The sequence below is a fragment of the Sphingopyxis chilensis genome (assembly GCF_035930445.1).
In the GTDB taxonomy this organism is placed as follows: Bacteria; Pseudomonadota; Alphaproteobacteria; order Sphingomonadales; family Sphingomonadaceae; genus Sphingopyxis; species Sphingopyxis chilensis.
Genome location: NZ_CP142394.1, coordinates 2,547,682 through 2,603,450, shown reverse-complemented (window position 1 = coordinate 2,603,450; position 55,769 = coordinate 2,547,682). Strand labels below are relative to the sequence as shown.

At 65.2% G+C, this 55,769-nt stretch carries 56 protein-coding genes (2 of these 56 only partly in view); 26 read left to right on the top strand and 30 right to left on the bottom strand.

Annotation, left to right across the window (positions count from 1 at the left end):
* Together VSX79_RS12100 and VSX79_RS12095 are read right to left on the bottom strand one after the other, a co-directional pair.
* Positions 1-328: the 5' portion of a VOC family protein gene (locus tag VSX79_RS12100; RefSeq protein ID WP_179495124.1), read on the bottom strand. The gene continues 50 nt to the left of window position 1, outside the view; only the first 328 of its 378 coding nucleotides appear in the window; its start codon is at positions 326-328; the stop codon falls past the left edge of the window.
* A complete protein-coding gene (locus VSX79_RS12095; protein ID WP_179495125.1) occupies positions 325-747 on the bottom strand; it encodes a MerC domain-containing protein in 423 nt (140 codons plus the stop codon). The genes VSX79_RS12100 and VSX79_RS12095 overlap by 4 nt, the downstream gene beginning before the upstream one ends.
* A 146-nt stretch (positions 748-893) precedes the next feature.
* On the opposite strand from VSX79_RS12095, the gene thrS reads away from it, so the two are divergent.
* Both thrS and VSX79_RS12085 read left to right on the top strand, forming a co-directional pair.
* Positions 894-2,900, top strand: a complete 2,007-nt coding sequence (thrS, locus tag VSX79_RS12090) for a threonine--tRNA ligase (RefSeq protein ID WP_326913465.1) — start codon at positions 894-896, stop codon at positions 2,898-2,900.
* Positions 2,897-3,658 carry a TSUP family transporter gene (locus VSX79_RS12085; RefSeq protein WP_179495127.1) on the top strand — a complete coding sequence of 254 codons (762 nt, stop codon included), beginning with the start codon at positions 2,897-2,899 and terminating at the stop codon, positions 3,656-3,658. The genes thrS and VSX79_RS12085 overlap by 4 nt, the downstream gene beginning before the upstream one ends.
* 97 nt (positions 3,659-3,755) lie before the next feature.
* On the opposite strand, the gene VSX79_RS12080 is transcribed toward VSX79_RS12085, so the two are convergent.
* Together VSX79_RS12080 and VSX79_RS12075 are read right to left on the bottom strand one after the other, a co-directional pair.
* On the bottom strand, positions 3,756-6,257 hold the full coding sequence (locus VSX79_RS12080; RefSeq protein WP_179495128.1) for an ABC transporter permease: 2,502 nt from the start codon (positions 6,255-6,257) through the stop codon (positions 3,756-3,758).
* On the bottom strand, positions 6,258-6,959 hold the full coding sequence (locus VSX79_RS12075) for an ABC transporter ATP-binding protein (RefSeq protein WP_326913464.1): 702 nt from the start codon (positions 6,957-6,959) through the stop codon (positions 6,258-6,260).
* 16 nt (positions 6,960-6,975) lie between these two features.
* Here VSX79_RS12075 and VSX79_RS12070 point away from each other — a divergent pair, with 16 nt between their 5' ends.
* Positions 6,976-7,689: an arylesterase gene (locus tag VSX79_RS12070; RefSeq protein ID WP_326913463.1), complete on the top strand. Its 714-nt coding sequence runs from the start codon at positions 6,976-6,978 to the stop codon at positions 7,687-7,689.
* Here VSX79_RS12070 and VSX79_RS12065 read toward each other — a convergent pair.
* The 4 genes from VSX79_RS12065 to VSX79_RS12050 all read right to left on the bottom strand — a co-directional run bounded on the left by VSX79_RS12065 (position 7,686) and on the right by VSX79_RS12050 (position 10,916).
* Positions 7,686-8,009 carry a YnfA family protein gene (locus VSX79_RS12065; protein ID WP_326913462.1) on the bottom strand — a complete coding sequence of 108 codons (324 nt, stop codon included), beginning with the start codon at positions 8,007-8,009 and terminating at the stop codon, positions 7,686-7,688. The two genes, VSX79_RS12070 and VSX79_RS12065, sit on opposite strands and share 4 nt — an antisense overlap.
* Positions 8,010-8,093: 84 nt before the next feature.
* Entirely contained in the window at positions 8,094-8,552 is a 459-nt protein-coding gene (locus VSX79_RS12060; RefSeq protein WP_179495136.1) for an outer membrane protein, read from the bottom strand.
* Between the two features lie 226 nt (positions 8,553-8,778).
* A complete protein-coding gene (rlmN, locus tag VSX79_RS12055) occupies positions 8,779-10,029 on the bottom strand; it encodes a 23S rRNA (adenine(2503)-C(2))-methyltransferase RlmN (RefSeq protein ID WP_179495138.1) in 1,251 nt (416 codons plus the stop codon).
* A gap of 143 nt (positions 10,030-10,172) precedes the next feature.
* Positions 10,173-10,916: an SDR family oxidoreductase gene (locus tag VSX79_RS12050; RefSeq protein ID WP_326913461.1), complete on the bottom strand. Its 744-nt coding sequence runs from the start codon at positions 10,914-10,916 to the stop codon at positions 10,173-10,175.
* A gap of 117 nt (positions 10,917-11,033) precedes the next feature.
* On the opposite strand from VSX79_RS12050, the gene VSX79_RS12045 reads away from it, so the two are divergent.
* Positions 11,034-11,426, top strand: a complete 393-nt coding sequence (locus tag VSX79_RS12045) for a winged helix-turn-helix transcriptional regulator (RefSeq protein WP_179495142.1) — start codon at positions 11,034-11,036, stop codon at positions 11,424-11,426.
* Between the two features lie 15 nt (positions 11,427-11,441).
* On the opposite strand, the gene VSX79_RS12040 is transcribed toward VSX79_RS12045, so the two are convergent.
* The 8 genes from VSX79_RS12040 to VSX79_RS12005 form a co-directional block, all read right to left on the bottom strand.
* Complete coding sequence (locus VSX79_RS12040; RefSeq protein ID WP_179495144.1) at positions 11,442-11,876, bottom strand: PilZ domain-containing protein; 435 nt, start codon at positions 11,874-11,876, stop codon at positions 11,442-11,444.
* Between the two features lie 164 nt (positions 11,877-12,040).
* Positions 12,041-13,891, bottom strand: coding sequence for a gamma-glutamyltransferase family protein (locus VSX79_RS12035; RefSeq protein WP_179495146.1), 1,851 nt, complete (start codon positions 13,889-13,891; stop codon positions 12,041-12,043).
* Between the two features lie 161 nt (positions 13,892-14,052).
* On the bottom strand, positions 14,053-14,574 hold the full coding sequence (locus tag VSX79_RS12030; RefSeq protein WP_179495148.1) for a hypothetical protein: 522 nt from the start codon (positions 14,572-14,574) through the stop codon (positions 14,053-14,055).
* Positions 14,575-14,759: 185 nt separating this feature from the next.
* On the bottom strand, positions 14,760-15,293 hold the full coding sequence (locus tag VSX79_RS12025; RefSeq protein WP_326913460.1) for a hypothetical protein: 534 nt from the start codon (positions 15,291-15,293) through the stop codon (positions 14,760-14,762).
* 190 nt (positions 15,294-15,483) lie between these two features.
* Positions 15,484-16,311 (bottom strand): glycine zipper domain-containing protein, encoded by an 828-nt coding sequence (locus tag VSX79_RS12020; protein ID WP_326913459.1) that lies wholly within the window; start codon positions 16,309-16,311, stop codon positions 15,484-15,486.
* 114 nt (positions 16,312-16,425) lie between these two features.
* Positions 16,426-16,914 (bottom strand): GAF domain-containing protein, encoded by a 489-nt coding sequence (locus VSX79_RS12015; RefSeq protein WP_326913458.1) that lies wholly within the window; start codon positions 16,912-16,914, stop codon positions 16,426-16,428.
* Positions 16,914-19,073: a prolyl oligopeptidase family serine peptidase gene (locus tag VSX79_RS12010; protein WP_179495163.1), complete on the bottom strand. Its 2,160-nt coding sequence runs from the start codon at positions 19,071-19,073 to the stop codon at positions 16,914-16,916. Before VSX79_RS12010 ends, VSX79_RS12015 begins: the two co-directional genes overlap by 1 nt.
* Positions 19,074-19,259: 186 nt before the next feature.
* Positions 19,260-19,589, bottom strand: coding sequence for a UrcA family protein (locus VSX79_RS12005; protein WP_179495165.1), 330 nt, complete (start codon positions 19,587-19,589; stop codon positions 19,260-19,262).
* Positions 19,590-19,743: 154 nt separating this feature from the next.
* Here VSX79_RS12005 and VSX79_RS12000 point away from each other — a divergent pair, with 154 nt between their 5' ends.
* Positions 19,744-20,625: a LysR family transcriptional regulator gene (locus VSX79_RS12000; RefSeq protein WP_179495167.1), complete on the top strand. Its 882-nt coding sequence runs from the start codon at positions 19,744-19,746 to the stop codon at positions 20,623-20,625.
* Positions 20,626-20,631: 6 nt separating this feature from the next.
* On the opposite strand, the gene VSX79_RS11995 is transcribed toward VSX79_RS12000, so the two are convergent.
* Positions 20,632-21,129, bottom strand: coding sequence for a hypothetical protein (locus tag VSX79_RS11995; protein ID WP_326913457.1), 498 nt, complete (start codon positions 21,127-21,129; stop codon positions 20,632-20,634).
* 170 nt (positions 21,130-21,299) lie between these two features.
* Between VSX79_RS11995 and dnaN the strand changes: the two genes are divergently transcribed.
* The gene (gene dnaN, locus VSX79_RS11990; RefSeq protein WP_326913456.1) at positions 21,300-22,415 is read left to right on the top strand and encodes a DNA polymerase III subunit beta; all 1,116 of its coding nucleotides are present in this window, start codon (positions 21,300-21,302) and stop codon (positions 22,413-22,415) included.
* Between the two features lie 107 nt (positions 22,416-22,522).
* Here dnaN and VSX79_RS11985 read toward each other — a convergent pair whose 3' ends face one another.
* Positions 22,523-23,866: a PQQ-dependent sugar dehydrogenase gene (locus tag VSX79_RS11985; RefSeq protein ID WP_179495174.1), complete on the bottom strand. Its 1,344-nt coding sequence runs from the start codon at positions 23,864-23,866 to the stop codon at positions 22,523-22,525.
* A 171-nt stretch (positions 23,867-24,037) separates the two neighbouring features.
* On the opposite strand from VSX79_RS11985, the gene VSX79_RS11980 reads away from it, so the two are divergent.
* Positions 24,038-24,253, top strand: coding sequence for a hypothetical protein (locus VSX79_RS11980; protein ID WP_179495176.1), 216 nt, complete (start codon positions 24,038-24,040; stop codon positions 24,251-24,253).
* Positions 24,254-24,256: 3 nt separating this feature from the next.
* On the opposite strand, the gene argC is transcribed toward VSX79_RS11980, so the two are convergent.
* The 3 genes from argC to VSX79_RS11965 all read right to left on the bottom strand — a co-directional run bounded on the left by argC (position 24,257) and on the right by VSX79_RS11965 (position 27,610).
* A complete protein-coding gene (argC, locus tag VSX79_RS11975; RefSeq protein WP_179495178.1) occupies positions 24,257-25,174 on the bottom strand; it encodes an N-acetyl-gamma-glutamyl-phosphate reductase in 918 nt (305 codons plus the stop codon).
* 2 nt (positions 25,175-25,176) lie between these two features.
* Positions 25,177-26,121 carry a C40 family peptidase gene (locus VSX79_RS11970; protein WP_326913455.1) on the bottom strand — a complete coding sequence of 315 codons (945 nt, stop codon included), beginning with the start codon at positions 26,119-26,121 and terminating at the stop codon, positions 25,177-25,179.
* 85 nt (positions 26,122-26,206) lie between these two features.
* Complete coding sequence (locus VSX79_RS11965) at positions 26,207-27,610, bottom strand: leucyl aminopeptidase family protein (protein WP_326913454.1); 1,404 nt, start codon at positions 27,608-27,610, stop codon at positions 26,207-26,209.
* A 55-nt stretch (positions 27,611-27,665) separates the two neighbouring features.
* Between VSX79_RS11965 and VSX79_RS11960 the strand changes: the two genes are divergently transcribed.
* The 3 genes from VSX79_RS11960 to VSX79_RS11950 are packed head-to-tail and all read left to right on the top strand — an operon-like array spanning position 27,666 to position 29,651.
* Positions 27,666-28,493 carry a DUF4163 domain-containing protein gene (locus tag VSX79_RS11960; protein WP_326913453.1) on the top strand — a complete coding sequence of 276 codons (828 nt, stop codon included), beginning with the start codon at positions 27,666-27,668 and terminating at the stop codon, positions 28,491-28,493.
* A gap of 16 nt (positions 28,494-28,509) precedes the next feature.
* On the top strand, positions 28,510-29,445 hold the full coding sequence (locus tag VSX79_RS11955; RefSeq protein WP_326913452.1) for an SDR family oxidoreductase: 936 nt from the start codon (positions 28,510-28,512) through the stop codon (positions 29,443-29,445).
* A gap of 23 nt (positions 29,446-29,468) precedes the next feature.
* Positions 29,469-29,651 carry a DUF3008 family protein gene (locus VSX79_RS11950; RefSeq protein WP_179495186.1) on the top strand — a complete coding sequence of 61 codons (183 nt, stop codon included), beginning with the start codon at positions 29,469-29,471 and terminating at the stop codon, positions 29,649-29,651.
* 3 nt (positions 29,652-29,654) lie between these two features.
* Here VSX79_RS11950 and VSX79_RS11945 read toward each other — a convergent pair whose 3' ends face one another.
* Entirely contained in the window at positions 29,655-31,193 is a 1,539-nt protein-coding gene (locus VSX79_RS11945) for a flavin-containing monooxygenase (RefSeq protein WP_326913451.1), read from the bottom strand.
* Between the two features lie 197 nt (positions 31,194-31,390).
* Here VSX79_RS11945 and VSX79_RS11940 point away from each other — a divergent pair, with 197 nt between their 5' ends.
* From VSX79_RS11940 to VSX79_RS11930, 3 genes are all read left to right on the top strand, one after another.
* Complete coding sequence (locus VSX79_RS11940; protein ID WP_179495188.1) at positions 31,391-32,515, top strand: DUF47 family protein; 1,125 nt, start codon at positions 31,391-31,393, stop codon at positions 32,513-32,515.
* Between the two features lie 15 nt (positions 32,516-32,530).
* Positions 32,531-33,544, top strand: coding sequence for an inorganic phosphate transporter (locus tag VSX79_RS11935; RefSeq protein ID WP_179495190.1), 1,014 nt, complete (start codon positions 32,531-32,533; stop codon positions 33,542-33,544).
* 71 nt (positions 33,545-33,615) lie between these two features.
* Positions 33,616-35,178 (top strand): tetratricopeptide repeat protein, encoded by a 1,563-nt coding sequence (locus tag VSX79_RS11930; RefSeq protein WP_326913450.1) that lies wholly within the window; start codon positions 33,616-33,618, stop codon positions 35,176-35,178.
* Here the strand turns inward: VSX79_RS11930 and rimO are convergent.
* Positions 35,175-36,542, bottom strand: coding sequence for a 30S ribosomal protein S12 methylthiotransferase RimO (gene rimO, locus VSX79_RS11925; protein WP_326913449.1), 1,368 nt, complete (start codon positions 36,540-36,542; stop codon positions 35,175-35,177). The two genes, VSX79_RS11930 and rimO, sit on opposite strands and share 4 nt — an antisense overlap.
* A 92-nt stretch (positions 36,543-36,634) precedes the next feature.
* Between rimO and VSX79_RS11920 the strand changes: the two genes are divergently transcribed.
* Complete coding sequence (locus VSX79_RS11920; protein ID WP_179495196.1) at positions 36,635-36,964, top strand: DUF423 domain-containing protein; 330 nt, start codon at positions 36,635-36,637, stop codon at positions 36,962-36,964.
* Here the strand turns inward: VSX79_RS11920 and VSX79_RS11915 are convergent.
* The 3 genes from VSX79_RS11915 to serS form a co-directional block, all read right to left on the bottom strand.
* Positions 36,961-38,028, bottom strand: coding sequence for a potassium channel family protein (locus VSX79_RS11915; protein ID WP_179495198.1), 1,068 nt, complete (start codon positions 38,026-38,028; stop codon positions 36,961-36,963). The genes VSX79_RS11920 and VSX79_RS11915 overlap by 4 nt on opposite strands.
* A gap of 114 nt (positions 38,029-38,142) precedes the next feature.
* On the bottom strand, positions 38,143-38,907 hold the full coding sequence (gene surE / locus VSX79_RS11910; RefSeq protein WP_326913448.1) for a 5'/3'-nucleotidase SurE: 765 nt from the start codon (positions 38,905-38,907) through the stop codon (positions 38,143-38,145).
* Positions 38,908-39,024: 117 nt separating this feature from the next.
* Positions 39,025-40,299 carry a serine--tRNA ligase gene (gene serS, locus VSX79_RS11905; RefSeq protein ID WP_326913447.1) on the bottom strand — a complete coding sequence of 425 codons (1,275 nt, stop codon included), beginning with the start codon at positions 40,297-40,299 and terminating at the stop codon, positions 39,025-39,027.
* A 189-nt stretch (positions 40,300-40,488) separates the two neighbouring features.
* On the opposite strand from serS, the gene VSX79_RS11900 reads away from it, so the two are divergent.
* The 3 genes from VSX79_RS11900 (at position 40,489) to VSX79_RS11890 (ending at position 43,059) form a co-directional block, all read left to right on the top strand.
* Entirely contained in the window at positions 40,489-41,403 is a 915-nt protein-coding gene (locus tag VSX79_RS11900) for a hypothetical protein (protein ID WP_326913446.1), read from the top strand.
* Positions 41,404-42,121: 718 nt separating this feature from the next.
* On the top strand, positions 42,122-42,583 hold the full coding sequence (dksA, locus tag VSX79_RS11895) for an RNA polymerase-binding protein DksA (protein ID WP_037556559.1): 462 nt from the start codon (positions 42,122-42,124) through the stop codon (positions 42,581-42,583).
* An 83-nt stretch (positions 42,584-42,666) separates the two neighbouring features.
* Positions 42,667-43,059, top strand: coding sequence for a PilZ domain-containing protein (locus tag VSX79_RS11890; RefSeq protein WP_179495209.1), 393 nt, complete (start codon positions 42,667-42,669; stop codon positions 43,057-43,059).
* Positions 43,060-43,104: 45 nt separating this feature from the next.
* Here the strand turns inward: VSX79_RS11890 and VSX79_RS11885 are convergent, their stop codons facing one another.
* The gene (locus VSX79_RS11885) at positions 43,105-43,263 is read right to left on the bottom strand and encodes a DUF465 domain-containing protein (RefSeq protein WP_179495210.1); all 159 of its coding nucleotides are present in this window, start codon (positions 43,261-43,263) and stop codon (positions 43,105-43,107) included.
* A 123-nt stretch (positions 43,264-43,386) separates the two neighbouring features.
* On the opposite strand from VSX79_RS11885, the gene VSX79_RS11880 reads away from it, so the two are divergent.
* Both VSX79_RS11880 and VSX79_RS11875 read left to right on the top strand, forming a co-directional pair.
* Positions 43,387-43,584 (top strand): YdcH family protein, encoded by a 198-nt coding sequence (locus VSX79_RS11880; protein ID WP_326913445.1) that lies wholly within the window; start codon positions 43,387-43,389, stop codon positions 43,582-43,584.
* A gap of 111 nt (positions 43,585-43,695) precedes the next feature.
* On the top strand, positions 43,696-44,142 hold the full coding sequence (locus VSX79_RS11875; RefSeq protein WP_326913444.1) for a DUF1465 family protein: 447 nt from the start codon (positions 43,696-43,698) through the stop codon (positions 44,140-44,142).
* On the opposite strand, the gene VSX79_RS11870 is transcribed toward VSX79_RS11875, so the two are convergent.
* A complete protein-coding gene (locus VSX79_RS11870; RefSeq protein WP_326913443.1) occupies positions 44,139-45,221 on the bottom strand; it encodes a DUF2332 domain-containing protein in 1,083 nt (360 codons plus the stop codon). The genes VSX79_RS11875 and VSX79_RS11870 overlap by 4 nt on opposite strands.
* Before the next feature lie 38 nt (positions 45,222-45,259).
* Here VSX79_RS11870 and hisG point away from each other — a divergent pair, with 38 nt between their 5' ends.
* The 6 genes from hisG (at position 45,260) to VSX79_RS11840 (ending at position 53,268) form a co-directional block, all read left to right on the top strand.
* Positions 45,260-45,916, top strand: coding sequence for an ATP phosphoribosyltransferase (hisG, locus tag VSX79_RS11865; protein ID WP_179495213.1), 657 nt, complete (start codon positions 45,260-45,262; stop codon positions 45,914-45,916).
* Entirely contained in the window at positions 45,903-47,195 is a 1,293-nt protein-coding gene (hisD, locus tag VSX79_RS11860; protein WP_326913442.1) for a histidinol dehydrogenase, read from the top strand. Before hisG ends, hisD begins: the two co-directional genes overlap by 14 nt.
* A gap of 7 nt (positions 47,196-47,202) precedes the next feature.
* A complete protein-coding gene (nusB, locus tag VSX79_RS11855; protein WP_179495215.1) occupies positions 47,203-47,655 on the top strand; it encodes a transcription antitermination factor NusB in 453 nt (150 codons plus the stop codon).
* Positions 47,656-47,770: 115 nt separating this feature from the next.
* Positions 47,771-48,703, top strand: a complete 933-nt coding sequence (thiL, locus tag VSX79_RS11850) for a thiamine-phosphate kinase (RefSeq protein ID WP_179495216.1) — start codon at positions 47,771-47,773, stop codon at positions 48,701-48,703.
* Between the two features lie 181 nt (positions 48,704-48,884).
* The gene (locus tag VSX79_RS11845) at positions 48,885-51,002 is read left to right on the top strand and encodes a sodium-translocating pyrophosphatase (protein ID WP_179495217.1); all 2,118 of its coding nucleotides are present in this window, start codon (positions 48,885-48,887) and stop codon (positions 51,000-51,002) included.
* A 193-nt stretch (positions 51,003-51,195) separates the two neighbouring features.
* Positions 51,196-53,268, top strand: a complete 2,073-nt coding sequence (locus VSX79_RS11840; protein ID WP_326913441.1) for an alpha/beta hydrolase family protein — start codon at positions 51,196-51,198, stop codon at positions 53,266-53,268.
* A gap of 18 nt (positions 53,269-53,286) precedes the next feature.
* Here VSX79_RS11840 and VSX79_RS11835 read toward each other — a convergent pair whose 3' ends face one another.
* Positions 53,287-54,105, bottom strand: a complete 819-nt coding sequence (locus VSX79_RS11835; protein WP_326913440.1) for an SDR family NAD(P)-dependent oxidoreductase — start codon at positions 54,103-54,105, stop codon at positions 53,287-53,289.
* 315 nt (positions 54,106-54,420) lie between these two features.
* On the opposite strand from VSX79_RS11835, the gene VSX79_RS11830 reads away from it, so the two are divergent.
* A complete protein-coding gene (locus VSX79_RS11830) occupies positions 54,421-54,948 on the top strand; it encodes a CarD family transcriptional regulator (RefSeq protein ID WP_037556573.1) in 528 nt (175 codons plus the stop codon).
* 93 nt (positions 54,949-55,041) lie between these two features.
* On the opposite strand, the gene truA is transcribed toward VSX79_RS11830, so the two are convergent.
* On the bottom strand, positions 55,042-55,769 hold the 3' portion of the coding sequence (gene truA, locus VSX79_RS11825; RefSeq protein WP_179495219.1) for a tRNA pseudouridine(38-40) synthase TruA. It continues 13 nt past the right edge of the window; 728 of the gene's 741 nt are visible here — the last part of the coding sequence; the start codon falls outside the window, past its right edge — the gene reads right to left on this strand; its stop codon occupies positions 55,042-55,044.

The window sequence follows — 55,769 nt, the reverse complement described above, 5'->3', positions numbered from 1 at the left end:
GGTCCGACAGCGCGAATTCGTAAATGCCCCACGGCTTGTGCGTCGGCGCTTTCTCGGGCCCGAGAATCGCATCGCGCATGTGCTCGGCCAGTTCGTCGACGCGGTTGGTATAGAGATAGAGGCCGAACGGGTTATGGTCGCGCTCGGGCCACGTCGGTCGGGATTCATTGGTCAGGTGAAGCCGCCAGCCCTTGCCATCTTCGAGCAGGCGGTAACTGCCATAGTCGCTGACGACCGACAGGCCGAGCTTTTCGTAAAAGGCGGTGCTCGCATCAAGATCGCTGCAAGGCAGGATCGCGGCGATATGGTGGGCGGGTGTATCGGTCATCGCCGCAGTCTATGCCCGCCGCCGCTGTGACGCCAGCGCCAGTTGACAAGATGCGCGGCGGCGAGTGTCAGCGCGCCAGCGGAGGTCAGAAGGCGGTCGGCGGCCTCGGGATCGGCGGCCGCGATCCATCCCTCATGCGCCGACAGGCCGAGCGCGAGCAGACCCAGCCCCGTTGCGGCGAGGATCGCGGGCGACAAGCGCCGATGCCGCTGCCACCCGTCGCGCATCGCGATCCCCGCCGCGGGCAGCGCCAGCAGCAGAATCGCCGCATGGACGCCTTCGGGCAGCGCGATCCAGCGGCTGAGCGCGGGGGCGATGAGGATGGCGAGCGGCAATGCGAGGCAATGGATCAGGCAGGTCAACGACAGGAATATCCCCGTCAGGTCGGCAAGGCGCGGGCGCTCGGCGGGGAGGCACATGAAGATTCTTTCGCGGGAGGGGCTCGTGATGCCAGATAATGATACATTGTATCATTTCAAGTCCTGTTGTGAATCCGCCCCTTGCCGCCCATATCGCATGCTGGCAAAGGGGCGCGGCAATTTTGCCCTGAAAGGCTGTATTTTCGATGTCCGAGATGATCCGTGTCACCCTTCCCGATGGCTCTGCCCGTGAAGTCGTGCGCGGCACTACCGCGGCCGAAATCGCGGCCGACATCGGACCCGGCCTCGCCAAGGCCGCGCTCGCGGCAAAGATCGACGGCGAGCTTCGCGACATCATGCGCCCGCTGGAGGAAGACACCAACCTGGCGCTGGTGACGAGCCGCGACGAGACCGACGCGCTCGAACTCTTCCGCCACGACTATGCGCACGTCCTCGCCGAGGCGGTGCAGAACCTGTTCCCCGGTACGCAGATCACCTTCGGCCCCTCGACGGGCGACGGCTTTTATTATGACTTTGCGCCGACCGCCGAACATGGCCCGTTCCGCGACGACGAGTTGCCGCTGATCGAGGAGGAGATGCGCAAGATCATCGCCGCCGACCTGCCGCTGACGCGCGAAGTGTGGGAGCGCGACAAGCTGATCGCCAAATGGCAGGCCGATGGCGAGACCTTCAAGGCCGAATGGGCCGCCGAATTGCCTGAAGGCGAGGAACTCACCGTCTATCGCAGCGGTGAAGGCTGGATGGACATGTGCCGCGGCCCGCACCTCGCCTCGACGGGCAAGCTCGACCCCGCTGCGTTCAAGCTGACGCGCGTCTCGGGCGCCTATTGGCGCGGCGATCAGAAGAATGCGCAGCTCAGCCGCATCTATGGCACCGGCTGGCTCAACAAGAAGCAGCTCGCCGAACATCTCGTCCGGCTCGAAGAAGCCGCGAAACGTGACCATCGCAAGATTGGCCGCGAGATGGACCTGTTTCACCTGCAGGAAGAGGCGCATGGCAGCGTCTTCTGGCACCCCAAGGGCTATCGCATCTACCGCGAGCTTGAAGCCTATATGCGCCGCGCGATCGACGGCTCGGGCTATCAGGAGGTCAAGACCCCGCAGGTGATGGACGCCAAACAGTGGGAACAGTCGGGCCATTGGGGCAAATATCGCGAAAATATGTTCGTCATCCCCGACGAGGTGCCGAACATCGAAGACGAAGGCCCGCTGGTGTCGGACGACGCCGAGTGGATGGCGCTCAAGCCGATGAACTGCCCCGCGCACGTCCTGATCTTCCGCCAGGGCATGAAGTCGTACCGCGACCTGCCGCTGCGCATGGCCGAAATGGGCTGCTGCCACCGCAACGAGCCGCACGGCGCGCTGCACGGCATCATGCGCGTGCGCCAGTTCACGCAGGACGACGGCCATATCTTCTGCCGCGAGGACCAGATCGTCGAGGAAGTGCGCAGCTTCTGCGAACTGCTCGACCGCGTCTACAAACAGCTCGGGTTCGAGAAATATGCGGTGAAGCTCGCGCTGCGCCCTGACATGCGCTTCGGCACCGAAGAGATGTGGGACAAGGCCGAGGCCGAGCTGCGCGAGGCCGTCGAACGCGCGGGCATGGCGAATGACGATTATGGCTGGGAAGAACTGCCGGGCGAGGGTGCCTTTTATGCTCCCAAGCTCGAATTCCACCTGACCGACGCGATCGGGCGGACGTGGCAGTGCGGGACGATCCAGTCCGACCGCGTAATGCCCGAACGCCTCGATGCGAGCTACATCGGCGAAGATGGCGAACGCCACCGCCCGGTGATGCTCCACCGCGCGATTCTCGGCACCTACGAACGCTTCATCGGCATTTTGATCGAGCATTTCGCCGGCCGCTTCCCAACCTGGCTCGCGCCGGTGCAGGCGGTGGTTGCGACGATCGTCAGCGACGCCGACGCTTATGCGAAGGATGCGGTGGCACAGCTCGCCGCGGCGGGTATTCGCGCCGAAATCGACGTTCGCAACGAAAAGATCAACTACAAGGTCCGCGAACACAGCCTCGCGAAGGTTCCGTACCTACTCGTGGTTGGCAATCGCGAGGCAGAGGAAGGTACGGTCGCGATCCGCACCCTCGGGCAGGACGGCCAGCGCATCATGCCGCTCGCCGAAGCGATCGCGATGCTGAAGGGTGAGGCGACCCCGCCGGATCTCCGCGCCGGGTGACGAGCCTTTCTCAGCTGGTCAGCATCGCACCGCTGACGCTCGCCGGCGCGGCGGCGATGACGTTTGGCGCGGCCTATGTGCGCGGGCTGACGGGCTTCGGCATGGCGATCATCCTCGTGCCTTTGCTCGGGCTGATCATCGCGCCGGGCGAGGCGGTGGTGCTCGGCATCCTGCTGCAATTGCTGATCGGTCCGGTGGGTTTGAAAGTCATCATGGCCGATGCCGACCGTAGCACCGCGATCCCGATCGCGCTGCTCGCGATGCTCGCAACGCCCGTCGGCATGTTCGCGCTCGACGCGACGACGCCCGATGTCGCGCGGCTGCTGATCACGCTGATCGCGGTCGGCGCCTTTGTTGCCGTCCTGCTGCCGAAACAGCCCGAGGGGCACCGGCCGGGGCGTATCGCGATCGCGGGGACGGGGATCGCCTCGGGCATCCTCACCGGCTTCGCCGCGATGCCGGGGCCGCCCGTCGTGCCATTCTACCTTCGCCGTCATCTTGAGCCGAAAGTCGCGCGCGCCTCGATGATGCTGATCTTCTTCGCGACCGCTATCGCGGGCACGCTCGCCGCGCTCTGGGTCGGCATCGCGACCTGGCGGCTCTTCATCTTGGCACTGGTCCTCTTCCTGCCGATGTGGCTCGGCAACCGGATCGGCGGGCGCCATTTCGGCAGCGTGCCGCCGCATGTCTGGCAGGCGATGGTCGCGGTCGTGCTCGGCGTCGCTGCGGTTTCGGCGGTGGTGCGGATTCTGAACTGACCTGCCCCTCCCGTTCGCATCGAGCGAAGTCGAGATGCCTTTCGACCTTGCTCTGCCGCGAGGGGCGTCTCGACTGCGCTCGACACGAACGGATGGATTACAAGCTGCGCAGCGCCTGCGCGGGTTTCGCCGAGAGCAAAGGCCAGCTGCCCGCAATCCCGATCAGGAAAGACAGCCCCGCGCCGCCAAGCAAGGTCAGCCCGACGATCAGCGGGTCGGGGGCGAAGTCGAAGTCGAACAATTGCGTCACCACATACCAGGCGCCCGCAAGGCCAAGCCCCAGCGCCAGCACCGCCAATATCGCCGCGAGTACCGCATATTCCATGCCCTGCGCACCCAATATCTGGCCCCTCGTGGCGCCGAGCAGTTTCAGGATCACGCTGTCGTAAACGCGCCGCTCGCGGCTCGCCGCAATCGCACCGATCAGCACCGCGATCCCCGCGAGGATCGCGATGCTCGCCGCCGCGGCGATTGCCTGGCTCATCTGCGTCAGCAGGGTCGTGACCTGCGACACGACATCGCGCACCGCGATCAGCGACGCTGACGGGAAGGCACGCGGTATGCTGCGCGACAGGGCGGTTTCGGCCTCGGGGCCGACCGCCACCGTCGCGACCATATTATGCGGCGCCGCATCAAAGGTGCCGGGCGAAAAGACGAGCACATAGTTGAGCCCGAAATTGTCCCAGTTGACGGTGCGGAACGATGCGACCTTCGCCTGCACCTCGACCCCCAGCACATTGACCGACAGCGTGTCGCCCAGCTTCAGCCCGAGAGATGTGGCAACCTCCTGCTCGACACTGACCAAGGGCGGTCCCTTGTAATCGGCCGCCCACCATTGGCCGCCGACCAGCTCGCTGCCGTTGGGCAACACGGGGCTATAGGTTAGCCCCCGATCGCCGCGCAGCACCCACGCGCCCTCGGGCAATTCGGCGAGTTCGTCGACGCGCTGGCCGGCAAATTCGGTGACGCTGCCGCGCAGCGCCGGGATCATGTTGACCTCGGCCTTGGCGTCGGCCCCCTTCACCATCGTCTGAAAGCGCGCGGTCTCGGCGCGCGGGACGTCGAGCACGAAGAAGCTCGGCGCACGCTGCGGCACCGTCGAGCGGATTTCGGCAGTGATGCTCGTCTGGATCGCCGCCAGCGTCACGAACAAGGTCAGCCCGAGCCCGAGCGCGACGACGAGCGCCCCGGTTGCGGCGCCGGGGCGGTGCAGGTTTGCAAGCGCGAGGCGGAACAGCGGGCGTTTCGGTCGCGGCAGGCGGCTCGCGGTGCGCCGCACCAGCCAGCCGAGCCCGACGAGGATGAGGAGAAGACCGACCGCCGCCCCGATGAAACTCAAGGCGAACAAAGGTTCGCGCGCAGTGCCGACCGCCAGCGCGATGATCGCGGCCAGCGCCGCCGCGACCGCGACGACCGTCCGCCGGTCGATCCGCGCCGCGCCGCTGACCGTCGCGCGGTAAAGCCCGGCGGCGGGAACGTGCCGCGTCGCCGCGAGCGGGGGCAGGGCAAAGGCGATGGCGATGAGCAGGCCATAGGCGGCGCTGACGGCGAGCGGCAGCGGATAGATGGCGATACCGGGTTTGACCGGTAGCACATCGCCAGCGATCCAGCCGATGGCCGCGGGCGCGAGCGCGCCGACGATCAGGCCAGCGACGATGGACACCGCCGCGACCGCGAGAATCTGCAAACCATAGATACGCGCCACCGTGCCGCTGTCGGCGCCGAGCACTTTCAGCGTCGCGAGGCCGGGGCGCTTGCCCGCAAGATAGCTCGCGACGCCGTTGCCGACGCCGATCCCGGCGATCACCAACGCGGCCAGCCCGACGAGCGACAGGAACTGCCCCATGCGCTCGATGAAGCGCCGCGTGCCCGGAGCGCCGTTGCTGCTGTCGGTGATGTCCCAGCCCGCGTCGGGGAATTCGGCGGTCAGCGCCTTGCCGACCGCTTCTGGGTTCGCGCTGTCGGGCAGGCGGAGGCGATATTTGCTCTCGTAGAGGCTACCGGGCTGGATCAACTGCGTCGCGGGCAGGTCGGAAAGGCCGATGATCGCGACGGGGCCGAGCGTGAAGCCTTCGCCCAGCCGGTCGGGCTCCTCGGCGATGACGCCGTCGATCAGGAAACTCGTCTCGCCGAACTTCACGCGTTCGCCGACCTTGAGGTCGAGCCGCGAGACGAGATCCTTGCCGATCCAGATGTTGCCCGGCGGCGGCGGTCCTTTGCGCGCGCCGCTTTCCAGCCGCATTGTGCCATAGAGCGGGTAGGCGCCGTCGACCGCCTTCAATTCGGACAGCAAAGCCTCGCCATCTGGATCGTTCGCCATCGCGCGCAGCCGCACGGTGGCCGACGGCGTGCCGACACGGCGGAATCCCGCCATCTCCTCTGCCGTCGCCTCGCGCTGCGGCAGGCTGAATTCGACATCGCCGCCGAGGATCGTCTGCCCGCGCACTTCCAGCTCGGACGTGATACCGCGCGTCAGGCTGCCGATCGCCGCGAGCGTCGCGACGCCGAGGAACAGGCAGACGGCGAGGAGGCGGAGCCCCCGGATGCGCGCCGCAAGGTCGCGCCGAGCGATCCGCCAGAGCGTGGCGAGGGGCAACACCTAGGCCGCCCGCTCTTCGATTTTCCCGTCGTGCATCACGACCACGCGGTCGCAATGCTCGGCGAGTTCGGGGTCGTGCGTGATGATGAGCAAGGTCGCGCCCAATGCGGCACGGCGCGCGAAGATCAGTTCGATGATCGCCTGACCGGTTGCGGTGTCGAGGTTGCCCGTCGGCTCGTCGGCAAAGATGATCGCGGGCGAGCTCGCCATCGCACGCGCGATCGCGACGCGCTGCTGCTCGCCGCCCGACAATTGCGCGGGATAATGCGTCAGGCGGTGCCCGAGGCCGACGGCTTCAAGCTCGGCCGCGGCGCGTCCGAAGGGATCGGCAATCCCGGCCAACTCCAGCGGCACTGCGACATTCTCGAGCGCGGTCATCGTCGGCAGCAGATGGAAGGCTTGCAGCACAATGCCTATCCGCCCGCGCCTTGCGCGTGCGAGGTCATCCTCGTCCATCGTCGCGAAATCGAGCCCCGCGACGCGGATACTGCCGCCATTGGCGCGTTCGAGCCCGGCCAGAACCGCCATCAACGAACTTTTGCCCGATCCCGACGGCCCGAGCAGTGCGACCGAGGTTCCAGCGGGCACTTCCAGATCGACGCCGCGCAAAATTTCGACAGGGGCCTTGTCGCTTCCCAGCGTGAGCGTCACATTATGGGCGGCGATCGCCAGGTCTGGCGAAGGTCGAGGCGCGTCGGTCAAGAAGGGACCCTTTGAAATGAGAACGGCCGGATGGCGCTCTTACGCTTTATATGGTTGCGCGATCGTGCTTTGCCAACCGCTCGCCGCGTGCGGATCGGCGGAAAACCCGTCGGCTTCGACCAATGACAAGGTTGCGGCAAAAGCGGCGCCCGCTATCCCCGCCAACGCGCCGCTGGTCATCGCCTTTGGTGACTCGCTATACGCGGGCTACCAGCTTGGTCCAAAGGAAGGCCTTGCGCCGCAATTGCAGGCCGCGCTCGCCGACGATGGCGTCGTCGCGCGTGTCCAGAATGCCGGCGTTTCGGGCGATACGACCGCTGCCGGGCGCCAGCGCCTGACCTATGTGCTCGACCATGCGAAGGCGAAGCCCGCGCTCGTCGTGCTCGGGCTCGGCGGCAACGACATGCTGCGGGGCATCGGTCCCGACCAGACGCGCGCCAATCTCGACGCGATGCTCGCCGAGCTTCAGAAGCGCAAGATTCCGGTCCTGCTCACCGGCATGATGGCGGCGCCGAACCTCGGCAGCGACTATGCAAACAAGTTCAACCCGATCTATCCCGAACTTGCATCGAAATATGAGGCGAGCTTCTATCCTTTCATTCTCGACAATGTCGTCACCGATAAATCGCTGATGCTGGGCGACAATCTCCACCCGAATGCCAAGGGGGTGAAGGTCGTGGCCGAGGGGCTCGCGCCGCTCGTCGAACAGGCGCTGCCGAACGCGGGCTAGGTGCCGCGCGGGCCGAACAATATGATCGCCGCGCCGCCAAGGCAGACCGCGGCGCCGATCAAATCCCAGCGGTCGGGCTTCGCGCCTTCGACCGCCCACAGCCACACCAGCGCCGAAACGATATAGACCCCGCCATAAGCGGCATAGGTGCGTCCCGCATGCTCGGCATCGACGAGCGTGAGTAAATACGCGAACAGCGCAAGCGACGCCACGCCGGGCACAATCCACCACACCGGCTTGTCCAGCCGCAGCCACGCCCAGAAAGCGAAGCAGCCCGCGATTTCGGCGAGCGCCGCGCCGATATAAGCCAATGCCGTCATCGCCGCACCGTGGCGGGATCGCGGGCAAAAGAAAAGGGGCGACCCGCGGGCCGCCCCTCCTTTGTCATTCGCTGTTCCGAAGGATCAGAAAGCGAAACCGATGCCGGCGACGAAGGTGTCGAAGTCACCGAAATTGTCGATGAACTGGTGACGATATTCGCCCTTGGCATAGACGTTCTGGGTCAGCTTGTGCTGGTAGCCGGCACCGACGTACGGATCGTCGACGTCGCCGAAGGTGTAGCCGCCGGTGGCGTAGAGCTTGCCGTTGGCACCGATCTTGGCGCCAACGCGGCCGCCGGCCGAGAACTGGACGTTCGCGCCATCGACGAGCACCTTGTCGCCCGCGATTTCGGCACCGACGAAGGTCGAGCTGCCGAGGTCGAAGTCATAACCGGCGGCGAGGCCGGCCGTGCCTTCGTCCTGGCCATTGCCGGTGATCAGGCCGCCGCGAACTTCCACGCGGCCTTCGCCGGCGGGGGCCGCAAGGGCGGGGGTGGCAACGACAGCGGAGAGGAGAGCGGCTGCAACTGCGAATTTTTTCATTTTTCGTTCCTTCAATCAAATCAGGCCTACGCCCTTTGGGTCGCGGCCCGGCCCCTAAATGGGGTTCGCGGCTGTCGCTGCAATGAACGGATCGTTCAGAATATGACAATTTTCTTACCTGTGTTATTTTTACCACACGGTATAGAATAGCTATGCAGGATCGCGCCCTGAAAAGGACGGATTTCTGAGGGTATTTTGCAGTGATAATAACGCGCAGCTTGCGCGATCAGCCGAGCGCGGCCTGCTTTTCCTCGGCAATACGGTCGAGTTCGGCGCGCGTGGGCTTGGTCGCGGCGCTCTTCAATTGCCCGCACGCCGCCATGATGTCGCGCCCGCGCGGGGTACGCACCGGCGCGGAAATTCCGGCCTTGAAGATCAGGTTGCTGAACGCGCGCACTCGCTCGGGGCTCGAGCATTCATAGGGTGCGCCGGGCCAGGGGTTGAAGGGGATCAGATTGACCTTTGCCGGCAGATCATAGTGTTTGATCAGCCGGACGAGTTCGCGCGCATCCGCGTCGCTGTCATTCTTGTCCTTCAGCATCACATATTCGAACGTGATGCGCCGTGCATTGTTCGCGCCCGGATAGTCGGCGCACGCCTGCAGCAGTTCCTCGATGCCATATTTGCGGTTGAGTGGCACGATTTCGTCGCGCACTTCCTTGCTCACCGCGTGGAGCGAAACGGCCAGGTTGACGCCGATCTCTTCGCCCGCGCGCGCCATCATCGGCACCACGCCGCTGGTCGATAGCGTGATGCGCCGCTTCGACAGCGCGAGCCCGTCGCCGTCCATCACAATCTTTAGCGCGCCCTTGACCTCGTCGAAATTATAGAGCGGCTCGCCCATACCCATCATCACGATGTTGGTGAGCATGCGGCCGTCGGCGGTGTAATGGCCGACTGCGTCATCGTCGGCGTCCACATCTTCGGGGTCGGCGCCAAACCCCGCCATCGTGCCTTTGGGCCATTCGCCGAGCGCGTCGCGCGCCAGCAGGACCTGCCCGACGATTTCGCCCGCGCCGAGGTTGCGCACGAGGCGCATCGTGCCGGTGTGGCAGAAGCGGCAATTGAGCGTGCAGCCGACCTGGCTCGATACACAGAGCGTTCCCCGATCGGCATCGGGGATGAAGACCATCTCATATTCCTGGCCGTCGGCGGCCGCGAGCAGCCATTTGCGCGTGCCGTCGCTCGACACCTGCGCCTCGCGCACCGTCGGGCGCCCGATGATGAAGCGGTCGGTGAGCCAGGGGCGCATCGTCTTGGCAATGTCGGTCATCGCCTCGAAATCGGTGACGCCGCGGTGATAGATCCAATGCCAGATTTGCTTTGCGCGCAGCTTGGCCGCCTTGGCATCGAGTCCGGCCTCGACCAGCTCAGCGCGGATGGCATCGCGCGTCAGCCCGACGAGGTCGATGCGGTTGCCGCCGCGCAGCGGGACAGTGCCCGTCGTGACGGGATCGATATGGCCGGGAATCTGCATGATGCGCGGCCATATAGTGGGGAAGGGGGAAAAGCGCAATTCTCACGCTTGTCATTGCGAGGAGCGTAGCGAGGCAATCCAGCGCGGCGCAAGGCTGCTCTGGATTGCTTCGCTACGCTCGCAGTGACGATATGAAGGCGGAGTTATAGATTCTTCAGCATCGCCAGCACCTGCGGCACGCTGCCGTTCGCCTCGGCATTGCGCAGCGGCAGCACGTTCTGGACGAGGATTTCCTCGGGCGTCGGTTCGATCGCAAACAGCGCCATCACCTCGTCGGCGAAATCGTCGAGCGGCATATAGCCCTCGCGCGTCGACTGGCCGGGGGTCAGGTCGGTGCGCACCGCGGGCGGCGCCAACTCGATCACCTCGACCTTGCCCGCGAGCTGGATGCGCAGCGCGACCGAATAGCTGTGCATCGCGGCCTTGGTCGCCGAATAGGTCGGCGCTTTGGGAAAGGGCACGAAGGCGAGCCCCGACGTCACATTGACGATCGCGCTGTCCGCTTGCGCCGCCAGATGATCGACGAGTGCGTCGGTCAGCCGGATCGGCCCGAGGATGTTGGTCACGACTGTCGCTTCAGCCTCTGTCAGGTCGCGCTTCGCGCTCGCGTCTTCGGCGCTCATGATGCCGGCATTGTTGACCAGCACATTGAGGCCGGGATGTTTGGCGACGATCTCCTTCGCGAAGGCGGCGATCGCATCGGCGTCGGTGACGTCGAGCGAGACTGCCGCCATATTCGGCCGTCCTGCGATCGCAGCGTCGAGTTTCGCGGTGTTGCGCCCGGTGATGATGACATTGTTGCCGGCGTCGTGCCAGCGCCGCGCGAGTGCGAGCCCGATGCCCGAGCCGCCGCCGGTGACAAGGATGGTGTTGCCCGTCGTCTTCATGGTCTTTCGTCCTTTGCAGAGGGGGAAGGACTGTCTAGATATCCCTACACTCTCCAAAAGAAAGAAGGCACCCGAAAGTGCCATAGTTACCAGAAAGAGAGTTTTGGATTTTCCGCTATGCCTATGCCCGAAAAAATTTCATATGATCCGCACGCGCCGATCGACCCGCGCGTCGAAACGCTCGTCAACGAGCTCATCGGCCGAGTCGCCGACAAATGGACTCTACTCGTTCTCGAAGAGCTGGAGGATCGTGGAACCTGCCGCTTCACCGAATTGTCGCGGCTCGTTCCGGGGATCAGCCAGAAGATGCTGACCCAGACCTTGCGCGCGATGGAACGCGATGGCCTGCTGGTCCGGACGGTCCATCCGGTCGTTCCGCCGAAGGTCGAATATTGCCTGACCGATCTGGGGCATAGTCTGGGCGAGGCTTTTTGCGGGGTCTGGATCTGGGCAGAGACCAATCTCGAACGGATCGAAAAGGCCCGGTCGGCCTTTGATTCGCGCGGGTGAAGGAAGGGCGGTGCTCTACCCCTTGCGCCCGAACTGTCCCGGCACGCCGGTTGCACGGGTGAGCCCGGGGCGCCAGGTGTCGACGCGTGGTGGCGGCACGATCTGGAAATCGGCCCTGCTGTCGGCGGCGACGATCGTATCGTTATGCGCGGCGCGCAGGCGCATGGTCTGGATTTCGCGGTCGGTCTGAAGGCCGAAACGCGTTCCGGCAACCCAGCGTACCGTGCCCATCATCGGTTCGTGGCCGGGCAGGAACAGCGTCATCCGCTCGCCGATCTGCAATATATGAGGGCCCTGTCCACCAACTCCGGTCAGCGAGACATTGCGAAGGGTGACATCGAACCGGCCCAGCCTCTGACAGGCGAGCGCCGCCTTGACCAGACGCGACTGCCGCGGCTGGCGCTTTTCATCGGGGGCCGGTGAGGCAGGGGAAGCCTCGGGATTCGACATGCGCGACTCAAATATCTGCCGCCCGATTCCCACCTCGGACGGTTATCTTATTGGTCCCAAGCACCAGTCCTAAACAGGGAAGGTAAATTTTCGTATATCGTGTTTGATAATTACGCGGAATATTTGGCCGGCGGGAACGAGCGCCGCCCGTCGCCCGCTTGGGTTCAATAGGCCAGCGCACACCCGTCGGCGCGCATCTCGCTCGCCGCCGCATATACGCGCGTGTCGCCGTCCGTGCGATGCTCGACGCACTGATAGCGTCCAAAGCCCCCGTCGGACTCGCCCAATGTCCACCCGATATCGGCGAGCTTGCGGCGGCTTGCGTCGGGAACGCCGTTTTCGAGTCGCAGCAAGCCGGCCGCGCCGAGACCGGGCGAATCCTCGCCCATCGATTCGGACGACCCTTCATGATGCCAGCGCGGCGAGTCGCCAGCGGCCTGGATCTCGAGCCCGTAATCGACGCGATTGATGACGATCTGCGCCTGTCCTTGCGGCTGCATGTCGCCGCCCATCACCCCGAAGCTCATCCACGGCACATCCCCGCGCGCCGCAAAGCCCGGAATGATCGTCTGGAACGGCCGCTTGCCGGGCGCATAGATGTTCGGATGCCCATCCTGCAGACTGAACAGTTGCCCACGATCCTGGAACATGAAGCCCAGCCCGTCGGCAACGAGACCCGACCCCATGCCGCGGAAGTTCGACTGGATCATCGACACCATCATCCCGTCCTTGTCGGCGCAGCTGAAATAGGTGGTGTCGCCGCGGCTCGGCGCTTGTCCCGGATGCACGGGGGTGAGCAGGCGGTCGGGGCGGATCAGCTTCGCGCGTTCGGCGGCATAATCCTTCGAAATCAGCCATTCCACCGGCACGTTGGCAAAGTGCGGATCGGCATAATATCGCGCGCGGTCCTCATAGGCGAGGCGTTTCGCCTCGGCCTGCAAATGGATCGACAGCGCCGACTGAAAGCCGGCGCCTTTCAGGTCGAACTGCTCGAGGATGTTGAGCATCTGCAGGGTCGCGATGCCCTGCGTGTTGGCGCCGAGCGCATAGACGTCGGTGCCGCGATAGCCGGTCTTGTGCGGCTCGATCCATTCGGATCGATGCGCGGCGAGATCCTCGTAGCGTAGCCAGCCGCCGATCCGCTTGAAATAGGCGTCGATCGTCCGCGCGATTTCGCCTTCGTAAAAGGCGTCGCGCCCGCCCTCGGCAATCAGGCGGAAGGTGCGTGCGAGGTCGGGATTGCGGAAGACCTGCCCCGCCGCGGGGCCCTTGCCGTCGCCGAGCCCATAGGTGCGCAGCGCATTGTCGACCTCTTCGATCCCGCGACCCGGCTGGCGGAAGCCCGCGAGGCTGCGGCGGATATAATAAGCGATCATGTCGGGCACCGGCGCACCCGCTTCCGCATGCGCGATGACGGGCTCGAACAAATCCTTCCACGGCAGCTTGCCGTAACGCTGGTGCATCGTCCACCAGCCGTCGACCGTGCCCGGCACCGACACGCTGATCGCGCCATAGGCGGGCAGCGTGCCGCCCTTGGCGCGCGACCGCACCGTCGCGAGGTCGAGCCCGCGCGGGCTCTTGCCCGATCCGGCGAGGCCCGCGAGCTTCTTCGCCTTCGGGTCCCAGATCATCGCATAGACGTCGCCGCCGATGCCGTTCGCGGTGGGTTCGAGCAGCCCGAGGCACGCGTTGATCGCGATCGCCGCATCGACCGCCGACCCGCCGCGTTTCAATATGTCGATCCCCGCCTGTGTCGCGAGCGGGTGTGCGGTGCCCGCCGCGCCGCTGAGACCATAAGCGGCCGTGCGCGATGCGAAGCTCGCACCGACCGGGCGGTCACCGCTTTGGACGTCGGGTCGCAGGAACCGGTCGGCGCCCGCTTCCCAGACCGGCGGCGTCGAAGCGTTCGTCTTGGGCGCGGCGGGCGCTGGCTTGGGTTTCGTGCCCTCTGCGAAGCTTGCGGTCGGCAACAGCGCGGCGGCCGGAACGGCGGCAAGGAGTGTACGGCGGCGCATGGGCTCAGATCCCTTTGACAAAAAAGCCTACTTTTGCGGGATGTGCGCGCGATGGCAAGGTCGGATTCGATATCCGTCGATGGCGACAGGGCGATCCCGCGCCAACAAAAAGCCCGCCCGTGCCGGGGCACAGGCGGGCCGATTGTCAACTTGCCGGGATGTTAGCGCAGGCCCGAGAAGCGAATGTCGTGAATGCGGCCATAGCGGATGTCGCAGGTGAACTTGCCCTTGTCATACGACCCGCCGCGACCCCAGCGGCCCCGCCAGCCGTCATTGACGACCACGCGGCCCTTGACGCGATAGCCGTCGCGCTTGCGGTCGATGTCCGTCACCTGGGTGACGTCGGTGCGGCCATAGCGGCGGCTGCCGCGCTCGACGGCGTTGACGCACTGACCGACTGCGCTGCGGCTGTTGCCATAACGGTTATAGTCATAGCCATAGCCGTAGCGCGGGTCGTTATATCGGCCGCGATAACGGTCGTCGTAGCGGTCATAGCGGTCGTTGTTGCTCGACAAGATCGCCGCGAGGCCGCCGAGCACGACGGCGCCGGCGATGATTTCGCCTGCGCTGATGCCGTCGCGATCATAACGGTCGCGCGCGGCGGCGGGGGCGGCGCTCATCAGCATCGCGCCGGCGGTGGCCGCACCAACTGCGGCCCTGGTAAGGTTCGTCTTGATAGCCATGGTTCGGTCTCCTCAAACAAGCGCAGGCGGCGTGTCGCGGCCTGTTGAGGATGGTTTACCGATTCGGCGGTGACGCGGCCCTGAACTGGGTGCTTATCTGGCGTTCAGCCTGGGTTTTGCTGGCGTTCATAAAGGAAAAGGCCCCTCGCCGCGGGCGAGAGGCCTATTGCCGGTCCTCGATCCGGTCAGCCGAAACTGACATCGACGACGCGACCGTTTTGATAGCTGCAGCCGAAGCTCCGTACCTCGCCGCCAAGGCGCGAAGCCGTGCCGGTGACATACCAGCCGCCGTTGTTGGATTCGGCTCCGGTGATGCTGTCGACGCGCGCGTCATTGCCCATCTCGCCTTCGACCGCCCAGCTGCATGCGTCGGCGGCGCGGCTTTCGGTTTCGCTCCGGCCATAAGCGCCGCGCGTTGCGTCGTCGTCCTGAGAGTCGGGTTCGTAACGGGGCACCTCATATCGCTCGTCTTCCCGATATGGCGGATCGTACCGGTAATCGGGCGCCCGCTCGCGCCGGTCCTTGCTCGCGGCGCTGGCGATCGCGGCGATCGTCCCGATGATCAGCAGCCCGCCGAGCACGTCGCCGGTGCTGATCCGGTCGTGATGGCGATAGCCCCAGCCGCCATGGCGCCCGCGCGCTTCGGCGGGTGTCGCACTGAAGCCGACCGAGGTCAGGACGATTGCGGCCGCGGTCGCAAGGCTGGTCAGTTTGCGCATTGAGGGAAACTCCCCTGTGGCGAGCTCCGGACGGTCCGGCTCGCATATGGTCATGCTAGGCGCGCGATGCTTTCGCGGCGGTGAACCGTTGCTGTCGCAAGGCGAGGCGAGTCCCATGAAAAAGGCCCGCCATCCGGTGGATGACGGGCCTTGGGACCAGTTATAGGTGACCAGACCTATTCCTTGACTCTCAGCACACGCAGCGCAGCACCGGCTTGGGTTTCGGCTTCCATTTCTTCTTCGCCACATAGCGTTTCCGCACCGGGACATTTTCATAATAGGTACGCGTCGATGTCTCGACCGTCTCGGTCACGATCGGCGGTCCGTTGATGATCGTCGTGACGACGACGCCGGGCGTATAATAACCATAGCTATAACCATAACCGCCATGCCGGTAGGTGGTCGAATAGCCGCTGGGGCCATAACCGCCCTGATAATGGGCGCCTTGATAGCGAGCGCTGCGGCTCGACCACCATTCGTCGCATTTCCGCTTGTCCGCGGCGCTTCCGACTGCCGAGCCGGCGAGCGCGCCGACTCCGGCGCCGATCAGCGTGCCCGCGGCGCGGTCGCCGCGCCCGGCAATGCGGTTGCCGGCGATGCCCCCCACGAGCCCGCCGACAACCGCGCCGCCCACTGTGCCCCCCCGGCCACAGCGGCGTTCCATCTCCGCTTCATAATGCGGGTCGTACCCGCCGCTATAATATGGATCATAGGCAGGTGGCGGCGGATAGCCGGCGCCATGCCCCTCTATCGTGCCCTCGTACCGGCCTTCGTAACGACGTCCGTCGGGCGCTTCGTAAGTGCCGTCCCAGGTACCGGTCCAGCGACCCTCGGCGTCATAGCTGCCATCGACGCGGCGATATTCCACCTCGCTCGGCACGCGGTCGGGATAGCCGGTGTAGACGCGTGTATCGGGATCGGCGGGAACGCCATAGTCGAGCGCCGGTTGTTCGGCGCGCGCATGGCCCGCCAGTAACAACGACCCCGCGGCCAGCCCCAACAACACGAACGTGCGCATGATTTGCTCCCTGTTCCCTCGGCCCGAACCGATTGGTTAACAACTTGTTAGCAAAAATGGCGTCTGTTCGCGAATCCGTTAACCGTGAAGTATCTGTCCCGATTTGGGGCGGGTTCAGCCGGCGAGTGATGCCGCTATGCGTGCCACCAGTGCCTCGGCACCCGCCTGATCGGCGGCGGTGAAGCGCGCCGGGAGCGGGCTGTCGAGGTCGAGCACGCCGACCAGCCGGTCGTTTGCGATTACCGGGACGACAAGCTCGCTACGGCTGTCGGCATCGCACGCGATATGGCCGGGAAAGGCGTGGACATCCTCCACCCGCTGCGTCGCGCGAAGCCGAGCGGCCGCGCCGCACACGCCCTTGTCGAGCGCGATACGGATGCACGCGGCCTTGCCCTGAAAGGGGCCGAGGACAAGTTCGGTCCCGTCGAAACGATAGAAGCCCGCCCAGTTGAGGTCCGGGATCGCCTGCCAGATCAGCGCCGCGATATTCGCCATATTGGCGATGCCGTCGCGCTCGCCCGCAACGAGCGCCGTGGCGGCGTCGCTCGCCTCGGCCCAGCGTTCGGCGGGATCGATGGCGGTGAAGGCGAGAGTATAGGGCATTATTCGACGTCCAGTCCGGTCCATTTCGCCGCAAAGGCATATTTGTCGGCGGCTTCGGCGATGATCTTGTCGGTCGGCTTGCCGCTGCCGTGGCCCGCGCGCGTTTCGACGCGGATCAGGTGCGGCTTGTCACCCGCCTTCGCATGCTGGAGCGCGGCGGTATATTTGAAGCTGTGCCCCGGCACGACGCGATCGTCGGTGTCGGCGGTGGTCACGAGCACGGCCGGATAGGAAACGCCATCCCTGATATTGTGATAGGGCGAATAGCCGAGCAGGTTTTTGAAATCGTCTTCCTTCGACGGATAGCCATAATCGTCGACCCAATAGCGCCCCGCAGTGAAGCGGTCGAAGCGCAGCATGTCCATGACGCCGACCGCGGGCAGCGCCGCGGCGAAGAGGTCGGGGCGCTGGTTGGTGACTGCGCCGACGAGCAGGCCGCCGTTCGACCCGCCCTCGATCGCGATCTGACCCTTGCTCGCGATGCCTTGCGCGATCAGATATTCGCCCGCGGCGATGAAATCGTCGAAGACATTCTGCTTCTTGTCCAGCCGGCCGGCATCGTGCCATGCCTTCCCATATTCGCCGCCGCCGCGCAGGTTCGCGATCGCGAGCACGCCGCCCTTGTCGACCCAGGCGAGCCGCGTCGGCGAAAAGGCCGGCGTCATCGACACGTTGAACCCGCCATAGCCATAGAGAAGCGTCGGCGAGCCCTTGCTGCGCTCGAGGCCCTTTTTCATCACGATGAACATCGGCACTTCGGTGCCGTCCTTCGATTTATAGAAGCGCTGCTCGACGCTGAAGTCGGCGGGCTTGAAGGTCAGTTTGGGCTCCGCGAAAATCTCGCTCTTCCCGGTCTGCGTGTCGAAGCGATAGATCGTGGTCGGCCGCGCATAGCTCGAAAAGGCGTAGAAGGTTTCGGGATCGCTCGACTTGCCGCCGAAGCCCGATGCGGCGCCGATGTCGGCGAGCTGGATGTTCGCGACCGGCTTGCCGTCGAGCGCGACCATTCGCGCCTCCGACTTCGCATCGCCGAGGTAGGAAAGGATGATGCGGTCCCCGACGCGCGACGCGCCGACCAGCGTCGCGTCATTCTCGCCGACCAGCTGCGTCAGTTCGCCGGGCTTTTTGATGTCGAACGAGACGATCCGTCCGCGCGGCGCCCCCTTGTTGGTCAGGAAAGTGAAGCGCGTGCCCGCGTTGGTCACATATTCCCAGTTATTCGCAAAATCATCGACGAGGGTAATCGGCTTCGCGCCGCGCTTGCCGAGCGGATGGAGCGTCAGTCCATAGCGTTCGTCGGTCCCCTCGGACGAGATGACGAGCAGATATTTGCCGTCATCGGTGACGACCGCGCTGTTATTCAGCTTGGGCTTGTCCGGGGTCGCGTGGATCAGCACATCCTCGCTCTGCGGCGTGCCGAGCTTGTGGAAATAGACGCTGTGATTTTCGTTCAATGACTGGAATGCCTCGCCCTGCTCGGGCTCCGGGAAGCGCGAATAATAAAAGCCGCTGCCGTCCTTGGCCCAATCGAGGCCTGAGAATTTGACCCAGCGCACCTCGTCGGACAGGTCTTGCCCCGTCGCGACGTCCTTGACGCGCACGATGCGCCAGTCGGTGCCGCCGTCCTGCACCGAATAGAGGAGATGCTTGCCGTCCTCCGACGGGTTCCATTCGGCGAGCGCGGTCGCGCCGTCCTTGGCCCATAAATTGGGATCGATCAGCACGCGGCCTTCGCCCTTCAGCCCTTCGCGGACATAGAGTACCGATTGCGGCTGCAATCCGTCGTTGCGGCTGTAGAAATAGCGCGTTCCCGCCTTGGTCGGCAGGCCGAAGCGTTCGTAATTGTAAAGCTCGGTCATCCGCGCCTTGAACGCGTCACGGCCGGGCAGCGTGTCGAGATAGGCGTCGGTCACCTTGTTCTGCGCCGCCACCCAGTCGGCGACCTCCGGATTGACGCGAACGTCGTCCTCCAGCCAGCGATAGGGATCGGCGACGTCGACGCCGAACTGCGGCTCGACCGTGTCGCCGCGCGCCGTATCGGGATAGGCGAGCATCGGGGCAGGCGCCGACGCCGCCGCGGCTTCCGCCGCCTGTGCTGCCGCCGGAGTCATGGCGAGGGCAACCAGCGCGAGCGGGGCGGACAGGCTTTTACGGGGCATGGCAAGGCGACCTCAATCATCCAGGAAATTATCGTGCGCCTGTATGTAAGGATCAGCAAGGGGCGGGCAAGGGGATTCGATCACCATCCTTACAGGATCGTCGCCGAACCGGACAGCACGCCGGGACGGCGACCGTGCCCGGATCGCCGCCCCGGCTATCGGGGCCCTGCAACAGGGGCCCGGACGCTATTTGCGGATCGAACTGACCTGGATTTTCTGGTCACGCGTCGCGCTGGCGATCGCCAGATCGGCCTGCGCGGCAGCGACGCGCCGGGTGTCGCGGCGGCACTCGCGCACGTCGTTCTTTCCTTCGAGGTCATAGTCGGGCGCCGTTCCGCACACCGCGACGACGGCGCGCCAGATCCGGCGGTCGAGCGCCTTGGTGCCCGCCTCGGTCCTGAGGTCGAGGTCGCCGTGCGCGACGGCGACGCTCGGGTTCGCGGGAATCGCCTGCGCCGATGCGGGCTGGGCTGCCGAAAGCGTGGCGAAGGCGGCGAGGATCATAAGCTTTTGCATCTTCTGTCTCCATCGTCCGGCTCGGGGAGGAGGGGAGGAAGCCGGTGGAATCGTCAGATAATCGATCGGCGCGAACGACAGGAGCAACGATGTTGCCGCCTCATTCTGCAAAATTGCAGAATGAGGCGGAGGCGATTATGGCGCACAAGGCGTCATGTATGATTGGAACGACCTCAAGGCCTTTCTGGCGGTGGCGGAAACGGGCAGTACCTTGTCCGCCGCGCAGGCGCTGCGCGTCAGCCAGACGACCGTGGCCCGGCGGATCGCCGCACTGGAAGCGGCGACGGGTCTCAACCTGTTCGAGCGAAGGCAGGCGGGCTATACGCTGACCCCGGTGGGCGAAGCGATGCTGGCGAGCGCGGTGGCCGTCCGCGACGCCGCCGACCGCTTCGGCGAGGCGGCGGGCGCGCGGTCGCGCGATGCAGGCGGCACGGTCAGTCTGACGACGATGGAAATCTTCGCGGTGACCATCCTGCCGCCGATCCTCCGTGACCTTCGCGCCGCGCACCCGGCGATCCATATCGATCTCGACACGTCGGACGAACCGCGTGATCTTGCGGCCGGCGCCGCCGACATCGCGATCCGCAGCAGCAAGCAGCCGACGGGCGCGGGCCTCGTCGGGCGGCGCATCGCGGACAATCCTTGGACGGTCTATTGCAGCCGCGATTATGCGGACCGGCAAGGCATTCCGCACACGCGCGACGAACTCGCCGCCCATCCCTTCATCGGCGGTGGCGGCGGGGTGTGGGAACCCTATCAGGCTTGGCTGCGCCAATATGGGCTCGAGGAGTCGGTCGTGATGCGATATGACACCGCGTCCGGTCTGCTCGCCGGCGTGCGTGCGGGCATGGGCCTCACTGTCCTGCCGGCCTTCCTGGCCGACCGCGAAGCCGATCTGATCCGCTGCATCCCGCCAAAGAGCGAAGATACCACGGGGCTGTGGCTGCTCACGCACGAACGGCTGCGCCACGTCCCCCGCGTGCGGCTGGTCCTCGACTTTCTCGCCGCCGAACTTGCGAAGCTGGGTCGGGGCTAGGCGGCCTCAGCGCAGCCGCGCGCATCCCAGCGCCGCCGCGTCGATCGCGGTTGCGGCGCCGCGCAGGCGATAGGTGTCGGCGATCGCGCGGCCATCGGGCGTGCCGCTCTCGACGCTCATGCTCGGCGCCGACCGCATCGCCGCGACGATCGCGGCGTCCATGCGGCCGTCGCTTGCCCAGCCGTGCGCGCCGTTGCCGGTCAGGATGAAGCGGCGGCTGCCGATCGTCAGGCGCAACTCGCGGTGCGGCGCCCGCGCCTTTGACAGTCGGACGTAGAATTGGCCGCGGATGCGCGAGCTGGGCCAATAGCCGACGCTGACATAGGCTTTCACTTTTGGTGTGCCTATCGTCGCAGCGGGCGCGGCGAGGGCATAGCAACGCGGCGTTCCGGGATCGCGGAAGGCGCCCCAGCCGTCGAAAATGCCGAGCGCGGCGGGAGCGGCGGCGAACGTCGCTCCGGGCGTCGCCGCCGCAATCAGGAAAAGGAGGGCCCGCCGCCGCATCGCGCCTCGTTCGCGCGATTGCTGCCGCTTTGCAAGCATGGCTTGCACGTCGCGATGCTTGCGTTAAGGAAGGTGGGCATTTTCAGGGGCCAGAATCGGGGCGCGAATCGCCTCCGATGGTCTGTCCCTAAGGGACTTCTCCCGCGAAACACAGGGATGGCAGATTTAGAATGAAAGCGACGATCGAACGCGCAGTGTTGTTGAAAAGCCTCGGCCACGTCCAGTCGGTGGTCGAGCGGCGCAACACGATCCCGATCCTTTCGAACGTCCTGATCGAAGCCGACGCGTCGGGCCAACTGAAACTGATGGCGACCGACCTCGACCTGCAGGTCGTCGAAACGATCGCGGCGAAGGTGGAAACGCCGGGTACGACGACGGTGTCGGCGCACACGCTCTTTGAAATCGCGCGCAAACTGCCCGAAGGGTCGGAGGTCAGCCTGGCCGCCGCCGAGGGCAAGATGCAGGTCAAGGCCGGCCGCTCGAACTTCAACCTGCCGACGCTGCCGCGCGACGATTTCCCCGTGATCGCCGAGGGCGACCTGCCGACCAATTTCGAGCTGCCCGTCGCCGAGCTCATCCAGATCATCGACAAGACGCGCTTTGCCATCTCGACCGAGGAAACGCGCTATTATCTGAACGGCATCTTCTTCCACGTCGCCGAGGATGCGAGCGGCCCGGTGCTGAAGGCTGCGGCCACCGACGGCCACCGCCTCGCGCGCTATACGGTCACGCGCCCCGACGGCGCCGCGTCGATGCCCGACGTCATCGTGCCCCGCAAATGCGTCGGTGAGATCCGCAAGCTGCTCGACGAGGCCGAGGGCAATGTCGAAATCAGCCTGTCGGCCAGCAAGATCCGTTTCCAGCTCGGCCATGCCGTGCTCACCTCGAAGCTGATCGACGGCACCTTCCCCGATTACAGCCGCGTCATCCCGACCGCGAACGACAAGCTGTTGAAGGTCGATCCGAAGAGCCTGTTCCAAGGCGTCGATCGCGTCTCGACGATCGCCAGCGAAAAGACCCGCGCGGTCAAGGTCGGGCTCGACAAGGACCGCATCACGCTGAGCGTCACCAGCCCCGAGAACGGGACCGCGGCCGAAGAACTGGCCGCCGCCTATGACAGCGAGGCGATGGAGATCGGTTTCAATGCCCGCTATTTGAGCGACATCCTCGGCCAGGTCGATGGCGACAATGTCGAGCTCCACCTCGCCGACGCCAACGCCCCGACGCTGATCCGCGAGAGCGAAAAGAGCCCGGCGCTCTATGTGCTGATGCCGATGCGGGTTTGATCCCGCGCCAGCAGCCCTTCATTGCGAGCGCAGCGAAGCAATCCAGAATGGCGTAAACCGCCCTGGATTGCTTCGCTGCGCTCGCAATGACGATATTTTCTTCGGACTCAACCCGCCTTCGCAACCCGCCAGATCACCCCGCCGGTATCGTCGGCGACGAGAGCGCTGCCGTCCTTTGCAACCTTGACGTCGGCCGGGCGGCCGCGGGTGGTTTCGCCGTCCTTGCCGAGGAACTGGTCGAGCAGCGTGACCGGGAGCGCGTCGGCGGGCTTGCCGTTCGCGCCGAACTTGACGAACACGACGTCATAGCCCGTCGCGGGCTCGCGGTTCCACGATCCGTGGCGCGCGATCAGCGCGCCGTTCGCCCAGCGTTCACCTAGGTCGAGGCCGTCCGTAAAGGTCATGCCGAGCGGGGCGGTGTGCGCGCCGAGGCCATATTCGGGGCGCTTCACATATTGCCGGCGATCCTCGCCCTCGGGCGCGACGCGCGGGTCGATGAAGCCGCCCCAATAATACCAGGGCCAGCCATAGAAATCGCCCTCGTCGAGGTCGGTCAGATAGTCGGGGACAAGGTCGCTGCCGAGCATGTCGCGTTCGTTGACGACGGTCCACAGCCGGTCGGAGCCGGGGTAGAAGGCGAGACCGACGGGGTTGCGGATGCCCGCGGCGAAGGTGCGCATATATTTATTCTCGGGCCGCACCTCGAGCACGCTGGCACGGCGGAACTCGCGGTTCATGCCCGCTTCGCCGATGTTCGAATCGGCGCCGACGCCGATGTAGAGCCAGCCGTTGGGCGCGGCGGCCAGGCTTTTGGTCCAGTGGCGGTTGGTTCCCTTGGCGGGCAGATCAACGACCTTCGCCGGCTTGCCGCTCATCTTCGTCTCGCCTTCGGCATAAGGAAAGGCGAGCAGCGCATCGGTGTTGGCGACATAGAGCGTGTCGCCGACGAGGGCCATGCCATAGGGCGAGTTTAGGCCGGTGATATAGGCGGTCTTCACCTCGGCCTTGCCGTCGCCATCGGCGTCGCGGAGCAGGGTGATGCGGTTCGCCGACGGACGGCGTCCCGCGCCGCCCTTGCCCATCAGATTCTTCATCACCGCGCCCTGAACGCCGCCGTCCTTGCGCGGCGGGCTCTGCGATTCGGCGACGAGTACATCGCCGTTAGGCAGCACCAGCATCGTGCGCGGATGATCGAGACCCTCGGCAAAGCGCGCGACGGTGAGCCCCTGCGCGACGCGCGGCGCCTGGCCCGCAGCCCAGCTCGTCGCCTCGGGAACGTTGATCGTCGGGAACGTCTCGGTGCGCTGCGAGGCCATCACCGGCACCCGGCCGCTGAGTTCCGCGGTCGAGAAGCGCGCCACGTCGGGCCGCGACATGATGTAGAGCGTGACGCCGCCAGCGATCAGCAGCAGCAGCAGGGCGAGGGCGGCATATTTCAGGAACTTGCGCATGCGGCCTGTCTACACGGGCGGCGCGCGGCGTCAAAGGGGTTGCGAAGGCGGGTTAAGGGTTAACCGGCGACGGCTTGCGATTAACCTTACCCGATCGTTCATCACGGTTGGGAACGGGGCGGTGAGGCGCGGCGCGTAGGAGGGGAGTCCAAGTAACGGACCAGGAAGCCGATGTTTCTGCCAGCACCCTTTCTTTCTGATCGCGCCGCGGTCGAGGATGCCCATGCGCTGATCATGATGCATGGCGAGGAAGCCGGGTTCGCGGCAGCGGCGCGCGCAGAGCAGTATCGCGCGCTCGGCAATCACGTCCATTTCGCGCGCTGGCGCCAGATCGAGCGACTGATCACCTATTTGTCGGTCGAGGATGTCCTCGACACGGTGCATTAGGGTTTACAGCCGCAGGCCCGCAGTTTCGGGCAATCCCGCCATGATGTTGAGATTCTGGACGCAGGCGCCGCTTGCGCCCTTGCCAAGATTGTCGAGCCGCGCGACGAGGCGCAACTGCCGGCCCGCAGGATCGGCGAATACGGTCAGTTCCATCCGGTCGGTCGCCTCGTCATGCTTGCCGAGCAGCAGTTCGCTCTCGTCGCCGCGCCGCACGGTCACCAATTCGGATCCGTCGAAATGCGCGGTGAGGGTGTCGAGGACCGCGTCGGCGGCCGGCGCGTCGAAGCTCAGCGGCACCTCGACGAGCATCCCGCGATAGACGGGGACGACGGCCGGCGCGAATAGCGGCGGATGCGCCAGACCCGCGCCCTTTTGCATCTCGGGCACATGCTTGTGATCGAGCGACAGGCCGTAGCTGCGGAAGCCAAGGTCGGGTTCGGCCTCGAACCGCGCGATCAGATCCTTGCCGCCGCCCGAATAGCCCGACACGGCATTGATGCTGAGCCGGGCGTCGGCGGAAACAATGCCCGTCGCGACCAGCGGCGCGACGAGCGCGAGGAAGCCGGTCGGATAGCAGCCGGGGTTGCTGACGCGCGTGGAGGCGGCGATCGCTGCGCGCTGCCCGGCGTTCAGTTCGGGAAAGCCGTAAGCCCAGCCGGCGGCGACGCGATGCGCGGTCGATGCGTCGATGACCTTCGTGCGATCGTTTCCGATCATCGCCACCGCTTCGCGCGCCGCGTCGTCGGGCAGGCAGAGGATGACGAAATCGGCCTCGTTCAGCGCTTCGCGCCGCGCAGCGGCATCCTTGCGGCGTGCCTCGTCAAGCGCGATCAGCGAAAATTCGCTCCGCCCGGCGAGGCGCTCGGCGATTTCGAGGCCCGTCGTTCCCGCCGCGCCGTCGATGAAAACCGTCTGTGTCATGATTATCGCAGTCTTTTATATCCGCTCACCGGCGGATCATGGTCCTTGGCAGCCGAGCGTGCGACGACCTCGGCCAGCGGTTCCGCCTTCACCGCCATCCATCGTCGGCTGGCATGAATGATGTTCTGCCCGTCGGCCATGATGCCGACATGGCCGGGAAAGAAGACGAGGTCGCCGCGCGCCAGCGCCGAAGGACCGACATCTTTGTCGGCGCCGAGGGCGGCAAGCTGTAAATCGCTGTCGCGCGGCAACTGGACGCCCGCTGCGCCCCAGACGAGCTGGACGAGACCCGAGCAATCGATGCCCTTCGCGGTGCGCCCGCCCCAGAGGTAGGGCGTGCCGATCATCTGCTCCGCCAGTTCGGCAGGATCGCGGTCTAGCGCGCCGACTTCGGCGAGCGCGGCCAGCGGCAGGTAGCCGTGCGAGGTTGCGAGCCATTCGCCTTCGACTTCGCCCATCACCAGCGCGCCGCGCGGCAGGACGGCGGGGCCGCCGCTCGCGGCGTCGGGTGCGCTGTGGAGCATAGCTTCGATCATTTCGACGCGGTGGGTCGGCGCGATCGGTGCGGCAAGCGCTTCGGCCGCGAGATAGCCGACATAATGGTCGGCGAGGCAATAGCCCCAAGCCCAGCCGCCGGTGAGATCGAGCAAGGCAAAGCCTTCGCCGAACAGCAATTCACTCGTCTGGTCGGCATCGACCGACGGGGACGCGCGCAGCGATGCGGCGGGGAGGACGCCGCTCCGCATCATCGGCGCAGCATAATGCGGGGCGAAATGCGTGCCGGCGATAGCGATGTCGGCAAGGTCGGGGCGGATCGCCACGACGCGCGGATCGAAGGCTTGCGAAGTTCCCGTCAGGCCGAACCGGTCGCGGCCGGCACCCACCGTGCCGGGGCGCCCCATGCGCACGCGATTTGCCGCTGAATGTTCGCCGCTGTCTACTGTCACTTGCCGTCCCGATGAAACCCGAGGTCCGCCGAGCGCGGACAATCGCGGGCCATTAGACCAGCAGGACCTCCATTATCAAGAATGTTCAGCTTTTCGCACGCCGGTCGTAGCGCGTCTGGAGCATCGCCCATGCGGCGCGCAGCCCCAGCGCCGCGCCGCCCTTCGGGCGTCCGGGCTTGGCCGAGGGACGCCATGCGAAGGTATCGAGATGCGCCCAAGCCACCCCGTCGGGGATGAAGCGTTTCAGGAACAAGGCCGCGGTGATCGACCCCGCGAAGGGCGAACTGCCCGCATTGCCAAGGTCGGCGATATCGGTTTCGAGCAGGTCGGCATAGCCATCCCACAGCGGCATCCGCCACAGGGGATCGTCGCGTTCGATCCCGCCTGCGAGCATCGCCTCGGCAAGATCGTCGTCGTTCGTGAAGAGCGGCGGCAGGTCGGGGCCGAGCGCGACGCGTGCTGCGCCCGTCAGCGTCGCGAAATCGACGATCAGCTCGGGCTTGGCTTCGCCGGCCTTCGTCAGCGCGTCCCCCAGCACGAGCCGGCCCTCGGCGTCGGTATTGCCGATCTCGACGGTCAAACCCTTGCGACTCTTGAGCACATCGCCGGGGCGGAAAGCGTCCGCCGAAATCGCGTTTTCGGCCGCCGCGACCAGACAGTGAAGCCGCACCGGCAGCCCGCTCGCCATCACCAGTTCGGCGAGCGCGAGCACATGCGCCGCGCCGCCCATATCCTTTTTCATCAGCCGCATCCCTGCCGCAGGCTTGATGTCAAGCCCGCCGCTGTCGAAGCTAATCCCCTTGCCGACCAGCGCGACGCGCGGGTGATCCTCCTTGCCCCATATGATCTCGATCAGCCGCGGCGCATGATGCTTCGCCGCCGCGCGCCCGACCGCGTGGATCATCGGATAGCCTTGTTCGAGCGCCTCGCCCTTGGTGACGCTGAGCTTGCCGCCATGCGCCTTGGCGATGCGCTCGGCTTCTTTCTCGATCGCGGCGGGACCCATGTCGGCGGCGGGCGTGTTGACGAGGTTTCGGACGAGCGCGACCGCGCGCATCTCCGCCAACATCGGCGCGATCGCGCCGACGTCGGTTGTGAGCAGGGCGCGCGGGCCTTTCGCCGGTGCGTTCGATTTATAGGTGTCGAAACGATATTGCGCGCTCATCCAGCCGAACAGCGCCTTGCCGGGTTGCTGGCCTTCGAGGCGGTAGCGGCCTTCGGGAAGGATTTGCCCCAGCTTGGCGAGGCACCAGGCCGACAGGCTCTCCACGTTCGCGACGGCGGTGACGACTGCCCATTTTTCGGGATCGTCGCCCGGCAGGATCGCATGGACGAATGCGTCGGGTTTGAAACCGACCGCAGCCAGATGGGCGCGTTCGCGCGCACTGCGGCTCTTCAGCCATTCGTCATAGCCCTTTTTGTCGACGAGATGGATCGGGCGGGCATCCTGTCCCTTGTCGGGCTGGATCAGGTCGGAATAGTCGATCATGAGAGCCGTGCTAAGCCGCCCGGGATATTTTGTCGATTCCCGGCGTTATGTCGGCATGACGATCGACACATCCTGGCGAAACGCCATCCCGATCCTGGCCGGCGCGCTGCTGCTGGCGGGCTGTTCCGAAGACCGGCCGACGAAGGCGGATAAGGTCGCCGCGGCATCGGTGCCCGGCGCGCCGCCGCAAGGCGCCGCCGATGAGGCCGCGAAGAATGCGGCGGCATCGAACGTCAGCGAAAGCGACGAACTGGTCGAATTCGCCTATGCCTATCCCGTGGAGGCGGCGCGGATTCCCGAGCTGGCGAAAGCGCTCGACGGCGACCGGGAGGCAAAACGCGAAGCGTTGATCGCGGCGGCACGGCGCGACAAGGACGCGGCCGAGAAGGATGGCTACCCTTACCGCAAACATAGCCACCGCCAGAGGTGGCAGCGCGTCACCAGCACGCCGCGCTTCCTCAGCCTGTCGGCGGAGATCGAAACCTATTCGGGCGGCGCCCACGGAATGCAGACCTTCGACACGCTGATCTGGGACCGCAACCGGCGCAAGCAGATGAAGCCGCTCGACCTTTTCCAGAGCAGCGCGGCCTTCGATGCCGTAGTCCGCGATGCCTTTTGCGCCGGGATCAAACGCGCGAAGGCGGCGAAGGGGATCGAGGAGGCGCCCGACAGCGTCTTTGCCAAATGCCCGCCGGCGTCGGCGCAGACGGTGTGGCTCGGCTCGTCGGACGGGCGGTATCTCGACCGGCTGACGGTCGCGATCGCGCCCTATGAAATCGGCGCCTATGCCGAGGGAAGTTACAAGGTGAACCTCCCGATGACCGGCGCGCTCGTCAAGGTCGTGAAGGACGAGTTCGCGCGCGATTTCCTCCCCATCAACTGAACCGAAGGAAAAGCCCATGGCGAAGCAGCCCAAGGCCGGCAAGGTCGGCGAAAACACGAAAGAAAAGAAGGGCAAGCGGAGCGCGGCGGCGAAGCTGCGCCGCGAGGTGGGGGGCGACAAGACGATAGCCAGGCCGCCATCCGACCGCGAAGCCGATCTCGACCGCGCACCGAAATGGGAGCCGCGCTATCCGGGGTCGGGCCGGCTCGACGGCAAGGTGGCGATCGTTACCGGCGGCGATAGCGGCATCGGCCGCGCAGTCTGCGCGCTGTTCGCGCGCGAGGGCGCCGACGTCGCGCTCGTCTATCTCGAAAACCGGGACGATGCGGTCGAGACTGCCGCGATCGTCGAGGCCGAAGGACGGCGCGCGATCGCGATCAAGGCCGATGTCGGCAAACCCAGGATGGGCGAGAAAATCGTCGCGCAGACGGTCGAGAAACTCGGTCGCCTCGACATCCTCGTCAACAATGCCGGCGAGCAGCATCCGGCGGCGGACATTCGCGATATCAGCGAAGATCAGCTGCAGCGAACCTTCGCAACCAACATTTTCGGCATGTTCTATCTGGTGCAGGCGGCGCTGCCGCACCTCAAAAAAGGGTCGGCGATCATCAATTGCACCAGCGTGACGATGTATCAGGGATCGAAGGGCCTGCTCGATTACAGCGCCACCAAGGGTGCGATCACCGCCTTCACCCGCTCGCTCAGCGAAAACCTGGTCGAAAAGGGGATTCGCGTGAACGGCGTCGCGCCCGGCCCGATCTGGACTCCGCTCAACCCGCGCGGCGGCGCGCCGGCGGAGAAGGTTGCGACGTTCGGCGAAGGCACCCCGATGAAGCGTCCCGGCGAACCCAATGAGGTCGCGCCCGCCTTCCTGTTCCTCGCTTGCGACGACAGCAGCTATATGTCGGGTCAGGTGCTGCATCCGAACGGCGGCACGATCGTTAATGGTTAGCGGGGCGGCAAAGGAGAAAGACCATGCCAGCCAAATCCAAAGCCCAGCAGAAAGCCGCCGGCGCGGCGCTCAGTGCCAAGCGCGGCGACACGCCCAAGTCGAAGCTCAAGGGCGCGTCGAAAGAGATGGCCGACAGCATGACCGAAAAGCAACTCGAGGATTTCGCCAAGGGCTCGACCAAGGGCAAGCCCGAGCACGCCGACTAAAGCTTACTCGGCTGCTTCGAGTTCCGCTGGAGCCGCCGCGACCTTCGCCCTCGCATTGGTGAAGGTCAGCACGCCATCGGCGATCGCCCCGGTGCGCATGTCGATCCGGTCCTGGACATAATGCTGGCTGAGCCGCCAGGGCAGGGTGGCCGTGCTCTTCGGCATGATGTGCAGCGAACGCTGGATATAGCCCGACGAGAAGTCGAAGACATTTTCTTCCTCGAGGCTCGACGGATCGGCGAGCGCCGGCGTCGCGACCGTCGTTCCCGTGTCGCGCATATGGTTGAGCACGCGGCAGACATATTCGGACACGATGTCGGCCCGCAGCGTCCAGCTCGCATTGAGATAGCCGAACACCGCCGAGAAGTTCGGAACGTTCGAGAACATGCACGCCTTGTAATAGAAATGTTCGTTCCAGTGGACGGGCGCGCCATCGACACGCACCGGGATTTTGCCAGCGACCGCAAGCTTCAGGCCGGTCGCTGTGATGATGATGTCGGCGTCGAGATGCTTGCCCGATTTGAGCTGGATGCCCGCCGCATCGAACCGCTCGATATGGTCGGTCACCACCGACGCCCTGCCTGCCTTCATCGCCTCGAAGAAATCGGCGTCGGGGACGAGGCACAGCCGCTGTTCCCAGGGGTTGTAGGGCGGGGTGAAGGCCTCGGCATCATAATGGTCGCCGAGGCTTGCCTTCAGCTTCTTGGTCAGGAACTCCTTGACCTTCTCGGGCCTCTCTCGCGCGCGGCGGAAGGCTATGTCCTGCAGCCGGACGTTCTTGAAGCGCGTGATCCTGTACGCCAGTTTTTCGGGCAGGAATTTGCGCAGGAAATTGGCGAAGCCGTCCTTCGCCGGGCGGATGAAATACCAGGTCGGCGTGCGCTGGAGCATCGTGACGTGTGCGGCTTCCTTCATCGAGGGGACGATGGTGACCGCGGTGGCGCCCGACCCGATCACGACGATCTTCTTGTCCTTGTAATCAAGATCCTTCGGCCAGAATTGCGGGTGGATGATCTGTCCCTGAAAATCCTCACGCCCCGCGAACTGCGCGTCGAAGGGCTCGTCATAATCATAATAGCCCGAACCGAGATAGAGCCAGCGCGCGGTCGTCGTCGTTGTCGCGCCCTTGCCGTCTTCCATCGTGACCGTCCAGCGCGCGGCTGAGCTGTCCCAGTCGGCGCCGACGACCTTGCGGTCGAAGCGGATGCGCTCGCGAATATGGCGCTCGTCGACGATCCGGTTGAGATAGTCGAGGATCGCCGGCCCATCGGCGATCGACTTTTCATGTTTCCACGGTTCGAAGATGAAGCCGAGCGTGTGCATGTCGCTGTCCGAACGGATGCCGGGGTAACGGAACAGGTCCCAGGTGCCGCCAAGCTGTTCGCGGCGCTCGACGAGTGTGAAGCTGCGGTCCGGGCAATTCATCTGCAGATGCACGGCCATGCCGATGCCCGAAATGCCGGCGCCGACAATCAGCACGTCCTGATCGACCGGTGCAGCCTTTGCGTCCACGGGGCGTTCCATCGTCGCCGTGCCTGCCATCGTTTCGTCTCCCATCTGTCTTTGGGAGGCAGCTTACGCACCGCGTTGCATTTTGCAATCGAATTGACAGCCGTGAAAGTAGGGGCCGAAACGGCGGCGCTCCCCTTGTCGCTGTCACATTATTGTCATAGGGGCGAAACCCGATTGTCATCATTCTGCCATCGCGCCGTACCAACCATAGGAAAGGATTGATCTAAATGCGCCAGATCGCGGTCCTACCCTATCGATTCGGCGGACCTCAGCAGGACGGTCCGACCGAAATTCTTTTGATCACATCGCGCGAGACCAGGCGCTGGGTGGTGCCGAAGGGCAATCCGCTGAACGGTATGACGCGTCACGCCGCCGCAGCGGTCGAAGCCGAGGAAGAGGCGGGGGTGATCGGCGCGGTCTGCCCGACGCCGATCGGCAGTTATGAATATAGGAAGCGCCGCGCGAACGGCGCGTCGATCATGTACAACGTCGAAGTCTTCCCTCTCGCGGTGACGAACGAACTCGACGACTGGAAGGAAATGGACGAACGCGACCGCAAATGGTTCTCGTTCAGTGACGCCGCGTCGGCGGTCGACGAGCCCGATTTGCAAGCGCTGATCCGCTCGTTCGGCGACAGCGGCTTCCGCGCCGTTGCCCAGCCGCGCGGGGTCGCCCATAATGTAGCCGACAAGACAGGGGTTAGCTGGATGTTCGCATGGTTTCAGCGTTTGCTGCCGCGACAGGGAAATTTCTTTGAATTGTTCGAAAGCCACGCCGCAACGCTCGTCGCCGGCGCCAATGCGCTGTCGCGCATGCTGCAGGGCGGCGAGGGAATGGCCGACCATGTGCAGGAAATCATCGAGCGCGAGCATGACGCTGATGCGATCACCCGCGAAGTGCTGCAGACCGTCCGCCGCACTTTCCTGACCCCGTTCGACCGCAGCGCCATTACCGACCTGATCGCCTCGATGGACGACGCGATCGACGAGATGCAGAAGACCGCGGGCGCGGTCGACCTCTATGACGTTACCGAATTCGAGCCCGAAATGCGCGATATAGCGGGCATCATCGTCGATGCCGCGCGCCTCACCGCCGAGGCGCTGCCGCTGCTCCGCAACATCGGCGCCAACGGTCCGCGCCTTCACGAACTCACCGAGCGGCTGGTGCGGATGGAAGGGCACGCCGACGAAATTCACGCCGCCGGGCTCAAGCGCCTGTTCCGCGAGCATGGCGAGGCGAATCCGACGCGCTTCCTGATCGCGCGTGAACTTTTCCGCCATCTCGAACGCGTCACCGACAGTTTCGAGGACGTCGCGAACGAAATCGACGGCCTGGTCATCGACCACGCGTAAGCGAGGGGCGTCCCGATGCACGAACTCGCTTTTCCGCTCCTCGTCGGCCTCGTCATCCTCGCGCTGGCGTTCGACTTCCTGAACGGGCTGCACGACGCCGCGAACAGCATCGCGACGGTGGTCGCGACGCGCCTGCTGAAGCCGGTTCAGGCGGTGATCTTCGCCGCCTTCTTCAACTTCGCCGCCTATTTCCTCAGCCTCGCCTTTCCGGCGCTGCACAAGGTGGCCGAGACGATCGGCGCGGGACTGATCGACAAGGATCTGGTGACGCCTGCCGTGGTGTTCGGCGCGCTGGTCGGGGCGATGTTCTGGAACGTCGTCACCTGGCTCAAGGGCATTCCCTCCTCGTCGAGCCACGCGCTCGTCGGCGGGATCGTCGGCGCGGGCGTGGCGCACGCGGGATTCGAGGGTATCCAGTGGACCGGGCTCAACAAGACCGTCATCGCTATCTTCCTGTCGCCAATGCTCGGCATGGTGCTCGCGATGCTGGTGATGCTGGTCAGCAGCTGGGCTCTACGCCGCGCTACGGCGAAATTCGCGGAGAGCACCTTCCGCACCCTCCACCTCTTTTCGTCCGCCGCCTATTCGCTGAGCCACGGGCTCAACGACGCGCAGAAGACGATGGGGATCATCGCTGTCCTCCTCTATTCGACCGGCTATCTGTCGGGCGAGTTCCATGTCCCGCACTGGGTTGCGTTCAGCTGCTATATCGCCATCGCGATCGGTACGCTCTCCGGCGGGTGGAAGATTATCGAGACGATGGGCGGGCGGATCACCAAGCTGTCGCATCATCAGGGCTTTGCCGCGTCGACCGGCGGGTCGATCATGGTGTTCACCGCCAGCCTGCTCGGCATCCCGGTATCAACGACGCATACGATCACCGGCAGCATCATCGGCGCCGGCGTCGCGCGCCGCGCGAGCGCGGTGCGCTGGGGTGTTGCGGGCAATGTCGTCGCGGCGTGGTTCATCACCATCCCGGCGAGCGCGCTCGTCGCGGCGGCCTTCTATGGGATCACGCGGCTGTTCTGACCTTTGACGGCTTTTGACAGGCGGGCCAAACCGCTTCATGTTCGTCTGCGATCAGGCGGGGAGGATGTGGTTTGAGATTCTGGGCCGTTGGTTTGCTCCTGTTCGCCTTTTTGTCGTCCGGGGTGCGGGGAACCGAGACGCCCGCAGTCGACCCGGCCAGCCTCGATAATGACGCGCTGCTGAAGCGGGCTACGGCGCTCTACGCCGCGGAAGGGACGAGCGCGTGCCGAGACATGGTCCCGGTCCTGACGGAGATCGTGCGGCGGAAATCTTTCGATCCGAGCTTTGTCTCGTTCAAGCTGCGGTTCGACCTGCAATGCGCGATCGACGAGAAGCGTTATGACGAGGCTTATGCGCTGCTGATCAAGAACGAAAAGGTAAACGGCCCGGTCGTGGCGCCGATCGCCACGGTGATGATTGCGCTGGAAGCGAAGCAATATGATGCGGCTATAGACCGCCTGATCGCCGGGACGATGAAGCCTGCCGACGCGGGCGGACTGGCTGACCCGATCAACAATTTTCGCTGGCTGGGCCGCAAGCTGGCGGAGGCCGACCGACCCGATCTGGCATTGGCCCTGAACCGCCGCTTCGTAAATGCGCCGATCTTCCGGACCCTGTCTGACCGTGACCGGGATAATGTCCGCGAGAGCGTGTTCATGCGCGAGGTAGAGGCCGGCAATATCGAGGCCGCGAGGCCGCTGCTCGACAGCATCACCGAGCCCATTTGGTATTTCCGCCTGCTCGCCGATCGCCGCTATTCCGCTTTCTGGCCCGAGCTTGAACGCAGCGCGGGGCCGAACATGGCGACCGCGTTCGAAACCAATATCGGAAGGGCGCGGGCCGACCGGCGCCGGAGTCCCGAGGATGTCGAGAAGCTGTCGGCGCTTGTCACCGCGCTCGACGAGGCCGGCCGTTATGACGAGGTGTTGGCGCTGACCGAGACTTTCGCCGATCCGGCGAAGTTCGAGACGCTGGGCGAATATCATTTCTGGGCCCTCGATTCGCGGGCCAATGCGCTGGACGGACTGGGGCGCGAAGCGGAAGCGAACGCGCTGTTCGACGCGATGGCTGCGATCCCGTTCGATGCGAACAAGAATGGTTGGCTGGTCAACTTCGTCGCGAATCGGGCCGCCCGCCTGGCGAGAATGGGCGACTGGGAGAAGGCGTTGGCGGCATCCGAGCGTGCCATCTTTGTGGCAAGCCAATATGGCAGCCCCTATGTGCGGCAGTTTCTCGCCGCGGACCGCGCCTGCGCGCTGGAGAAACTCGGTCGGGAGGCTGAATCGCTGCCGCTGCTCGCCACCGTGGAGAAAAACCGCACCGACTCGCCGTCGGCGGCGGTCGAGGCGTTGCAATGCGCCGGACGGAGCGATCGAGCCGCGGAGATTGTGATCGAGGCGCTCCGCGATCCCCAGCTGCGCACAGACATGCTGCGCAATCTGCAAGGGCAGGAGTTCACGACGCAGGCCGTGCGGACGGATGGAGAGGATAATTTCCTGCCGCTCAAGGCGCGCCCCGACGTGGCCGCGGTCTATAACGAGGTCGGACGCGACCTGCCGTCCTCGCTTGTCACGCCCGCCGGCAAACGCTGGCTGGAGCAGCAGGCGCCCGCCTCGTCGCAATCGGGCGGTTAGACGACCACCCCGAACAGGTCATGCTCGTCGGCATCCTCGATTTCGACATCGACGATATCGCCGGCCTTCAGCGTCGCAGCGACGTCGCGCAGATAGACATGGCCGTCGATCTCCGGCGCGTCAGCCTGCGAGCGGCCGGTGGCGCCGATGCTGCCGTCTTCATCCGCGTCGCCGACCTCGTCGATAATGACGGGCAGGGTGCGGCCGATCTTGGCTTCGAGCTTGGCGGCGCTGATCGCGGCGGTCTTCGCCATGATGCGCTGGTAGCGCTCTTCCTTGACCTCCTCGGGCACCGGATTGTCGAGCGCGTTCGCCTGTGCGCCCGCGACGGGTTCGAAGCGGAAGGCGCCGACGCGGTCGAGCTGGGCTTCGTCGAGCCAGTCGAGCAGATATTGGAAATCGGCTTTGGTCTCGCCGGGGAAGCCGACGACGAAGCTCGATCGGATCGAGATGTCGGGGGCGATGGCGCGCCAGCTTTTCAGCCGTTCGAGCACCTTCGCTTCGTTCGCGGGGCGCCTCATGCGCTTGAGCACGCTCGGGCTCGCATGCTGGAAGGGGATGTCGAGATAAGGCGTGAGCAGCCCCTCGGCCATCAGCGGGATCACCGCGTCGACGTGCGGGTAGGGGTAGACATAGTGGAGGCGAACCCACGGGGCCTTGCCTTCGCTGGTCTTCAATTGGCCGAGTTCGCGCGCGAGGTCGGTCATATGGGCGCGGACTTCGCGGCCCTTCCACTGGCGCGGGTCGTGGCGGATGTCGACGCCGTAAGCCGAGGTGTCCTGGCTGATGACCAGCAGCTCCTTGGTCCCTGCGGTGACGAGCTTTTCGGCCTCGCGCAGCACCGCGTCGATGCGGCGGCTGACGAGTTTGCCGCGCAGATCGGGGATGATGCAGAAGGAGCAGCTGTGGTTGCAGCCTTCGCTGATCTTGAGATAGCTGTAGTGGCGCGGCGTCAGTTTCAGCCCGCCCTCGGGGACGAGGTCGACGAACGGCCCTTGGGTCGGCGGCGCGGCGTCGTGGACCGCGTCGACGACCTGCTCGTACTGATGCGCGCCGGTGACCGCGAGCACGTTGGGAAAACGCGCGCGAATAACCTCGGCCTCGTTGCCCATGCAGCCGGTGACGATGACGCGGCCATTCTCGGCCATCGCCTCGCCGATCGCCTCGAGGCTTTCTTCCTTCGCCGAGTCGAGGAAGCCGCAGGTGTTGACGAGCACGACGTCGGCGCCCGCATAGTCGGGCGAGAGGCCGTAGCCGTCGGCGCGCAGCTTGGTCAGAATCCGTTCACTGTCGACGAGCGCCTTGGGGCAGCCGAGCGAAACCATGCCGACCTTCGGCTGGGTGGGGAGCGTTTTGACTGTCATGATTGGCGGCGCGCATAGTCGATTTTGCGGCCCTTGTCACGCGCGGAGCGCGCGGGCATGGAGCGCGCGGTTCGGTCGAAAGGATAGCGGTGATGGCAATTGGTGCGTTTGCAGCGATTTCGGCGGCGATGGCGGTCGCGGCGGGCGCGTTCGGTGCGCACGGCGCCGCGGGCCAGCAGGAGGCCGAATGGCTGCGCACCGGCGGGATCTATCAGCTCGTCCACGCGGTGGCGGCGCTGGCGATCATGGGTTTCGCTCGCGGGCCGGCGATCATGCTGCTCGGCGGTGCCGCCATCTTTTCGATTACCCTATATATGATGGCGCTCGGTGCGCCGCGCTGGCTCGGCGCGGTCACGCCGATCGGCGGCGGCTTGCTGATCATCGGCTGGCTGTGGGCGGGCTGGCTCTACTGGCGCGGCTAGCCGCCGGGAACACTCGCTTCACATTCCTCGCAGCGGACGACCTCGACGATCAGGTCGCCCTGTTCGAGCCGCTGCGATTCGGGTTCCCAAAAGCCATAGGGCTTTCCGCCGCGATAAATGCGCAGCCCGCGGCCGCCGCTTGCGAGTTGGTCGATGCTGCGGCCGATTTCCTCGGCACCTACCGCGCGTTCGCGCAGCTGGACGCGGCCGCCGATGCTCGCGAGGTCCGCCATATAGTCAGCGACATGCGCGCCCTGCGCCGATCCCGCGAGGAGCAGGCCGGTGAAGCTGACCGGATTGATGACATTGTTCGCGCCCGCCTGCCGCGCGAGCAGCTCGTTATCCTGCGCGCGGATGACGACGCTGATCGGCACATGCGGCGCGAGGTGGCGAACGGTGAGGACCATCAGGATCGAGGTGTCATCGCGCCCCGCCGAAACCAGCACAGATTGCGCGCGCGAGATATGCACGTCGATCAACGTGTCGTCGTTCGACGCGTCGCCCTGCAGCACGTTGCAGCCCATCGCTTCGGCCTCGGCGATCCGCGCCGCCGATTCGTCGATGACCACGACACACGCCGGGTCGGTGCCGCGCGCGATCAGTTCGCGGACCGCCTCGCTGCCGCTGATGCCGAAGCCGAGCACGACGATATGGTTGGTGAGCTTTGCCTGGATACGGGCCATGCGCCATTTTTCCCATGTGCGTTTGAGGACGAAATTATAGGCGGTGCCGACGAAAATGAAGAGCACCATGATGCGGATCGGGGTGACGATCACCGCCTCGATCAGGCGCGAGCGATCGGAAATCGGCGCAATGTCGCCAAAGCCCGTCGTCGTCACAGAAATCATCGTGAAATAGACGACGTCGAGGAAGCTGATGTGGCCGTCGTGATGGTCGATCAATCCCTCGCGATCGATCCAATGGACCAATACGACGATACCGATCAGGAAAAAGGCCAGCAAGAGCCGCGCGCTTACGTCGGCCCACACCGGCCATTTGCTGGCGCGGCGCAGCGGCTGAAACCGGTGTTGCAGTTTCAGTTTTGACACGGGACGCTTGCTCATCGGGGCGGCAGTTGCTTCATCGGATCGACGGGTATGCGATTTTTGTGCAACTGGAAATGCAGTTGTGGTGTCGGCACCTGCCCGGTCGTCCCGGCGCGCCCGATGACGTCGCGCTCAACCGCCGTAGGCGCCGCGCAATGCCGCCAGTGACGCATCATGCGTCAGGTCGAGCTGGAGCGGGGTGACCGAGATATAATGGTCGTCGATCGCTTCCAGATCGCTGTCGTGCCCCAGGCTATGCTCGATGCCGTGGAGGCCGAACCAGTAATAGTGATAGCCGCGCGGGTCGGTGCCCTCGACGATCGAGCCGCGGCCGTAGTCGTGGAAACCCTGGCGGGTAACGCGGATGCCCTTGACCTCGGCGGCGGGAAGCGCGGGGAAGTTGATGTTGATCAGCGTGCGCGGCGCCATGTCCATGTCGAGCAGCGGGCGCAGCACCTTCGCGCCCCAGGCTTCGGCCGCCTCGAACGGCACGCTGTCGCCCATGCCCTCGCGCGCATAGACTTGGCTGAGCGCGATCGCCGGGATGCCCGCCAGCGCGCCCTCGATCGCCGCCGAGACGGTGCCCGAGTAAGTCACATCGTCGCCCAGGTTGGCGCCGCGGTTGACGCCCGACAGGATCAGGTCCGGCTTTTCGGGCATCAGCTTGCCGATCGCCATCATCACCGAATCGGTCGGGGTGCCGCTGCACGACCAGCGCCGCCCGCCATGCTCGCGGATGCGCACGGGGCGCGACAGGGTGAGCGAATGACCGGCGCCCGATTGCTCCTCGGCGGGAGCGCAGACCCAGATGTCGTCGCTGAGCTGGCGCGCAATCGCTTCGAGCACCGCCATGCCGGGGGCGTGGTAACCGTCGTCGTTGGTGAGGAGGATGCGCATGATCTCAATCCATACCGGTCGTCATTGCGAGGAGCGCAGCGACGAAGCAATCTCCAGCGGGAAAGGTCGCGCGAGGCCGAAGGCTGGAGAGTGCTTCGCTGCGCTCGCAATGACGGATCAGGGCGTCAGGCGGGTAATTCCGCCCATGTAGGGAAGCAGTGCCTTTGGAATATCGACGCTGCCATCGGCCTGCTGGTAATTTTCGAGGATCGCGACGAGCGTGCGCCCCACGGCGAGGCCCGAACCGTTCAGCGTATGTACGAATTCATTGCCCTTTACGTCTTCGCGGCGAAAGCGCGTGTTCATGCGCCGCGCCTGGAAATCGCCGCAGTTCGAACAGCTCGAAATCTCGCGATAGCTGTCCTGTCCGGGCAACCAGACTTCGAGGTCATAGGTCTTGCGCGCCGCGAAACCCATGTCGCCGCTGCACAGCAGCATCTTGCGGTACGGCAGTTCGAGCGCCTCGAGGATCGTCTCGGCGGCGCGCGTCTTGCGTTCCAGTTCGGCGTCCGAATCCTCGGGACGGACGATCGAGACCAGCTCGACCTTCCAGAACTGGTGCTGGCGGATATAGCCGCGGGTGTCGCGCCCCGCCGACCCGGCTTCGGATCGGAAGCAGGGCGTGAGCGCGGTCATGCGGATCGGCAGCTCGGCATCGGGCAGGATTTCCTCGCGCACCGCGTTGGTCAGGCTCATTTCGGAGGTCGAGATAAGCCAGCGGCCATCGGTGGTCTGGAACAGATCCTCGCGAAACTTGGGAAGCTGCGTCGTCCCGAACGCGGCCTCGTCGCGGACCATCAGCGGCGTCGCGCATTCGGTGTAGCCCGCCTCGATCGTCTGCTTGTCGATCATGAATTGGCCGATCGCGCGTTCGAGCCGCGCCATCTGGCCCTTCAGGAAAGCGAAGCGCGCGCCCGACATCTTTGCCGCGGTCTCGAAATCGAGCCCGAGCGCGGGGGCAAAATCGGCATGTTCGCGGGGCTTGAAATCGAAGCTGCGCGGGGTGCCCCAGCGGGCGATTTCGACATTGCCCTCCTCATCCTCGCCATCGGGCACGTCGTCGGCGGGCAGGTTCGGCAGCGCGGCGAGCCTGTCCTGCAGCGCCGCGAGCTGCTCGCGCTCGGCCTCTTCCTTTGCGGGAAGCGATGTCTTGAGGTCGGCGACCTCGGACTTCAGCGCCTCGGCCTGGTCCTTGTCGCCGCTGGCCATCGCCTGGCCGATCAGCTTCGAGGCTTCGTTGCGGCGTGCGAGCGCCCCCTGAATCTCGGTCTGCAGCGCGCGCAGCGATGCGTCGGCGGCGAGGATCTCGGCGGACAGGGGTTCGAGGCCGCGCCGCGCGAGGCCGGCGTCGAAAGCTGCGGGATTTTCCCGGATCAGGCGGATATCGTGCATGGCGGGGCTATGGCGGGGCCGCCCGCGCGGCGCAAGCCTGTTGCTGGGTCACGGCCGATGGCTCGGCGTCGATGCGAATGGGCCGCGCATAAAAAGGGCCGCCCCGATGGGGCAGCCCTTAGTTCGGTGGTCCGGGTTAGCCCCCCAAACCGCCAGTGGATTTCTCAAGCCGCGTTTGCGTCGTCGTCGTTGCGGTTCGCTGCGCGGCGGCGCGCGACCAGCGCGGCTGCTGCTGCGCCGAACAATAGCATCATCGGCGGCGCAGGAACAGGGGTCGGATCGCCCGACGAGCCGCCATGGCTGCTGCTGCCGCCCGAGCTCGACGAGGAGGAGCTCGACGACGAACTGCTGCTCGACGAGGACGACGAGCTGGTGCCGCCGGTCGAACCGAAGCTGCTGCTGCCGCCGGTCGCGCCCGACGAGGTCGCGCCGCTCGACGTGCTGCTGCTCGACGAAGAGGAGGATGACGAAGAGCTGCTGCTCGATCCGCCCGAACTGGTCGAACTGCCGCCGCGCGACGAACTGCCGTGCGATGAGCTGCCGTGCGAGGAACTTCCCCATCCCGAGCTGCCATGGCCGTGCGAGCTGCCGCCTTTCGACGAGCCGCCCGATGAGGAAGAACTCGACGACGAGGAAGAGGAGGATGACGACGAACTCGACGACGAACTGCTGCTCGACGAGGAGGTGCTGACGTTACCCGACGAGGTCGATACATTGCCCGACGAGGTCGAGGTGCTGACGCTGCCGGTCGATGTGGAGACGCCGCCCGTTGAGGTCGAAGTCGACACGCCGCCGGTTGAGGTCGACACGCCGCCGGTGGACGTCGAGACGCCGCCCGTAGACGTGCTCACGCCGCCGGTAGAGGTGGAGACGCCGCCGGTCGAGGTCGAGACGCCCGAAGACGTGCTGGTGGTCGAGCTGAGGCCCCCGGTGGTGGTCGAGGTGACGACGATGCTGCCGCTGCTGCCGCCGCCCGAGCTGCCGCCGAAGAAACCTCCGAAGAAGCCGCCACCGAACCCGCCGCCAAAGCCGCCGCCGATGACCGTCACGCCGCCGCCGCTGCCGCCGCCGCCTTCCCATCCCGATTGCGGGAAGGGCGCGTAGGGGATCGGGGGCAGGGGAATGGTCTGCGTCACCACCTGCGTTTGCGGGGTTGCGGTGCGGATCACTTTCTTCGTCGTGACGACGCGGCGCACGCGCTTCACCGGCTTGCGCGCCGCGTGGCGTTTGCGCACGATCTTTTTCTTGGCGACGCAGGGTGAGCAGGACTGGACCTGGGCGCGGGCCTTCGGAACATCCGTGATCTGCATCGCGCCGCTACCGATGATTGCCCCGCCGCAGGTGCAGGCGCAAAGCTTGGCAAGGGCCATTCGGACAGACATAGGCTTCTCTTTCTTTCCCGTTACAGGTGCGAAGCGCCATCGACCGACACCCCCCCATTCACCTTCGCTATAACTCAAAAGGCCAAAGCTTTGTGAACGCGGCAATTCTGTTAACCGCGTTTGCCTGTCCGAGAGCGGGAAAAGGGGCCCGGAATCAACAAAAAATGCATGATCTGTCCCAAAACAGCACGTAATATGCCGTAATTCTGTGCAGTTGGTTAACTTTCGGACCTAAATCGCGCCTCTTTTCGAACGCGACCTCGAACCGGATCGGACCCCGGAATCGCCGCCGGTGCGGGGATGGTTCATCGCCGCTTCACGCCTTGTCGCTATCGGCAGCTTCGGCGCTTGTATCGTTGCCGGTGGCTGGGTATAGGCGCGCCACTCCCAAAGGCTGCCTGCGGCCCGCCGGGTGACAGGAAAGGACGCGAGAGCCCCTCATGCCGACCAAGATTGCCGATGTTGGCGCAGACGCGCTTCGTGAAGCCAGGTCCAATCTCGATTCGGATTATGTCCCCAGCGACGACGAAGAGTTCATGAACGAGCGGCAGCAGGACTATTTTCGCGGCCTGCTCCTCGCCTGGAAAAAGTCGATCCTGTCCGAATCGGAATCGACGCTGGCGCATCTTCAGGATGGCCCGCTGCGCGAGCCCGACCTGGCCGATCGCGCGTCGAGCGAGACCGACTGGGCGATCGAACTGCGCACCCGCGATCGCCAGCGCAAGTTGATCGCCAAGATCGATTCGGCGATCCGCCGCATCGAAGAGGGCGAATATGGTTATTGCGCGGTGACCGGCGAGCCGATCTCGCTCGCGCGGCTGCAAGCCCGCCCGATCGCGACGATGACGCTGGAGGCGCAGGAGCGCCACGAGCGTAACGAGCGGATTTCACGCGAGGATTGATCCGTGGGGCGGTGTCCCATTTACGTTTCGGCAACCGCTGCCCCCTAGATTCCGCGTCTCGATAGAAGAGAAACGGGGCGCAAATGGATTCGCAAAGACCGACATCGGTGGACGAGGAAGTCGCGGCGCTGTCGCGCGCCGCCGATCGCGACAGTCTGTTCATGCAGGCGCAGTTGGCCGTGCTCGCCAGTGGCGGCGCCTCCGCTACCGTACGCGTGCGCAACCTGTCGCCCGGCGGGATGCTTGCCGAGGGCAAGGTCGCCGTAGCGCAAGGGGCGGCGGTCGAGGTCGACCTGCGCAATGTCGGACGGGTCGCGGGGCGCGTCATCTGGGTCGGCGAAGGCAAATTCGGCATCGCCTTCGATCGCACGATCGATCCGCAGGCGGTTCGTCGTCAGGTGGTTTCGCAGTCCGATCTGCCGCCGCATCTGCGGCGCACGGGGCTCGAGACGGGCCCCCTCTATCGCCGGCGCTGATGGCCCTTGAACAGGGTGGCATCAGCGGGGCGATAGCGCTGGCGATCAGCCGATCGCGAGCATCTCTTCCTTGAGTTTCAGTTTCTGCTTCTTGAGCTGCGCGAGCGTCCCGGTATCAGGAGCGGGGCGGCGCTCTTCATTCGCAATTTTCACATCGAGGTCCGCGTGACGGGACCGTAGGGTGGAAAGGTGCGACGTGCTCATTGGCATTCTCCTTTTCGACTCGATGGGCAGGGCGAAGTAAAACATGAAATCGCCCCGATGTCGTGACGATTCGATGGGGCGGTTGCCGTTGCGGACCAGTGGTGAACGTGGCAGGGAGGCCGGGTGAGCCCCGAGGAAATTACCCAGCGCCTGGAACTGCTTCGTATCGAGCACCGCGACCTCGACGCCGCGATCATCGCGCTCGGCGAAGGGGCAATGGTCGACCAGTTGCAGCTCGCGCGGTTCAAGAAGCGCAAACTCAGGCTGCGCGACGAGATCGCCTGGTGCGAAGATCAGCTGCTGCCCGACATCATCGCCTGAACCGGCGGCCTGAATCAAAACGGCACAGCCGCGGCAAATGATGGTTACCGCGATTGCGGATCGGCCCGGAAGCGTGGCATCGCTTCGGCCATGGTCGGCGGGGACGCGAACATGATGGCGATCAATGTGCCGGTGCAGCGCGCGCAGGTCGAAAATCTCTATGTCGAGGCGATGCTGCTCGCGGACGAGGCGCATGCGGCCTTTGCCGCGCAACGCAACCTGGGCAGCGTTCGCGGCAACGCGGCGGCGCAGATCGCACTCGCCTGCGAATCGCTGAAGACGACGACGCGATTGATGCACGTCATCGCCTGGCTGCTTCACCGCCGCGCGATGTTCGCGGGCGACCCCGGTGCCGGGCCGAACGACAGCGCGGCGCGCATCGGCGAACCGGTCGCCGCCGACTGGGAACTGTGCGCCGGGTTCGATGCGCCGATTCGCCGGATCATTGCCGCGAGCGAGCGGCTGTTCGAGCGGATCGCCGTGCTGGAGGCGGGATGGAAAGCCCCGCCAGTGGCGCCGGTGCAGGCGTTGCTCGCGCGGCTGGAGGCGCGGCTCTAGCGCGCCAGCCACTCCACCCACGCGCCATGCGCATGAGCGTGCGCGATCGTCTGCGCTGCTTCACCGCCCGGCCAATATCGCAGCACGAGCTCGTGATGATGCGTCGTCCGGTTCGCTTCGAGCGCGATCCACGCCAGCGGCCGGTCGGGGGTCGCGCGGGCGCCGGCTTTCTCCATCGCGGCGGTGACGCGCGCCTGCTGGTCTGCGGGGACATATTGCCAGACGATCGAATGCATCAGCACGCGCGTCGTCCCGGCGGCCTGCGGTTTCGCCAGCTCGGCCTCGACGAAATCGGCGGCGTTGGCGCGGACGAGATTCGGCTTCGCCTCATGCGCTGCGGCGATCGCGGCCTCGATGCGCGCGAAGCGGATGCCGTGCTCGGGCCAGATATAGGCTTTGAGCCGCAGCGCCTGCGCCGGGTCGGTCAGGTCGACCGGGGCGACATCGCAGCCCTTCAGGCTGGCGATCTCGATCGTGTGCATCGGTGGATGGCTGCCGCGCCATTCGGGGGTGAAGGCGATCGCGCCGGGTTGCGGTCCGACATGCACGCCGCCCAGATCGTAATGATAGCGGTCGATCATCAGGTTGATCCCCGCGCTCGACCCGATTTCGAGACAGTCGAAGCGCGGCGGCAGCTCCCGGTCCGTGAGCCAGAGCATCGCGGCGATGAAGTTCGACGAACGCCCCGCCTCGTTCGTCTGCGGCGGGCCGTCGAGCCACGGAAGCAGCGCGGCGTCGTGCCGCCGGACGACGCCGGCGATGACGGCTTCGTCGTTGATATCCTCGGCATCGGCATAGATGGGCGCGAGTTCGTGCGCGGCTTCGGACAGGTGGAGCGCATGGATGCCCCCTGCGGCGCGCAGCGGCAAGGCGTCGGCGAGCGGGGCGCCTTGCCAATCTGCGATGCGGCGCGCGAATTCGCTCGCGGGTTTGTCGAGCAGGGCCCCCAGCGCCGCGACCACGCGCGCAGTCACACGCGCATCATTGGCACGGCAATAGGCGACCTGATTGGCAAAGGCGGTGCGCACGGCTTTGGGGCCGGTCGCGGTCATGTCAATGAACTCGTAGCGCTCGCTCATTGCCCTTTTTCCTCTCGCCGCTTATGGGCGCGCAAGCTATGCCCGAACCGATCATCTTTGCCATCCCGAAGGGGCGCATCCTCGACGAGGCGTTGCCCCTGCTTGCACGCGTCGGGATAGAGCCTTCCGACGAGTTTTTCGACAAGAAAAGCAGGGCGTTAGTATTCGGGACAAATCAGCCCCATATCTCGCTGATCCGCGTGCGCGCGTTCGACGTCGCGACCTTTGTCGCGCATGGCGCGGCACAGCTTGGCATCGTCGGGTCGGACGTCGTCGACGAGTTCGATTATAGCGAGCTTTATGCCCCCGTCGACCTCGGCATCGGCCATTGCCGCCTGTCGCTCGCCGGGCCGGAGGGCAGTGCTCCGCCGGGGCTCGGTGAAAGCCATATCCGCGTCGCGACCAAATATCCGTCGACGACGCGCCGCTGGTTCGAGGCGCAGGGAATCCAGGCCGAGTGCATCAAATTGAACGGGGCGATGGAAATCGCGCCGAAGCTGGGGCTCGCCTCGCACATCGTCGACCTCGTTTCGACCGGCCGCACGCTCGTCGAAAATGCGCTCGCCGAGCAGAAGGTCATCAGCGAGGTGTCGGCGCGGCTGATCGTCAACCGCGCCGCGTTCAAGCTGCGCTCGGCCGAAGTGCCGGCGCTGGTCGAGAAATTCCGTCAGGCGGTGGGCGATGCGGCGGCTTGATGCGTCCGCGCCCGGCTTCGCGGCCGAGTTCGACGCGCTGGTCAACGATCGGCGCGAGAGCGATTCCGATGTGTCCAGCGACGTTGCGGCGATCATCGCGCGGGTAAAGGCCGAGGGCGACGCGGCGCTCGCCGACTATACCGCGAAATTCGATCGCTTCGATCTCGATGCGAGCGGTTGGAGCATTTCGAAGGAAGAATGCGCTGCCGCTTATGAAGCGCTGGCGCCCGAGCTTCGCGACGCATTGAACCTCGCTGCCGACCGCATCCGCGCCTATCACGCCGCGCAGCTTCCCGAGGATCGCGACTATCGTGACAGCACTGGCGCCCGCCTTGGTGCACGCTGGCGCGGTGTCGATGCGGCGGGGGTCTATGTGCCTGGCGGGCGGGCGGCTTACCCCTCGTCGGTGCTGATGAACATCCTCCCCGCCAAGGTTGCCGGGGTCGAGCGCATCGTGATGGTGACGCCGACGCCGGATGGCGCGACCAATCCGGCCGTGATGGCTGCGGCGCATATTGGCGGAGTCGACGAAATCTGGCGCCTCGGCGGGGCGCAGGCCATCGCGGCGCTCGCCTATGGAACGGAAAAAATCGCGCCGGTCGATGTCGTCACCGGCCCCGGCAACGCCTGGGTGGCCGAGGCGAAGCGCCAGCTCTACGGCGTCGTCGGTATCGACATGGTCGCGGGGCCGAGCGAGATCGTCGTCGTCGCCGACGCAAAGAACGAGCCGCATGTCATCGCCGCCGACCTCTTGAGCCAGGCCGAGCATGACCCGACCAGCCAGTCGATCCTGTTCACCGACGATGGCGACTTCGCCGATGCGGTCGCCGCGGCGGTCGCGCACGTCATCCCGATGCTGTCGACCGCGCCGACGATGCAGGCAAGCTGGGCCGACAACGGCGCGGTCATCGTCGTGCCGGCCTTGGCCGACGCGATCCCGCTCTGCGACCGGCTGGCGCCCGAGCATCTCGAACTCGCGGTCGACCCCGCCGAGGCCGATGCGCTTTTTCGCACGGTGCGCCATGCCGGCTCGGTCTTCCTCGGCCGCCAGACTCCCGAAGCCATCGGCGATTATGTCGCGGGTCCGAACCATGTCCTCCCCACCGGACGCCGCGCGCGCTTTTCGAGCGGGCTGTCGGTCACCGACTTCATGAAGCGCACGAGCTTCCTCGCGCTCGACGAGGCGAGCCTTGCCGCGATCGGTCCGGCCGCGGTCGCGCTCGCCGGTGCCGAAGGGCTTCCCGCCCATGCGCTCAGCGTCCAGAACCGTTTAAAGTAGAAAAACCATGAACAAACGCGCCCAATCCCGCTCCGCCGCCCGCCTTGCCGCCGTCCAGGCGCTCTATCAGCACGAGATGGAGGCGACCCCGGTCGCGCAGCTGATCCACGAATTCCACCAACACCGCATCGGCGCGACCATCGAAGACGCCGAATATGCCGATGCCGACACGGCCTTCTTCGACGATATCGTCAAGGGCACGCTGGCACGGTCGGACGAGATCGACGCGGCGATCGTCGCGCGGCTCGCGAGCGGCTGGTCGATGGAGCGGCTCGACCGCACCATGAAGGCGATCCTGCGCGCCGGCACCTACGAGCTGATCGCGCGCGGCGACGTGCCGATCGGCGCGGTGGTCAGCGAATATGTCGATGTCGCAAAGGCATTCTTCGACGCGCGCGAGGCGGGGTTCGCGAATGGCCTGCTCGACGCGATCGGCAAGGATGCGCGGGCTTCCAACTGACGCTTTCAGAGTGCCGTTCGTCCTGAGCTTGTCGAAGGACTGTCCTTTTCTGATATAGGTCAAAAGGGCATAACCGCCCTTCGACAAGCTCAGGGCAAACGGAAGAGGACAGGGTTTGAGCGAAGCCGATTTCATCGCCCGCCTGCGCGCCATCGCGACCAATCCCGCCGCGCGCGGGCTCGCCGACGATGCGGCGGTGCTCGGCGACCTTGTCCTTACCCACGACATGATCGTCGAGGGCGTCCATTTCCTCCCCGACGAGCGGCCGCAGGATGTCGCGTGGAAGCTCGTTGCGGTGAACCTCTCCGATCTGGCCGCCAAGGGGGCGACGCCGCTCGGCGTGCTCGTCGGCTACAGCCTGACCGGTGACGAATTTTGGGACGCGGCCTTCGTTCGCGGTCTCGGCGAAGTGCTGCGCCGGTACGACGTTCCGCTGCTCGGAGGCGACACGGTCGGCATCCCCGCCGGCGCCCCCCGGACATTCGGCCTGACCGCCATCGGCAGAGCGCCGGGGATCGGCGCGCCTTCGCGAAGCGGCGTCAAGCCGGGCGACCAGATATGGACCACCGGCACGTTCGGCAACGCCGGCCTCGGCCTCGCGATGCGGCTGGGACAGGTCGATCCGAACGAAACCTGCCTTGCCGCCTATTGCCGTCCCGAGCCGCAACTGGTGTTCGGGCAAGCCATTGCGCCGCATGTCCATGCGATGATGGATGTGTCCGACGGCCTGCTCATCGATGCGCAGCGGATGGCGGAAGCGAGCGGGTGCGAAATCGGGATCATGCTCGAATCGATCCCCTTGTCGGCGGCGCTGCTCGCGGTGCGGCCCGACGTGCTCGACACGCGGCTCGCCGCCGCGACCGCGGGCGACGATTACCAGCTCCTGTTTGCGGCCGATCCCGGCGTGGCGGAAACGATAAGGGACATTGCGGCCGGGCTGAATGTAGCGGCGACCCCGCTCGGGCACGCGGGGGTGGGCGAGGGAATCATGCTCACGCACCGGGCCCGGCGCATCGCGCCGCCCGAACACCTCGGTTTCATGCACTGACGCCAAAGCGCGGAAAAGCGCCGAACAACCGGGGTTGCGCGCTGCTTTCTTTCTTCCCATAACTCGGCGTCCAAATTTGGGGCGGTCGCATCAGGGGAGAGCGCGAACCGGCATCAATAAGTCGGCCGTGCTCGACTGCTATCTTCTGCGTCGCCCTTCTCAAGGGAAGGAAGCAACACGCATGAATCCGGTTTTGATCGCGATAGCGTGCGGCCTGTTGGCCGTGCTCTATGGGTTCATTACCTCGCGGCAGGTGCTCAGCGCATCGGCGGGGAATGAGAAGATGCAGGAAATCGCCGGCGCCATCCAGGAAGGCGCCAAGGCCTATCTGGGCCGCCAATATCGCACCATCGCCATCGTCGGCGTCGTCGTCGCCATTCTGGTCGGGCTGTTCCTCGGCCCGATCTCGGCAACCGGTTTTGTTATCGGCGCGGTCCTGTCAGGGGTAGCCGGCTTCGTCGGCATGAACATATCGGTCAAGGCGAACGTCCGCACCGCGGCGGCGGCGCAGACCGGGCTGCAGGCGGGCCTGACCATGGCGTTCCGCGCCGGCGCGATCACCGGCATGCTCGTGGCGGGCCTTGCCCTGCTCGCGATCTCGGTCTTCTTCTGGTATCTGATCGGCCCCGGCGGTTTCACCGTCGGCGGAGACGACCGCACCGTCGTCGATGCGCTTGTCGCGCTGGCATTCGGCGCGTCGCTGATCTCGATCTTCGCGCGTCTCGGCGGCGGCATCTTTACCAAGGCCGCCGACGTCGGCGCCGATCTGGTGGGCAAGGTCGAGGCGGGCATCCCCGAAGACGACCCACGCAACCCTGCGGTGATCGCCGACAACGTCGGCGACAATGTCGGCGACTGCGCCGGCATGGCCGCCGACCTGTTCGAAACCTATGTCGTTACCGTCGGCGCCACGATGGTGCTGATCGCGCTGCTGCTGAAGGGCGCGGGCGACATGCTGCTGCCGCTGATGACGTTGCCGCTGCTGATGGGCGGCGTGTGTATCATCACCTCGATCATTGGTACCTATTTCGTGCGTCTCGGCAACGGGACGAACGTCATGGGCGCGATGTACAAGGGCTTCCTCGTCACCGCGGTGCTGTCGATCCCGGCGATCTGGTTCTCTACCAGCTATGTGCTGAAGGGCGACATGTCGACCGACATCACGGGGACCACGTTCAACGGCAGCGACCTTTTCTATTGCTCGCTGCTCGGCCTCGTCATCACCGGGCTGATCATCTGGATCACCGAATATTACACCGGCACCAACTATCGCCCGGTGCGCTCGATCGCCAAGGCTTCGGAAACGGGCCATGGCACCAACGTGATCCAGGGCCTCGCTATCAGCCTTGAATCGACCGCGCTGCCGACGCTCGTGATCTGCATCGGCATCGTCGTCGCATTCCAGACCGCAGGCATCGTCGGCATCGCCTTTGCCGCGACGGCGATGCTCGCGCTCGCCGGCATGGTCGTCGCGCTCGACGCTTATGGTCCGGTCACCGACAACGCCGGCGGCATTGCCGAAATGGCAGGGCTCGACGATTCGGTTCGCGAAAAGACCGACCTGCTTGACGCCGTGGGCAATACGACCAAGGCGGTGACCAAGGGCTATGCCATCGGGTCTGCGGGTCTCGCGGCGCTGGTGCTGTTCGGTACTTACACGGCCGACATCACCGAATATTCGGCGAAGCTGGGCCTGACCGAGCCGCTGACCTTCTCGCTGTCGTCGCCCTATGTCATCGTCGGGCTGCTGCTCGGCGCGCTGCTGCCGTATCTGTTCGGTGCGATGGGCATGACCGCGGTCGGCCGTGCGGCGGGCGAGGTGGTCAAGGATGTTCGCGACCAGTTCAAGAACAACCCGGGCATCATGACCTATGAGAGCAAGCCCGACTATGCGCGCACGGTCGATCTCGTCACCAAGGCGGCGATCAAGGAAATGATCATTCCGTCGCTGCTCCCGGTGCTGGCGCCCATCGTCGTTTATTTCGTGATCCGGGCGGTCGCGGGTCCGGCAGCGGCGCTCGAGGCGCTCGGCGCGCTGCTGCTGGGCGTGATCGTCGGCGGGCTGTTCGTCGCGATCTCGATGACCTCGGGCGGCGGCGCGTGGGATAATGCCAAGAAATATATCGAGGACGGCAACCACGGGGGCAAGGGCAGCGAAGCGCACAAGGCGGCTGTCACGGGCGACACCGTCGGCGATCCGTACAAGGATACCGCGGGCCCGGCGGTCAATCCGATGATCAAGATCACCAACATCGTGGCGATCCTGCTCCTCGCGGCGCTGGCGCACGGCGCGGCGTAAGCTGCGTCGGCCTATCGCGGGCAAAAGAATGGCCCCGTCGGAGCGATCCGGCGGGGCTTTTTTGGTTTCGATTTCAACTTCGTTTGTTGCCAACCCTAGACTGCTTTTTTAGGCTCGGCTTCGACGGAAGGCTTTCGCAATCGGTCGGAAAGCCAGAGGGCTGCGCGCTTCGGCGCCGCAAGACGGAGGGAATATGTCCAAGAAGATGCTTGTCGCTGCGCTGCTCCTATCGGCCGCAGCGCTGCCGGCGGGAGTCATCGCCCAAACGACGCCGGGAAAGCTGGTGGCAGAAAAGGTAAGCCTCGACACGCTCGCGTCGCTGCCGCTGATGAGCGATTTGCAGATGTCGCCCGGCGGAACGAAGATCGCGACGACGCTCGGCGCCGGTAATGAATTCGGCTATGCTATCATCGACTTGTCGAAACCGGGCTCAAAGCCCCAGATTTTCGCTCGCGCATCGACCTTCAAGGATGCGGGACAGCGCGACGTGACCAGCTATCGCTGGGTCGACGACCGCTATTTGATACTAGAACTGGCGTCGCGCGAATTTGTCACGGCCTTCGGCCAGCGCGTCGATATTCAGCGTCTCGCAGCTTATGATACGGAAACCGGCGAGACCCACCCTCTCGCATGGGACCAGGCCACGGCCGATGCCTCGAACATCCTGCATATTGACAAGGAAAAGAAACGCATCCTGCTCGGCCGTCAGATCGACGACGGCAATACCGAGAGGATGTTCAGTTATCAGGTCGATTGGGTTGATGTCGCGACGGGCAAGGTGATAGAAAATGTCCAGAGGACCAATCCGATCGTGGACGGATGGGCCGCTGACGGCAACGGAGTGGTACGCATGGGTTTCGGCTCCGATCGCGATAGCGGCGAACAACGATATCTCTACCGAAGCAAAGACGGCGAAAATTTCCGGACGGTGCAGAAGGTCATCGACAAGAATTTCACCGGCGCCGGCATCCGGCCGCTCGTTTTTCTCGATGAGCCCGACATGGCGATCGTGTCCAGCAATCACGAGGGCTATTCCGCGATTTACAAGGCGAATCTGGCGACGATGGAGATCGAGAAAAAGCTGTTCTCGATTCCCGGATATGACGTCGCAACCGCGATTCCCAATGAGGATCGCGACGGCATCGTCGGCTATGCCTATGCGACTGATCGTGCTCGGCGCAAATTCACCGACGAACGCCTTGCCACCGTTCAGAAATTTCTGGCCGAGGACTTTGGCGAGGGCAACGCGGTCATCGTCAGCAGCGATGACGGCGACAAGCGCCTGATCGTATCGATGGCTAGTCCCGAGCAGATCGGTAGCTATTATCTGTACGACGTCGAAAGCGGGAAATTTGCGCTGATCGGGCACGCCAGCGAAGTGCTGGGCGATGGGAAACTGAACCCCGTGAAGATGATCCGCTACCAGGCAAGCGACGGATTGGAGATCGAAGCGGCCCTGACGACCCCGCGCCTGCGCGTGGGGCAGAAGAATCTGCCCGTCGTGGTCTTGGCTCACGGCGGCCCCTATGGCGTTCGCGACTATGCGTCCTACGACCAGTGGGCGCAGACGATCGCCGAACAGGGCTATGTCGTCGTCCAGCCCAATTACCGCGGTTCGGGCGGATACGGAAATGCATTCGTCAAGGCCGGGCGCTCGGACGGCTTCGGTATGCGGATGCAGGACGATCTCAACGACGTCGTCGATCATCTGGCGGCGCGGGGGGTGGTCGATGCCGGGCGTGCGTGCGTGATGGGTTGGTCTTATGGGGGCTATGCGGCGGCGCGCGCGGCGCAGCGCGATGCGGCGCGCTGGCGTTGCGCGATTGCCGGGGCGGGTGTCTACGACCTGCCGATGATGCGCGATTACGACCAAGGCTATCTCGGCTCGTTCGGTGCCAATTATCTTGCCAAAGGCGCATCATCTCTGGCCGACGTATCGCCGGCGCGCAACTCCGACGGCAAATGGGCGCCCATCCTGATCGTCCACGGCGTTCGCGACCCGCGCGTGCCGATCGCACAGGCGCGGACGCTGGTGTCGCGGCTGAAGGGTAGCGGCAAGCAGCAAGGCAAGGATTTCGAATATATCGAACAGCCGAAGAACGGCCACCATGGCATCTATTTCACGAAGGAGGAACGGATCGAATGGCTTGGCGGTGCGGCAAACTGGCTTGCCCGTTTCAACCCGGCCTATATTTTGTCGGATGCCGACTATGCGACGAAGCCGGACCCCGAGCCGGTGATCGCCAATTTCAAGTTCGCGCGCTGAAAGCCCGGCCGCCGGGCGCTATTGCCCGCGGTCGGCGCTCATCTGCTGCGCATAGCCCGCCTGGACCATCTCGCTCATCCGGTCGAACAACGCGTCGGGGTCGTCGCGGCGCAAGGCTGCGATCGCAGCTTCGGCGCCTTCGGCAACGACCAGTTCGCGCGTGCCGGCGTCGACCGCCGCCAGCATCTGAGCCGCAGCATCGTCGGGCGACAGGCCGTTCTCGATCGCGGCGTCGCTCGTCCCGCGCACGCTGCCATCGGCGTTAAGCGCATTGCGGCTGACGTTGGTGCGCACCGACCCCGGCGCGACGACGAGCACTTTCAGCCCCAGATGCGCATTCTCGGCGCGTATCGCGTCGTGATATCCGATGATGCCGTGCTTGGCCGCCGAATAGGCGCTGCGCAGCGGCACGCCCGCAATCCCCGCGACGCTCGATATGGCGACGATCTGGCCGCCGCCCGCGCCGACCATGCGCGGAAGCAGTTGCTGGGTGAGGGCGATGGGCGCGAGCAGGTCGACCGCGATGATCTGCTGATAGACCGAAAAGTCGGTCTCGATCGCGAGGCTGCGCTGCGAGATGCCGGCATTGTTGACGAGGCCGTCGATCCGGCCCTGCCACGCCCATGCCCGATCGGCGACCGCGGGGAGGGCGGCATAGTCGGTCGCCTCGAAAGGCAGCACCAGAGCCTCGCCGCCGCAGTCGGCGGCCACCGCATCGAGTGCCGCGACGTTGCGCCCCGACAGGATCAGCTTCGCGCCGCGCGCCGCCAGTGCCTTGGCAAGTGCCGAACCGATGCCCGACGAGGCCCCCGTGACCCACCAAACTTGATCCTGCATAGCCGCTCCCTATCTCTGATTTCGTTGCAGCCTGAAACGGGGTTGAAGAGCCGTCAAGGTGCCGACCCGCGCATTTCCGCGGAGGGGTGGCAATTTTGTTGCGAATCTGTTATAATAAATATCAACACGCCGACATTGTGCCTCTTCCCGCCGCCGGGCTGGGGCATGCTTGGCGTTTCCGATGGAGCCACATCCCTTGTCACTCTGACTGGCGAGCGCCGCCCTACCAGCCCGATCCCCCTCCGATAGAGGGCCGGATACAGAGTTGTTCACGCGCTTCCCCGTCCCCCGGCAAGGCCACTGAAAGGAACTTGAATGTCCGCAAGTACTCCCGTTTTCGAAGTCGGTGATTATGTTGTTTACCCGAAGCATGGCGTGGGGCGCGTCATCGAGCTGCAGAAATCCGAAATCGCCGGCATGCAGCTGGAACTTTATGTTCTCCGCTTCGAAAAGGAAAAAATGACCCTTCGCGTGCCGACCAACAAGGCCGAAGGCGTCGGTATGCGCAAACTCTCGTCGGACAAGACGCTGAAGGAAGCGCTTCAGGTTCTGACGACGAAGCCGAAGGTGAAGCGCACCATGTGGTCGCGCCGCGCGCAGGAATATGAAGCGAAGATCAATTCGGGCGACCTCGTGTCGATCGCCGAAGTGACCCGCGACCTGTTCCGCGCCGACGACCAGCCCGAACAGAGCTATTCGGAGCGTCAGATTTTCGAAGCGGCGTCGAGCCGCCTCGCGCGCGAACTCGCCGCGATGGAAGAGAGCGACGAAAAGACGGCGCAGGCGAAGATCCTCCAGATCCTCAACGAGCATGCGCCGCTTTATTACGCCGAAAAGGTGTAACGGCGCGCATCGCGAATGACAAAAGGGCGGTCCTGCGGGGCCGCCCTTTTTCGTTGCGTCATTGCTTCGTCGCTGCGCTCCTCGCAATGAGGACTAGGGATAAACCGCCCCCACGAAATACAACCCGTCGGGCGGCGCATTGAGCCCCAGCGCCTGCCGATCCGCCGCGTCGAGCGCCGCTTTCAGATCGCGCGCCGACCATTTTCCATGGCCGACCAGCGTCAGGCTGCCGACCATCGAGCGCACCTGATGATGAAGGAAGCTGCGCGCGGCGGCCTCGATAATCAGCTCGTCGCCGTGGCGGCTGACGGTCAGCTTGTCGAGCGTCTTCACCGGGCTTTGCGATTGGCAATGCGCTGAGCGGAAGGTGGTGAAATCGTGGAGGCCGATCAGCTGCTGCGCCGCGGCGTGCATCGCATCGGCGTCGAGCGGGCGCGCGACCTGCCACGACAATCCCTTGTCCCAGGTCAGCGGCGCGCGGCGGTTGACGATGCGATATTCATAGGACCGCCCGATGCAGGCGAAACGCGCGTGCCAGTCGTCGGGCACCACCTCGCATCCGACGATCGCGATCGGCGCGGGGCGGAGCTGGGCATTGAGCGCCTCGGTCAGCTTGAAGGGGGTCAGCGGCTTTTCGATGTCGACATGCGCGCGCATGGCAATCGCATGGACGCCGGCGTCGGTGCGCCCCGCGCTGAACACCTGCACATCCTCGGCGGTGAAGCGGTGGATCGCTTCCTCGATCGCCTGCTGGACGCTGGGGCCATGCGCCTGCCGCTGCCAGCCCATATAGGGGCGGCCGTCATATTCGATGGTGAGGG

Bases quoted from the DNA above. Each gene is read 5' to 3' on its own strand.
- VSX79_RS12095 (WP_179495125.1), bottom strand. From the start codon at position 747: ATGTGCCTCCCCGCCGAGCGCCCGCGCCTTGCCGACCTGACGGGGATA.
- thrS (WP_326913465.1), top strand. From the start codon at position 894: ATGTCCGAGATGATCCGTGTCACCCTTCCCGATGGCTCTGCCCGTGAA.
- VSX79_RS12070 (WP_326913463.1), top strand. From the start codon at position 6,976: ATGAGAACGGCCGGATGGCGCTCTTACGCTTTATATGGTTGCGCGATC.
- VSX79_RS12065 (WP_326913462.1), bottom strand. From the start codon at position 8,009: ATGACGGCATTGGCTTATATCGGCGCGGCGCTCGCCGAAATCGCGGGC.
- VSX79_RS12060 (WP_179495136.1), bottom strand. From the start codon at position 8,552: ATGAAAAAATTCGCAGTTGCAGCCGCTCTCCTCTCCGCTGTCGTTGCC.
- rlmN (WP_179495138.1), bottom strand. From the start codon at position 10,029: ATGCAGATTCCCGGCCATATCGATCCCGTCACGACGGGCACTGTCCCG.
- VSX79_RS12050 (WP_326913461.1), bottom strand. From the start codon at position 10,916: ATGAAGACGACGGGCAACACCATCCTTGTCACCGGCGGCGGCTCGGGC.
- VSX79_RS12045 (WP_179495142.1), top strand. From the start codon at position 11,034: ATGCCTATGCCCGAAAAAATTTCATATGATCCGCACGCGCCGATCGAC.
- VSX79_RS12040 (WP_179495144.1), bottom strand. From the start codon at position 11,876: ATGTCGAATCCCGAGGCTTCCCCTGCCTCACCGGCCCCCGATGAAAAG.
- VSX79_RS12035 (WP_179495146.1), bottom strand. From the start codon at position 13,891: ATGCGCCGCCGTACACTCCTTGCCGCCGTTCCGGCCGCCGCGCTGTTG.
- VSX79_RS12030 (WP_179495148.1), bottom strand. From the start codon at position 14,574: ATGGCTATCAAGACGAACCTTACCAGGGCCGCAGTTGGTGCGGCCACC.
- VSX79_RS12025 (WP_326913460.1), bottom strand. From the start codon at position 15,293: ATGCGCAAACTGACCAGCCTTGCGACCGCGGCCGCAATCGTCCTGACC.
- VSX79_RS12020 (WP_326913459.1), bottom strand. From the start codon at position 16,311: ATGCGCACGTTCGTGTTGTTGGGGCTGGCCGCGGGGTCGTTGTTACTG.
- VSX79_RS12015 (WP_326913458.1), bottom strand. From the start codon at position 16,914: ATGCCCTATACTCTCGCCTTCACCGCCATCGATCCCGCCGAACGCTGG.
- VSX79_RS12010 (WP_179495163.1), bottom strand. From the start codon at position 19,073: ATGCCCCGTAAAAGCCTGTCCGCCCCGCTCGCGCTGGTTGCCCTCGCC.
- VSX79_RS12005 (WP_179495165.1), bottom strand. From the start codon at position 19,589: ATGCAAAAGCTTATGATCCTCGCCGCCTTCGCCACGCTTTCGGCAGCC.
- VSX79_RS12000 (WP_179495167.1), top strand. From the start codon at position 19,744: ATGTATGATTGGAACGACCTCAAGGCCTTTCTGGCGGTGGCGGAAACG.
- VSX79_RS11995 (WP_326913457.1), bottom strand. From the start codon at position 21,129: ATGCGGCGGCGGGCCCTCCTTTTCCTGATTGCGGCGGCGACGCCCGGA.
- dnaN (WP_326913456.1), top strand. From the start codon at position 21,300: ATGAAAGCGACGATCGAACGCGCAGTGTTGTTGAAAAGCCTCGGCCAC.
- VSX79_RS11985 (WP_179495174.1), bottom strand. From the start codon at position 23,866: ATGCGCAAGTTCCTGAAATATGCCGCCCTCGCCCTGCTGCTGCTGCTG.
- VSX79_RS11980 (WP_179495176.1), top strand. From the start codon at position 24,038: ATGTTTCTGCCAGCACCCTTTCTTTCTGATCGCGCCGCGGTCGAGGAT.
- argC (WP_179495178.1), bottom strand. From the start codon at position 25,174: ATGACACAGACGGTTTTCATCGACGGCGCGGCGGGAACGACGGGCCTC.
- VSX79_RS11965 (WP_326913454.1), bottom strand. From the start codon at position 27,610: ATGATCGACTATTCCGACCTGATCCAGCCCGACAAGGGACAGGATGCC.
- VSX79_RS11960 (WP_326913453.1), top strand. From the start codon at position 27,666: ATGACGATCGACACATCCTGGCGAAACGCCATCCCGATCCTGGCCGGC.
- VSX79_RS11955 (WP_326913452.1), top strand. From the start codon at position 28,510: ATGGCGAAGCAGCCCAAGGCCGGCAAGGTCGGCGAAAACACGAAAGAA.
- VSX79_RS11950 (WP_179495186.1), top strand. From the start codon at position 29,469: ATGCCAGCCAAATCCAAAGCCCAGCAGAAAGCCGCCGGCGCGGCGCTC.
- VSX79_RS11945 (WP_326913451.1), bottom strand. From the start codon at position 31,193: ATGGCAGGCACGGCGACGATGGAACGCCCCGTGGACGCAAAGGCTGCA.
- VSX79_RS11940 (WP_179495188.1), top strand. From the start codon at position 31,391: ATGCGCCAGATCGCGGTCCTACCCTATCGATTCGGCGGACCTCAGCAG.
- VSX79_RS11935 (WP_179495190.1), top strand. From the start codon at position 32,531: ATGCACGAACTCGCTTTTCCGCTCCTCGTCGGCCTCGTCATCCTCGCG.
- rimO (WP_326913449.1), bottom strand. From the start codon at position 36,542: ATGACAGTCAAAACGCTCCCCACCCAGCCGAAGGTCGGCATGGTTTCG.
- VSX79_RS11920 (WP_179495196.1), top strand. From the start codon at position 36,635: ATGGCAATTGGTGCGTTTGCAGCGATTTCGGCGGCGATGGCGGTCGCG.
- VSX79_RS11915 (WP_179495198.1), bottom strand. From the start codon at position 38,028: ATGAGCAAGCGTCCCGTGTCAAAACTGAAACTGCAACACCGGTTTCAG.
- surE (WP_326913448.1), bottom strand. From the start codon at position 38,907: ATGCGCATCCTCCTCACCAACGACGACGGTTACCACGCCCCCGGCATG.
- serS (WP_326913447.1), bottom strand. From the start codon at position 40,299: ATGCACGATATCCGCCTGATCCGGGAAAATCCCGCAGCTTTCGACGCC.
- dksA (WP_037556559.1), top strand. From the start codon at position 42,122: ATGCCGACCAAGATTGCCGATGTTGGCGCAGACGCGCTTCGTGAAGCC.
- VSX79_RS11890 (WP_179495209.1), top strand. From the start codon at position 42,667: ATGGATTCGCAAAGACCGACATCGGTGGACGAGGAAGTCGCGGCGCTG.
- VSX79_RS11885 (WP_179495210.1), bottom strand. From the start codon at position 43,263: ATGAGCACGTCGCACCTTTCCACCCTACGGTCCCGTCACGCGGACCTC.
- VSX79_RS11875 (WP_326913444.1), top strand. From the start codon at position 43,696: ATGATGGCGATCAATGTGCCGGTGCAGCGCGCGCAGGTCGAAAATCTC.
- VSX79_RS11870 (WP_326913443.1), bottom strand. From the start codon at position 45,221: ATGAGCGAGCGCTACGAGTTCATTGACATGACCGCGACCGGCCCCAAA.
- hisG (WP_179495213.1), top strand. From the start codon at position 45,260: ATGCCCGAACCGATCATCTTTGCCATCCCGAAGGGGCGCATCCTCGAC.
- hisD (WP_326913442.1), top strand. From the start codon at position 45,903: ATGCGGCGGCTTGATGCGTCCGCGCCCGGCTTCGCGGCCGAGTTCGAC.
- nusB (WP_179495215.1), top strand. From the start codon at position 47,203: ATGAACAAACGCGCCCAATCCCGCTCCGCCGCCCGCCTTGCCGCCGTC.
- VSX79_RS11845 (WP_179495217.1), top strand. From the start codon at position 48,885: ATGAATCCGGTTTTGATCGCGATAGCGTGCGGCCTGTTGGCCGTGCTC.
- VSX79_RS11840 (WP_326913441.1), top strand. From the start codon at position 51,196: ATGTCCAAGAAGATGCTTGTCGCTGCGCTGCTCCTATCGGCCGCAGCG.
- VSX79_RS11835 (WP_326913440.1), bottom strand. From the start codon at position 54,105: ATGCAGGATCAAGTTTGGTGGGTCACGGGGGCCTCGTCGGGCATCGGT.
- VSX79_RS11830 (WP_037556573.1), top strand. From the start codon at position 54,421: ATGTCCGCAAGTACTCCCGTTTTCGAAGTCGGTGATTATGTTGTTTAC.